This is a genomic window from Bacillus sp. OV166 (assembly GCF_900177675.1).
GTDB lineage: Bacteria > Bacillota > Bacilli > Bacillales > Cytobacillaceae > Neobacillus.
In genome coordinates this window covers 5,055,590-5,113,260 of sequence record NZ_FXWM01000001.1, presented here as the reverse complement: position 1 = coordinate 5,113,260, position 57,671 = coordinate 5,055,590, and the positions used below count along the sequence as shown (strand labels likewise).

The following is a 57,671-nucleotide window of genomic DNA, read 5'->3' as shown; positions in this document are numbered from 1 at the left end:
GGTGGAAAATGTGGAGATATCAGGATCAGATGTTTCAGTAAAAATACTGCCTACCTTTCTAGGTTGCCCAGCTCTTCCTATCATTCAAAAAAATGTTGAAACGGCTGTTAAACAGCTGCCAAGCGTAGAAGGAGTGAGCGTAGAATTCCTACATTTCCCATCCTGGACATCTGACCGGATTACGGAAAAGGGGAAAGCGGGACTAAAGGTATTCGGAATCTCCCCTCCCCCTCGACAAATGAAAGAGGATGGATCGTGGCATATAGATTGTCCGTATTGTGAATCGACGTATGTCACGATGGAAAACATATTCGGACCAACAGCGTGTCGCAGCATTTTATATTGTAAATCATGTAAAAATCCATTTGAAGCAATGAAACCAATGATTAAATTTATGTAAAATATGGAGGGAATAAAATGGTAAAGTTAATTGCTCTATATAAGCAGCCGGAAAATAAAGAAGAATTTGATGAACATTATTTTAATGTTCACGGTCCGCTCACAGATAAAATCCCAGGTCTTCAAAAAATGGTCGTTACGAAAATCGTCGGAACACCAATGGGGAAAGACTCTGAATATCACATTCTATGCGAAATGTATTATAAAAATCATGAAGCGCTTCAACAAGGTATGCGTTCCCCTGAAGGAAAAGCATCAGGAAAAGACTTGATGGGCTTTGCTGGGAAACTCGTAACCATGATGATTGGTGAGGAAGTTTAAGGATGGGACTGTTTCAATATATTGAAACTTCTGTCGAGAATGAAATTGGTTTTATTACCTTAAATAGGCCTAAACAATTGAATGCGCTTAACCGGACGATGGTCGGTGAAATTGTTTCTGCAGCAGAAGAATTCGACCGTGATACCCAAGTGAAAGTAATCCTATTATCCGGTCATGGAAAAGCATTTTCTGCTGGGGCGGATATTGATGAGATGGCCAATGATAATCCAATTACGTTGGAATTGTTAAATCAATTCGCTGATTGGGACCGGTTAAGTCTCGTTAAAAAGCCTATCATTGGTGCAGTCAAAAGCTTTGTATTCGGCGGTGGCTTTGAACTTGCCCTATCATGTGACTTACTTATAGCTGCAGGAGATACACTGTTTTCCTTCCCAGAGGTAACACTTGGAGTTATGCCTGGAGCAGGAGGGACACAAAGACTGACGAAGCTAGTAGGTAAAACAAAGGCACTTGAATGGATCTTGACCGCCGAAAGAATCAATGCAGATACAGCCTTAAAATATGGCATTATTAATAAAATTGTCGCACCTGAATTATTGATGGAGGAAGCAATAGCTTTCGCAAGAAAGATTGCGGTACAGCCATCTTTAGCGGTCAGAATGATCAAAGATTCTGTTAATAAGGCAGTGGATTACTCCTTATATGAAGGAATGCAATATGAAAGAAAAAATTTCTACTTGCTCTTTGCTTCAGAAGATCAAAGGGAAGGCATGGAAGCGTTTGTAGAAAAAAGAAAGCCTAATTTTACAGGCAGATAAGGAGTTATGCTATGTACGAAACAATTACTTATCGGATTGAAAACGGGGTAGCTTGGCTCAGTCTAAACCGACCAGATAAACTGAATGCTTTTACATCACAAATGAATAAAGAAATCCAAAGGGCAATTAAACAATCGTCAAACTCTCATGAAGTGCGTGCGATTGTCATTAACGGAGAAGGAAGGGCCTTTTGTTCCGGCCAAGACCTAGCAGATGTGGATGACAGCATGAATTTAGGGCAAATGCTCCGTAACAATTACGGTCCGATGATGAAGGAAATCGCCAGATGTGAAAAACCAATTATTGCAGCAGTAAACGGTGTGGCTGCAGGGGCGGGCTTCAGTCTGGCATTAGCCTGCGATTTCCGTCTTGTCTCTGAGAAAGCAAGCTTTTTAAATGCCTTTGTCAATATTGGGTTAATTCCTGATTCGGGTAATCTGTATTACCTTTCACGAATTGTGGGTCATGCAAAAGCATTAGAGCTATCTGTTTTGGGAGAAAAGGTACCTGCTACTGAGGCAGAAAAAATGGGTCTTGCTACAAAAGTAATCGGTGTAGAGGACTGGAACGAGCAAGTGACAGCCTTTGCAGAAAATATTGCCAGTAGACCAACGAAAGCAATCGGCTTAATCAAAAGGTATTTAGAAGCCTCCTACCATCATTCTTTTGAAGAATATTTGAAAGAAGAAGCGGAAGGACAACGAATTGCCGGCTTAACGAAAGATTATGTTGAAGGGGTAACGGCATTTACTGAGAAACGCAAAGCTCAATTTATAGGTGAGTAACATAAAAAAGGGAGTGGGATGAAATGGTAAAAGTACAGGAAGCAGCAATTTTTGAAAAAGTAGAAATGAAGCGTGATTATTACCATCTAGTTATTAATGGTGAAAGAGTGGAAAGTTCTAATGGAGCCACTATTGATGCTTACAATCCTGCCACTGGTGAAATCCTTGCCAAGGTTGCAAAAGCTACACAAGAAGATGCAGAAAGAGCGGTACAAGCAGCTCTTGCAGTATTCGAAAACGGTAAGTGGAAGAGATCTCCTATTAATAAACGCTCTCGTATTTTAAATAAAATTGCGGCGATTATGCGTTCCCGTTTTAATGAATTAGTTGAATTAGAAGTATTAAATAGCGGTAAATCGATTTCGGCCGCACAAGGTCAAGTTATGCAAGCTGTTGAAGTTTTCGAATTTTATGCAGGTGCCATTGTAGGACATAGCGGCTCCGTAAATAATATGGCAGGTCAATTCCATAACTATACAGAGAAAGAACCTGTAGGTGTATGCGCACAAATTATTCCTTGGAACTACCCTTTGATGATGGCGGCGTGGAAAATTGCACCTGCAATCGCGGTTGGATGTTCTGTCATTGTGAAACCGGCTTCGTTAACTCCGATAACTGCCATTGTTTTAGGTGAAATTTGTATTGAAGCAGGAGTTCCCGCAGGAGTAGTTAATGTTATTCCTGGTTCTGGTTCTGACGTTGGAAATTATCTAGTTGAACATCCGAATGTAAGTAAAGTAGCTTTCACAGGTTCTACACCAATTGGCAGAGATATCATGGGCAAGGCTTCACAAACATTAAAGCGTGTAACATTGGAGCTTGGCGGGAAATCTCCTAATATCGTGTTCGAGGATGCTGATATTGAAGCGGCTATAGATGGGTCACTATTCGGTATTTTCTATAATACAGGACAATCTTGTGAGGCGAGATCTCGCTTATACGTACACGAGGATATTTATGATGAATTTGTTACTAGATTCGTAGAAAAAACGAAAAAGCTTAAATTGGGAAATCCATTAGATAAAGAAACACATGTTGGGTCCGTTATCGATCAAGGTCAATTAGATGTTGTTGATAGCTATGTTCAATCAGCTATTGCAGATGGAGCTGAAATCTTAGTAGGTGGAAAGCCGGCTGTAGTTGAAGGATTCGAAGGCGGTTATTGGTATGAGCCGACGGTCATTGGTAATGTAAATCACAATATGAAAGTAGTGAAAGAAGAAATCTTTGGACCAGTTGTTGTAATCATGAAGTTCAAAGATGAAAAAGAGGCAATTAGACTAGCAAATGACACAGAGTTTGGTCTTGGTTCTGCTCTTTGGACGAAAGATGGTGCCCGTGCAACTCGTGTCGGTAACCAAATCCAAGCAGGGATTGTCATGGTAAACTGCCCATTCTCAGCTTTTCCAGGAACACCTTTCGGCGGTTATAAACAATCAGGGTTCGGAAGGGAGCTTTGTATTGAGACATTAGATCTTTATACTGAAACAAAAAGTTTTATTTCCTATTATGGAAGCCGCCCATTAAATCCTTTCGGCATTTAATAAGGTGAAACTTCTATCAGGGGCCTGCCGTTGATGGATATTAAACCGAGATACAAAATAGTGAATAAAGGCTGGCTGAAACATATTTCAGAAACATCATTCGGGTATAGCTGGATGCTAATCTGATTCTATCGCAGCCAGCCTCTATTATGTGGAAGGAGAAAGTTAGATGATTACAAACATAGTAGTCGTAGGCTCTGGAGTAATGGGCAGAGGGATCGCCTATGTAGGAGCGACCGGAGGATTTGACATAACATTAGTAGATGTGAATTCATCTGCATTAGACAGCGCGAAAAAAGAGATTGATATTATTTTTGAAAAAGGTGTACGTTACGGAAAAATCACTTCTGAAGAAGCGGATGCAGGAAAAAGTCGATTATTATATTCTTCCAATTTAAAAGAAGCTGCTATTAAAGCTGATTTAATTATAGAGGCCGTTCCAGAGCGTGCAGAAGTTAAAAAAGCTGTTTTTGAAACAATAGAAGAACATGCACAGGATCACTGCTATTTTGCTACTAATACTTCCACTATGAGCCCGACAGAAATTGGTTCTTATGGAAAGCGTCCTGAAAAAACGATTGCGATGCATTTCTTCAATCCTGTACAGAAAATGCCGCTAGTCGAAATTGTACGCGGCCTCGAAACGAGTGATGAAACAGCAGCAGTCATAAAACAGGTCGCTGAGAAGATGGGGAAAGAGACAGTGGTCATTAACGAATTTCCTGGTTTTGTAACAAGCCGGATTAGCTGCCTGGTTGGGAATGAAGCATTCTATATGCTTCAAGAAGGGTTAGGAACACCTGAAGAAATTGATAAAGCAATCAAGCTAGGATTGAATTATCCGATGGGCCCATTTGAGCTGGGGGATTTAGTAGGACTAGATGCCCGTTTAAATAATTTAAAATATTTACATGAAAAACTTGGTGAAAAATACCGTCCAGCGCCACTTCTTGAACAGTATGTAAAAGCGGGAAGGCTGGGCCGCAAGTCTGGTAAAGGTGTGTACGACTATACAAAAATTGAAGAGCTGGTGGGAAAATGAGGGACGTTGTCATTGTTGATGCGGTAAGAACACCTATCGGGAAGTATAAAGGAGCATTAAAAAGTGTACGTCCAGATGATCTCGGAGCAATTGTCATTAAAGCGCTGATAGAGCGGAATCCAGGGCTGCCGCCGGAACAAATTGAAGATGTCATCTTCGGAAATGCGAATCAGGCAGGAGAGGATAACCGAGATGTAGCGAGAATGTCCGCACTTTTAGCTGGTCTTCCAGTGAACGTTGGTGGAACTACTATTAATCGTTTGTGCGGATCAGGACTTGATGCGGTTATGTATGCTGCACGATCTATAGCTGTAGGGGAAGGCGATATTTACATCGCAGGGGGAACGGAAAGTATGACAAGAGCACCATATGTCATGGCAAAACCTGAGAGTGACTTCCCTCGGGGATCGATGGAGCTTCAAGATACAACGATTGGATGGCGATTTACGAATAAAAAGCTAGAAGAGATGTATGGAGCAGATTCCATGCCTCAGACAGCTGAAAATGTGGCGCAACGCTGCTCAATTTCACGGGAAGATCAGGATCAGTTTGCACTTCAAAGCCAGCAGCGGGCAAAAAAAGCAATGGAATCCAATCGTTTTGCGGAAGAAATTGTACCCGTTCGTTTTCATGATCGGAAAGGAAACGAGGTTGTCTTCGATCAAGACGAGCATCCACGTCCAGATACAACGATTGAAAAACTTGCTAAACTGCGTCCGATTTTTGAAGGTGGCACAGTAACAGCTGGTAATGCATCTGGAGTAAATGACGGTGCATCCGCTTTGTTATTAATGAGTGCGGATAAAGCAAAAGAACTTGGTTTGAAGTCACTTGCAAAATATGTGGTTGGAGCGGTTGCCGGTCTTGAGCCTGCGGTTATGGGCCTTGGTCCAATTTATGCAACGAAAAAAGCGCTTGATCGGGCAAACTTATCGGTAAACGATATCGGTCTTGTAGAACTAAATGAAGCTTTTGCCTCACAGTCGCTGGAATGCATACGCCAGCTTGAGTTTGATCAGGAAAAGGTCAATGTAAACGGCGGTGCTATTGCGTTTGGACATCCACTTGGTGCAAGCGGAGCCCGTATTTTGACGACGCTTTTATATGAAATGAAAAAACAAAATGTTCAATATGGACTGGCGACAATGTGTGTAGGAGTCGGTCAGGGGATAGCGGCGATTATTGAAAATATAGACTAGGATCTAAAATGGGCTGTCTCGAATTTGTGGGATGGCCTCTATTTTAAAAAAGGCTGTGTTAAAGCTCAATGTTGATTTTGCAAACTATGTTGATTGGAGCGGAAGGCACGAGACTCCTGCGGGAAAAGAAGGTCTTGGGAGACCCCACAGGCGCAAAAGCGCCGAGGAGACACCCGGACCGCCCGCGGAAAGTGAGGTGCCTGTATCGGAAATCAATAGGCAAATTTAGCACAGCCTTAAAAAAGAGAGGGAACGGCCATGGGAAACGTATTATATGAAGTGAAAGGTCATATCGGATATGTAACAGTAAACCGACCGGACGTATTGAATTGTTTTAACTATGATACACTTCGTGAACTGCAGGAGGCTGTTGATTCCATTCATGTAAATCCTGAGGTACGCGTTGTTATTTTTACAGGAGCCGGCCAAAAAGCATTCAGTGCCGGTGCTGATTTGAAAGAAAGAAAAACCTTAAATGAGTCAGAGGTAAGAAGAAATGTGAAAGCGATTCGTGATTTGTTTAATAGTATTGCCAGCTTGCCGCAGCCGACAATCGCAGCGGTTAATGGTTACGCGCTGGGCGGAGGATTTGAGTGGCTACTGTCGTGTGACTTTGCGATTGCGGCACAAGGTGTATCCATGGGGTTGACCGAAACGAGCTGGGCAATCATTCCTGGTGCAGGCGGAACACAGCGCCTTCCACGACTGATTGGTGAAATGAAGGGCAAAGAATTAATTTTAACGGCGAAAAAAATCTCAGCTGAGGAGGCGCTCGACCTTGGTATTGTATTAAAAGTGGTGCCGCATGATGTGCTTTCTGAAGAGTGTAAACAATTTGCGGCAAACATGATGAAAAATGGGCCTGTCGCATTAAAACAGGCGAAATATGCGATTACTCAGGGAATGAACGCAGATTTACAGACGGGGCTTGCAATTGAAGCGAAAGCGTATGAACTGACGATTCCAACAGAAGACCGAATCGAGGCGCTCGATGCATTTAGTGAGCGGAGAATACCTCAATTTTCAGGGAGATGATATTGACGTTTGTGATATAATAGAAAAAAACGTCTCGTTCAAAATTTGTAAGGGGCAGGGAAAAAGAAAGAGTGAAGAGTTTATGGGTGCAAACACACAATCGATGATTTTCACCATTTATGGAGATTATTTACGTCACTATGGAAATAAAATTTGGATTGGCAGCTTGGTTCGTTTATTGAAAGAGTTTGGGCATAATGAACAGGGCGTTCGTGTCGCTGTTTCCCGAATGGTGAAGCAAGGGTGGATTCAGTCAGAAAAGCAGGGAAACAAAAGTTTTTACTTTTTGACTGAACGAGGTGTATCCCGGATGGATGAGGCCGCCAACCGAATTTTTAAGCTGAACCCGCATGAATGGGACGGAAAATGGCGTATTTTAATGTATTCGATTCCGGAAGAAAAACGACAGATTCGTGATGAGCTTCGACAGGAACTATTGTGGAGTGGATTTGGCAGTTTCTCTAATGCCTGCTGGATTTCACCGAATAACCTTGAAAAAGAAGTGAATCTTTTAATCGAAAAGTATGATATTAGTGAATACGTTGATTTCTTCGTCTCGGACTATAAAGGGCCAAAAGATAGTCAATCCCTTGTGGAAAAAAGCTGGCCGCTTGAGGAAATCGAGAATAAGTATGAGGAGTTTATCTCAAAGTACAGTAAGCAATTCATTGTACATCAAAGTGTGCTAAGCAATGGAGAAATGTCCGACTCAGAGTGCTTTGTGGAGAGAACAAATCTTGTTCATGAATACAGAAAATTTCTGTTCATTGATCCAGGTCTGCCAAAGGAACTTTTACCGCCAATGTGGAGTGGTAATCATGCGGCACTGCTGTTTAGTCAGTATTATCAACTTTTAGCGGAATCAGCTAGCAGTTTTTTTGAAAATGTCTTTGAAGCGGATAATGATTTGCGCAGAAAGGATCATTCCTATGACGCGAAAAATCATCCGTTAATTATTCATTCAAAAAAATAAAAGCTGCCCCAAAAGTCTTTAATGGAAGACTTTCGAGGCAGCTTTTTTTGTTTTGTAGGAAATTATAAAAAAATTTTAATGTGGATAATTAGAATGGTTATCTGAATCCAGCTCCAGCTCCAGCGCCCAGCGACTAGTGTACTTCGCCCTCCGCCATACGATATGTCAACATCGAATCTTGCGCAGCTCCGTGTTGTCTAGCTTAGCGCCAAGGGGCTCGGGTCATAAGCCAATCCTTCAAGAAGGTTAAAGAACAACCTTCTCGCCGGCTCGTCTTATGCCTGTTGCCCCTGAGCAAGGCGCTTCCGCTTTCCTTTTTCATTGATCTCAGTTGGAGTGCTCCAGTCCATACGTCGCTTAACGGGCGCTTGCGCCTTTTGTTCTTAAAATCTTAAATTATCTATTTAAGGATCTCTTTAAATTCCCGTCCTTTTTGTACATATGAATCAGTAGAGAGGCGAATAAGTTCTAGGTCTTTATCGGTTAATTCCCTGACGACTTTTCCCGGTGATCCAACGACAAGTGAGCGTGGCGGTATCTTTTTGCCCGCGGCAATCAGTGTATTCGCACCAATAATGCATTCTTCGCCGATTTCTACGTTGTCTAATATGGTAGAGCCCATACCGATAATTGAACGTTTACCCACTTTGCAGCCGTGCAGAATAACGTTGTGCCCGACTGTAACCTCGTCTTCAATGATAACAGGACATCCTTCGAATAAATGAATGGTAGAGTTATCTTGAATACTGCACCTTGCGCCAATAATAATCGAATCCTCATCCCCTCGTAACACAGCATTAAACCAGATGGAAGATTCTTCTTTAATCGTAATATCGCCAATTAAGTGAGCACCAGGTGCCACGAAAACTGTTTTATGAATGGAAGGGGTTATGCCATTGAATGGGATGATCATTTCTTTCGCTCCTTTTAAAAAATCAGAATTGTTTTTCTATTGATTATAGTATAACATGAAATTAATAGGGGGTTGAAAAAATGAAATATATTTGCGAACTTTTTTCTATTCAATATCCAATCATTCAGGGGGGAATGGGGAATATAAGCAATGCTCAGCTTACGGCTGCTGTATCTGAAGCTGGAGGTCTTGGTACGATAGGATGTGGAACGATGACCCTTGAGCAGGTCGAAGCCATTATTCTTGAAACCAAAGATAAAACGAATAACAGTTTTGCATTGAATATACCAATTAATGTTAGTCCTTATACAAAAGAAATGATTCAACTTGTGTTTAAGCATGAAATACCAATTGTTTCATTATCGGCTGGCAATCCTGCTCCTTTTATTCCACTCCTGCATGAAAAAGGCATAAAAGTAATTGCGGTTGTCGCGTCGGTCAAACAAGCTCAAAAGGCAGAGGCTGCAGGGGCAGATGTATTGGTGGCAGAAGGGTTTGAAGCAGCCGGTATTAATTCAAGTATGGAATTAACCACATTTACGCTCATTCCACAAATAAGCCGCCATGTCACAATCCCGGTCGTGGCAGCGGGTGGAATTGGAAATGGTCAAGGTCTGGCAGCGGCTTTGATGCTCGGAGCAGCTGGCGTACAGTTAGGTACTCGCTTGATAGCAACGAAAGAAGCACCATTTCATTCAACCTATAAACAAAGGCTTCTTGATGCAGGGGATAACGAAACCGTTATTTTAGGCCGGTCAGTCGGACAAGTAAGACGCGTTTTAAAAGCACCATATGCTGATAGCATTATCGAATCGGAACGAAGTGGAGTGGCTTCAGAACAATACCTCGAAATGACATCAGAGGACCATCACATTGCTGGTGCGATCCAGGGAGATGCTGAGAATGGTTTCATGAATAGCGGGCAGGTGGCCGGACTCATTGAACATATTCCAACCGTGAAAGAACTGCTCGACGGCATGATGAATGATGCTAAAAAACAAATGGAAGATCGATTAAGCAGCTTTACTGTGATGTTATAATTACATAATAATTGTTTTACGAACCTGGATAATGGAGTCTATAGGCGATCCAAATTATGGGTGGAGCAGTCTCGGTAGCCCACAACAAAACAAGCACACGTTATTGTCGTGTGCTTGTTTGTATTTCTTATACTATTTTTTGCAGTTTAAAGTAACGAATAGCAAAGGGTGCCTTACATTGATTTGGAATTAAAAGTGTCATTAATCATCCGCATCTTCATCATAGTCTTTGTCGTCTTTCTTATCTTTTCGCTCCTTGGAGTACCTATAATTTTGGCGTTTGCTAGATCGAGGAATTTGTATAAACCTTCCAAGGCCCTTATTCATTCTCTTTAAAATATCTGGCTAATCCATTAAACAAACCAGAAGCGGCATTTTCTTGGAATCCACTGGATTTTATCGTCATTTCTTCTTCCGGGTTACTTAAATAGCCAAGTTCTATTAAAACGGCTTTTTGACTATTCTCACGGATCACATGGAAATCGCCAAAACGCACTCCACGGTTTTTCAATTTTGTTTGTCCAATAGTTGATGTGAAAATGGATTCAGCCAGGGCTTTTTGATAGGAATGATAATAAAAGCCAGTCATTCCACGAACACTGCGATCTAAATTACTATCGTAATGAAGGCTGATAAAAGCATCCGCCTTGTAATTACGTGCCATATTCACTCGAGCAGCGAGTTGTAAGTATGAATCATTTTTCCTCGTTACGTAGACATTGGCTCCTGCGGCTTTTAATTTATTAGATAAAAGCTGGGATGTCCTAAGTGTAAGCTCTTTTTCAAATGTTCCGCTGCCTCCAGTAGCCCCTTTATCCACTCCGCCATGTCCTGGGTCCAGAACAATGGTTTTATTTTTAAGATATAATTCGGCTCCTGGCTTTTCAATCTGTTGTTTCGAACCGTTAATGGAAACAAGCCAGCCAGCAACATACCCTGTTTTTCCGTTCTTCAGCTTAATCTCATACCAGTCATTAATTACCCTTTTAACGGGATAATTACTGCCCTTATTTGCACGCTCGAGGACACCTGATTGCACATTTGGTTCTTTTCGGATATTTGTCCCGTTATGTATTATCGTAATGATACTTTCCTTCACAGCTTGTCCAGATTGGGATTTCACTGTTTTTTTATCAAGATACCATCCGGTAACCCATCCGAAACTACCAGTCTTGTATTCTATTTTTGCCCAGTTATTCTTCTCTTCTACTATCTTATAACTTAAACCATTGGTTACAGTCCCAATGAGGTTTGAATTTAATGAGGCCGCTGAGCGAACACTAAGACTATTCGCTGTTACGGTTCCGGTGACGGCACTGGTAGTCATTTCGTTTTGAGTCGTGCCATTTTGAGCAATTGATGTTTGACTGTCAATAAACTCAGAACTGACCCATCCCCTTAAATTAGAAAAGCCAACCTCTAACCAATTATTTTGTTTAGAATAAATGGTTACGCTTGTCCCACCTGTTAATTTCCCAATAACGGGACTCGATGTGGAGGGTTCACGTCTTATGTTTAATGTATCACCATTGACGATACCTGTATTATTTTTCGTAGCAGTACTTTCTGGTTTACTTTCTTGTTGGAAATCGTTATCTTTTGTGACTAGCCAATTAACTAACCAGCCAGTTTTTCCAAATGATAATTGAATTTGAATCCAATCACCTTGCTCCTTTACAATCTGATACTTCTCGCCCCGATTGGCTATTTTTACAAGGGGATAACTCAAGCCTGGGCCGCCGCGGACATTGACTAAATCGGTGGAAATAGTAACGGAACCTGTCGCTGCTACACTTTTCCCTTGAGGCAGGAAGGCTCCAAAAATAAGAATTATAGATAATAGCAATAAACTATACTTCTTGACTATAACCCCCTCCTTTTCTATTAATTCAATTTTAACGTATTAAAAGCTGAAAATCATTCCTAAATTGCTAATATTGTCCAATAAATTGAGAAATACTTATTGATTATGCAAGTTTTTCACGAATGGTGGAAATAATATCAGTATTGAAGAAAGGGCAGAGGTGATTAAGAATGAGAGCGAGTGAAAAAGGAATGAACATCCAGTCAATGGATGGACGACTTTTCGGAGTTGATTTTCATGATTTTATTCAAAAGGAACAGCATACTACCTCGTTTGAACTGGCATCAGAATTTGGATTAACGATCGGTGATGTCAGAAAGTTAAAAAAACATTTAGAAAGATCATAAAACACTATTGACATTACCATCGATGCTCCGTAATATTAGTAAAATAAAATGACATATTGCGACATAACCAATGATGGAGCATAGTAATTAAGCACAGTCATGAAAAGAGAGGAAATGCCCTAGGCTGAAAGCATTTCTACATGGAACTTAATGAAGGAACACTCCGTAGGCTTCTCTCTGAAAAAGGATCAACTTTAGTAGGAGAAGAACGTAGCAGGCGTTAACTGTTAAAGAGGAAGTGCATGAAATCTATGCCTTCAACTAGGGTGGCACCGCGGGATTATTATAACTCTCGTCCCTTGTATTCGTACAAGGGATGGGAGTTTTTTGTTGTTTAAAAGAAAAGCGGAATCGTCCGTTTAGCGAGGTCCAATAGCCGCTGGACGCTCTTTTAGAAAAGCTAACGCTTTTCTTTCGTGCGAGGTATCGCTTTCGAAGCTTTCTATAATGGAGCTAGACACTATACTTACAGAACTGATTAAATGAGGAGGTTTTCCACTATGTCAATAAGCATTCCACGGGGAACGCAAGACATTTTACCCGGAGAGGTTGAAAAGTGGCAGCTGATTGAAGCAAAAGCGAGAGAACTTTGTGAGAAATATCAATACAAGGAGATTCGCACCCCAATTTTTGAACATACCGATCTTTTTTCAAGAGGCGTTGGCGATAGCACCGATATTGTTCAAAAGGAAATGTACACATTTGAAGACAGGGGCAAAAGGAGTCTCACACTTAGACCAGAAGGAACTGCTGCGGTAGTTCGCTCCTATGTCGAGAAAAAAATGTTTGGGCTGCCTAATCAGCCTGTAAAGCTTTATTATATGGGGCCAATGTTCAGATATGAACGCCCACAAGCAGGACGGTTTCGCCAGTTTGTTCAGTTTGGAATTGAAGCCTTAGGCAGTAATGACCCTGCTATCGATGCAGAAGTCATTTCGCTCGCGATGAACTTGTATAAAGAAATGGGCTTAAAAAAGCTGAAGCTGATTATTAATAGTTTGGGTGATAAGGAAAGTCGGAACGCCCACCGCGATGCGTTAGTCAATCACTTTAAACCAAGAATTGGCGAGTTTTGTCAGGATTGTCAAAATCGTCTTGAAAAAAATCCGCTCCGTATTCTGGATTGTAAAGTGGACCGTGAGCATGAATTAATGAAAACAGCGCCATCGATTCTTGAGTTTCTGAATGATTTTTCAAAGAATTATTTCGAAAAATTACAGCGCTATTTAACCCAGCTTGATATTCCCTTTGAAGTGGATGCCAACTTAGTGCGCGGGTTGGATTATTATAACCACACCGCATTCGAAATTATGAGTAATGCGGAAGGCTTTGGGGCAATTACCACGCTTTGTGGAGGCGGTCGTTATAACGGGCTAGCTGAAGAAATTGGCGGTCCTGAAACGCCTGGAATAGGATTTGCCTTAAGTATCGAACGTTTTATTGCTGCTCTTAATGCAGAAGGAATCGAGTTGGAGATTAACGAAAGCATTGATTGCTATCTGGCTGCACTAGGGGAAGAAGCAAAGGATTACACGGTCGGACTGTTGCAGCAGCTGCGCAGGGCGGGCTTTTCAGCAGAAAGAGATTATTTAAATCGAAAAATTAAAGCTCAATTTAAAGCAGCCGATCGTCTAAAAGCAAAATATGTGGCGGTTCTTGGCGATGAGGAGCTTAAAAATAATAAAATTAATGTGAAAAATATGGCGACTGGTGAGCAAGTAGAAATCGATTTAGCAACTTTTATTAAACAATTCCAAGAGTTGCAGGAATAAGGGAGGATATTTTATGTTTGGCAGATCATATTTTTGTGGGGAAGTACCTGAATCAGCAGTTGGTGAAAAAGTAACCTTGAAAGGCTGGGTCCAAAAAAGACGCGACCTTGGCGGATTAATTTTTATCGACCTTCGCGACCGTTCAGGTGTTGTTCAAGTAGTTTTTAATCCAGATTTATCTAAAGAAGCGTTGCAAATTGCTGAAAAGATCCGTAACGAATTTGTTTTAGATATTGTGGGAACTGTGGTAGCCCGCGATGAGGCAACCTTCAATGAGAATTTGAAAACAGGTAAAATTGAAGTACAAGCGGAAAAAGTAACGATCATTAATGAAGCGAAAACACCGCCATTCATGATTTCTGACAAAACCGATGCTTCAGAGGACGTTCGGTTAAAATACCGTTACCTAGATTTCCGCCGTCCAGTGATTTTTGAAACCTTAAAAATGCGTCACCAAGTAACAAAGCAAATCAGGGATTTCCTAGACGGCGAAGGCTTTTTAGATATTGAGACACCCATTTTGACAAAAAGTACACCTGAGGGTGCACGTGATTATTTAGTGCCAAGCCGTGTTCATCCGGGTGAATTCTATGCGTTACCACAATCACCACAACTTTTTAAACAGTTACTTATGGTAGGTGGAATTGAACGCTATTATCAAATTGCGCGCTGTTTCCGCGATGAGGACTTACGTGCTGACCGTCAGCCTGAATTCACACAAATCGATATCGAAACCAGCTTTTTAAGCCAAGAAGATATCATGGGTATGATGGAAAAAATGATGACGAAGTTAATGAAAGAAGTAAAAGGAGTAGACGTACCTGCTGCCTTCCCACGCATGACTTACGACGAAGCAATGAGCCGGTTTGGATCGGATAAACCTGATACTCGTTTTGGACTAGAGCTTGTCGATCTTTCAGAAATCGTCAAGGACTCAGGCTTTAAAGTATTTGCTTCGGCAGTGGCAAATGGCGGGCAAGTTAAAGCGATCAATGTAAAAAGTGCAGCTGAGAAATACTCACGTAAAGACATTGATGCCTTAACAGACTTCGTTGCTGTGTATGGCGCAAAGGGGCCTGCTTGGCTTAAAGTGGACGCAGAAGGACTTAAGGGTCCGATTGCAAAATTCTTCTCAGAGGAAGACGCAAAAGCACTTACGAGTACGCTTGAAGCTTCAGCAGGGGATTTGCTTCTGTTTGTTGCTGATAAGAAGAAGGTTGTCGCCGATGCTTTAGGTGCACTTCGACAAAAGCTAGCTAGAGATTTAGATTTAATTGATCCAAGTTTGTTCAATTTCTTATGGGTAACAGACTGGCCGCTTCTTGAGTATGATGAAGAGGATGGTCGTTATTACGCTGCCCATCATCCGTTTACGATGCCGTTTAGGGAAGATCTAGAGTATTTAGATTCAGATCCATCTAAAGTACGTGCCCAGGCTTATGACATTGTCTTAAATGGTTATGAACTAGGCGGAGGGTCACTCCGGATTTTTGAACGTGATATCCAAGAAAAGATGTTCAGCGTACTTGGGTTTACACCTGAAGAAGCAAAGGAACAATTTGGTTTCTTGTTAAATGCGTTTGAATATGGAACCCCTCCACACGGTGGTATCGCGCTCGGTCTTGATAGATTAGTCATGCTGCTTGCTGGCAGTACGAATTTAAGGGACACGATTGCTTTTCCAAAAACCGCAAGTGCAAGCTGCTTGTTAACGAACGCACCTGGTGAAGTTTCTGAGGCGCAATTAAAGGAATTAAATTTGTCACTAAATGTAAAAAAATAGCAGGAAATCGCTTTCATGAATCCTTGAATACCGATTTTTAATATGTTATTATAAAAGCATCAAAGAAGAGTCCTGAAATGTACGTTGCGTTGCCTGAAGTTTTGACCGAACATTATTTATACGGGAGTCTAGAGTTTCCTGATTGCGTAAATGCCTCACCCTTATACGGGTAAGGGGACTTACAATTTCGGGAACAGGACACCCACCTGCTGAGTGCGGGATCAAAACTAAGGAATTAAGAGTGACGGCATAATTGGGACTCTTTTCTATTTGCTTAAAATCAACCTCCTGAACGTTGCGGGAGGTTTTATTTTGCTTTCCAACTTTATTATTCCTATCAAGATACTTGTTTTTAATGGAGTGTATGATATATTTTTAATCGGGAAAAAGAAACTTAACGAATTTAATAAATTGGAGTGAACATAATGCTGCATCAATTTTCACGTAATGAACTTGCCATCGGCAAAGAAGGCCTTGATATTATGAAAAATAGCACGGTTGCTGTTTTAGGTATCGGCGGGGTAGGTTCATTTGCTGCTGAAGCTCTGGCTCGTTCTGGCGTTGGCCGGTTAATTTTAATAGATAAAGACGATGTTGATATTACCAACATCAACCGACAGCTGATTGCTTTGCTTTCCACTGTTGGTCGACCTAAAGTAGAGATTATGGAAGAGCGGATCAAAGATATCAATCCAGATTGTGAAGTCATTTCATTAAAAATGTTTTATACAGAAGAGACGTATGAACAGATTTTTAGCCATAATTTGGATTTTGTCGTCGATGCTTCTGACACGATTATCTATAAGATTCATTTAATGAAGGAATGCTTGAAGAGAAATATCCCAATTATTTCAAGTATGGGAGCAGCCAATAAAATGGACCCAACCCGTTTTAAGATTGCTGATATTTCGAAAACTCATACGGATCCAATCGCAAAAGTCATCCGCACGAAGCTGCGCAAGGAAAGAATCCATAAAGGGATTCCGGTTGTTTTTTCCGATGAAAGTCCGATAGTTATTCGTGAGGATATTAAAAAAGAAGTCGGCAATGAAAATGCACCTATCCGCAAAGCACAGATGCCTCCAGCATCCAATGCCTTTGTTCCATCTGCGGCAGGTCTGATCATGGCAAGCTATGTGGTAAGACAATTATTGAGCAGCATAAAAATCCAACGAGTATCTGATGAGAAATAAGAATGGTAGTGGGGCCCTAAACTTTTATTCGTTTAGGGTTATTTTTTTACATAGTAAGGTTCTAGGCTTACTTAAACTTGGAATAAAGGGATGGGAGGGTAACGTAGGAGGGTTCTACGTTATCGGAACTGTGAAAAGAAGGATGGGAGGGTAACGTAGGAGGGTTCTACGTGACCGAAACAGTTCAAAGAAGGATGGGAGGGTAACGTAGGAGGGGTCTACGTGACCGAAACCGTTCAAAGAAGGATGGGAGGGTAACGTAGGAAGGCTCTACGTGCCCAGAACCGTTCAAAAAATGATGAGAGGGTAACGTAGGAGGGGTCTACGTGACCTGAACCGTTCAAAGAAGGATGAAAGGGTAACGTTGGGGGGTTCTACGTGACCGGAACCGTGAAAAGAAGGGATGGAAGGGTAACGTAGGAAGGGTCTACGTGGCCGAAACCGTTAATAGAATGATGGGATGGCAACATCTTATGTTTTATGTGACTGTGAATATGAAGAGCAAAAGAAAATGGTCACTTTGGATAATCCACTAAGTGACCAAACTTATTAATAAAAGAAGGAAAGGGTATTTATGATAAATGTTTTTCTCAATTTAAGATACAATCCACGATTCATTCAAAATAGAACCATCGACCATACCCTATTGCTTTATAATTTTCCATTAGTACCCTTCTAATCATCTTTTTAGACTTTACTACCTGACACCATTCATAAACCAAAACAGTGGTAATTTTTATATCTGGGAAAAGGAACTTTAGTTCCACGACACTACGTAGTACTGCTGATTCAACCGGTTCCAAATACCCACATTTTTTACACACAACAATAATATTATCCTCACCAGAAATCATCAATGAGTCGCACCTTTTACAAGCCATACCTTTCTTAAGTTTTCGACATTCATAAGTAGGTAATCGGGTTGGATAGGGTGACTCGTTCGAATGTAAAGATATTAATCGGTCCGCTAACCTTTTGTGTCTGTCATTTAGTTTTGACGGTGTCCCATCAAACTTTTTCATAAAACAATCAATCTGAGTTGGATAAATAATCGGCTGGTTAAGAGGCGCTTGATATAAGGTAAACTCGGGGTTGATAAAAATGACGGTTGGTTCAACGGGTATATTATAGCCAAGATTTTGAAGCAACTGGAGGAGTAATAATTTACTGCGTCTTATCTGGTCTAATGGATTAGTTATATCGGGCCCGGATATTTTATGGAACCCTTCAGTGTCGTAATAATAATCTCCGGAGAAGTTTTTTACCTCAAATGGATAAATCCTATCTTGAGCTATGATTAAAGTATCAATTTGAAACACAGTGTCGTTAACCTCAAGGCACAAGTCGTTTATTACTAACATATCACCTTGAAGCTTTTCGGTTAACAGATCAAACATCAATTCACCTTGGTAGCTTTTTTCAAGCTTAAAAAAGTACTTCTTTTCTGTTGGTGATAAATTACTTCGTATGTTTAAAGATCTCATAATTTTTAATTCCTTCGACTCACAACGAGACTTTAATGCCATAGTCCACTTCCTCTCATTTTAATAGAACATAATCTTATTTTACAAAAAAGAGGGTAGGTTTAGGGGAAAGTATAAGAATATTTTGTTAAAATTTGCCGAAATCATTTTTGGTGATAACCTTATTATGAGGTAAATACTTCTGCAATAAGATAAACTATGTGAGGATACATTGAGAGGAGTGAGAGGTTGGAAAAAATCGTTGAGTTAAAAAATGTTACAAAAGTAATTAAAGGAAGAACCATAATAGATAATATTAGCTTTCAAGTAAACAAAGGCGAGGTATTTGGTTTCTTAGGTCCAAATGGAGCTGGGAAAACTACAACTATTCGAATGATAGTTGGTTTAATGAGTATGACATCAGGGGATATCAGTGTTGGCGGTTCAAGTATTAAAAGTGATTTTGAAGACGCGGTGCGTCATATTGGTGCGATTGTTGAAAATCCGGAAATGTATAAATTTCTAACTGGCTATCAAAACCTGGTCCACTATGCAAGAATGTCAAAAGGAATTTCCAAGGAGAAGATTGCCGAAACAGTAGAACTCGTGGGATTAACTGACCGCATAAATGACAAGGTAAAAACCTACTCCCTGGGTATGAGACAAAGATTAGGGTTAGCACAGTGTCTATTGCATGATCCACAGGTGTTAATCCTTGATGAACCAACCAACGGTTTAGACCCTGCTGGAATAAGGGAAATTCGTGACTATGTCCGTCTCCTGGCACGTGAAAAAAACCTAGCCGTGATCGTTTCAAGTCATTTGCTTTCAGAAATGGAAATGATGTGTGACCGGATTGGGATTATTCAAAATGGGCGCTTGATCGATGTGCAGCTTGTCCATGAACTAGTCCACGGTGAAACTGAAATGACCTATGAAATGGAAGTAGTCCCTAGCGAAAAGGCGTTGGCACTTTTGGAGACCCACTATCCCAATGTTCGAGCTAACCGTTCAAGGAATGGTATAACTGTGGAACTTCCAAAAGAAGAAATTCCGAATCTAGTGAAAACATTTGTTTCAGAGGATATTCAAGTTTTTGCGATCAAAGAAGTAGCGAAGACGTTAGAAGATCGCTTCCTTGAACTGACAACCGAAAAGGGGGCGCCAAGTCGTGGTTAATTTAATTAAAAATGAATGGATGAAAATTTTTAGACGCCCTGGAACGTATGTGATGATTGCCATCCTGATAGTTATCATATCTATTTTTGGTATTTTTCATAAATACCAGGAACAGGATTTCAACCTCGATAAAAACTGGGAACAAACATTACAGCAGGAAAATGATGCACTAAAGAAGCAGATGAAGCAAAGCAATTCGAAGCTGGAGAAGCAGTTTTATAAGGAAGAAATTGCTATTAATGACTACCGAATAAAGCATCATATCCCCTTTAATGAAAAATATAATGTCTGGTCGTTTGTAAAAGATGCGTCACAACTCATAATCCTGGCAGGATTATTTACAATAATTATTTCGGCGGGGATTGTTGCGAGTGAATTCAATTGGGGAACCATCAAACTGTTATTAATCCGGCCGATAAATCGCAGCAAAATCTTAGCATCCAAATATCTTACCGTTTTATTGTTTGCATTGCTGATGTTGGCCATCCTGTTTGCTTTCTCTACTTTACTTGGTGCCATCCTGTTTGGAACGCCAGACCATCCTGTTCCGTATTTGAATTATGCCAATGGGCAGGTAACGGAGCAAAATATTATTGTTTATCTAATGATTTATTATGGGTTTAGATCGATTGACACGATAATGCTTGCGACGATGGCGTTTATGATTTCATCAGTTTTCCGGAACAGTTCTCTAGCAATTGGCTTATCATTATTTTTGTTATTCACAGGGGCTCAATTTACAGTATTGCTTTCGATAAAGTTTAGCTGGGCCAAATACATCTTGTTTGCCAACACCGATCTAATGCAATATGTGGACGGTACACCCATGATGGAAGGAATGTCAATGTCATTCTCAGTCATCATGCTCCTCATCTACTTTATAGCATTCCAATTATTAGCCTTTCTTGTCTTCAAAAAACGAGATGTGGCTGCCTAGAGAAAGAAAAGGGTGTCAGGCACCATGTGAATTTTTCACATGGTGCCTGACACCCTTATTATTATTTCTTCCTTGATAGTTTCTCATAGACAATTGCAAGTGCCTGCTCGAATTTTCCGGTTTTCTTTGGTTGGTAGTATTGTTTGTGTTTTAATTTGTTGGGTAAATATTGTTGCGGTACCCAACCGTTTTCATAGTCATGTGGGTATTTGTAGTCAATTCCTCTGCCAAGCTCTTTTGCCCCTTTATAATGGGCATCCTTTAGATGGTCAGGTACTTCGCCGACGATGCCTTTTTGAATATCTTCGAGTGCGGCCTGAATGGCTAAGACAGCCGAGTTAGATTTTGGTGATAAGCATAGTTCAATCACGGCATTTGCTAGTGGGATCCTTGCCTCTGGAAAACCAATTCTTTCGGCGGTTTCAATCGCCGCTAACGTGCGCGCGCCTGCTTGCGGGTTGGCTAGTCCGATATCTTCATAGGCGATGACAATCAATCGGCGACTGATACTCGGCAGGTCACCGGCTTCAATTAATCGGCCCAGATAATGAAGAGCAGCATTGACGTCGCTGCCCCGAATCGACTTTTGAAAGGCTGACAAGACATCATAGTGGCCATCCCCGTCTTTATCGGCAACAAGGCTTTTCTTTTGCAAACATTCTTCAGCGGTTACGACATCGATATGGATGATATCAGATTCATCCTTATCTGTTGAAAGGATTGCTAATTCTAGTGCGTTCAAAGAACTCCTTACATCACCATTCGAACCTTGTGCAAAATGCATTAACGCGGCATCCTCAATTTCAACCTTTAATTTACCAAAACCGCGTTCATCATCCTCCAGGGCGCGAATTAAGGCCAGCTTCACTTCATCCGGAGCTAGCGGCTTTAACTCAAAAATCTGACAGCGGCTCCGGATCGCAGGATTAATGGCATGGTAGGGATTACTTGTCGTAGCACCGATTAATACAATCATTCCATTTTCTAAATAAGGTAATAAAAAGTCTTGCTTTGCTTTATCTAAACGATGGACTTCGTCGAGGAGCAGAATAACTTTTCCTGACATTTTTGCTTCAGCAGCAACAATTTCCATATCTTTTTTATTATTCGTCACCGCGTTCAGTGTTCGAAAAGCGTACTTTGTGCTGCCGGCAATTGCACTGGCAATCGAAGTTTTGCCAATACCAGGAGGTCCATACAAGATCATCGAGGTCAGCTGTTTGGCCTTCACCATTCTTGAAATTATTTTTCCTGAACCTACCAGATGCTCCTGTCCGACAACTTCTTCAATCGTTCTAGGACGCATCCGAAAGGCTAAAGGCTTTTGCTGCATGTTACATCTCTCCAAAAAAAGGTTTTTCTAATTGTCATTTAGATTATGTTTAGCTTTACATTATCATTTTTCCTTGAAAAAGCATATTAAAGAAGAATATGATATAATTCTAATGCCTATCAAATTACTAAGGATTTTTATTTTTAATATAGATATGAATAGAGGTGCGGTATGAAAATCTCAACAAAGGGTCGCTATGGTCTGACGATCATGATTGAACTTGCTAAAAAACATGGTGAGGGCCCGACATCATTAAAAACGATTGCGCAAGCAAATGATCTATCTGAACATTATTTGGAACAATTAATTGCCCCATTGCGTAATGCAGGTTTAGTAAAAAGCATTAGGGGGGCATACGGTGGTTATATCTTAACAGACATTCCATCTAAAATTACGGCTGGTGATGTCATTCGTGTCCTAGAAGGACCGATCACACCAGTTGAAGGTATTGAAGATGAAGAACCAGCCAAACGGGAGCTGTGGATTCGGATTCGGGATGCTATTAAGGATGTTTTGGAAAACACTACGTTAGAAGATTTAGCAAATCATAGTAATGATGAAGAGCCGGATGGTTATATGTTTTATATTTAGGGTAAAAAGTAACATTGGAGAATTATTTTGATAGAAGGTGTTAATGTGGAACGAATCTATCTCGACCATGCTGCCACATCTCCCATGCATCCAAGGGTTATTGAAAAAATGCTCGAGGTGATGAAATCAACTTTCGGAAATCCCTCAAGCATCCATTCTTTTGGCAGGGAAGCACGGCACCAGATTGATTTAGCGCGCGCGGTGCTAGCGGACAGCATAGGTGCAAAGGAAAACGAGATTATTTTTACAAGTGGAGGAACCGAAGCAGATAATATGGCGTTATTTGGGGTTGCGGAAACCTATCAGAAAAATGGCAGGCATATTATTACCTCCGTAGCGGAACATCATGCGGTTCTTCATGCTTGCAAAAAGTTAGAAAAAATGGACTTTGAAGTCACGTATTTACCTGTGGATGAAACAGGGCGAATATCAATGACTGAACTTCGTGCTGCCTTAAGGGAAGATACTATTTTGGTGTCGATAATGTACGGTAATAATGAAGTTGGCACACTCCAACCAATTACCGAGATTGGACAGTTATTAAAAGATCATCAAGCGAAATTCCATACCGATGCCGTTCAGGCTTACGGTGTCGAAAACATTGATGTCAATGAAAGCCAGATTGATTTGTTATCTGTCTCTGCCCATAAGATTAACGGGCCAAAAGGAACAGGATTTCTTTATGCCAGGTCCAATGTGAAACTGTCTCCTCGTTCCTTCGGCGGTGAGCAAGAAAGAAAAAGACGTGCTGGGACGGAAAATATTGCGGCGATTGTTGGATTTCATGAAGCTATGTTGATTGCACATGAAGAACGTACAGCCAAGCGTAATAGATTCTTTGATTTGAAAAAGACCTTGATGGAAAGGCTCCGTCAGCTAGATGTAGAATTTGACAGAAACGGATCGCTTGAATATTCATTGCCACATGTATTAAACTTAAGCTTTCCTGGGACAAGTGTGGAAGCGATGCTAGTTAATCTCGATTTAGCGGGAATTGCTGTTTCGAGCGGTTCGGCATGCACTGCGGGCTCAATAGAACCTTCCCACGTACTTGTTGCCATGTTTGGGAAACAATCAGAACGATTAACTAATTCGATTCGTTTCAGCTTTGGCTTTAATACGACAACCGAGGAAGTAATCAAGGCGGCTGAGGAAACAGCTAAAGTTGTTACTCGTCTGAAAAAATAAATCTTCGACGACTTTGCAGCATTAGAGAGGTGAAAATCAATGGAAAGAAAAGATCCAAAAAACACAAGGGTTGTTGTTGGAATGTCAGGGGGAGTAGATTCTTCTGTAGCAGCACTTTTGTTGAAGCAGCAAGGCTACGATGTCATCGGCATTTTTATGAAAAACTGGGATGACACGGATGATACCGGTTTTTGTACGGCAACCGAAGATTATGAGGATGTCATTCGCGTTTGCAATCAAATCGGGATCCCCTATTATGCGGTAAATTTTGAAAAACAATATTGGGACAAGGTATTTACCTATTTCCTTGAAGAATATAAAGCAGGCAGGACACCTAATCCGGATGTAATGTGTAACAAGGAAATTAAATTTAAAGCCTTTTTAGAGCATGCAATGAAATTAGGTGCGGACTATCTGGCTACTGGTCATTATGCACAAGTTGAATATCGTGATGGAGAATATAAGATGCTCCGCGGTCTTGACGACAATAAGGACCAAACTTATTTCTTGAACCAGTTGACGCAGGAACAGCTTAGTAAAGTTATGTTCCCGATAGGTAATCTTGAAAAACCAAAAGTTCGTGAAATTGCCAAAGAAGCGAATCTTGCCACTGCTACAAAGAAAGATAGCACAGGGATTTGTTTCATCGGGGAACGAAATTTTAAAGATTTCCTAGGTCAATATCTGCCGGCTCAGCCAGGAAACATGGAGACGTTCGATGGTGAGGTCAAAGGCAAGCACGAGGGGTTAATGTATCATACGATCGGTCAAAGACATGGCTTAGGAATTGGTGGAGCGGGTGAACCGTGGTTTGCCATCGGTAAGGACTTAGAAAGAAATGTTCTTTATGTGGGCCAAGGTTTTCATCATGAAAAACTTTATTCAGATTCCATTACTGCTGTCGGCGTAAGCTGGGTATCGGACCGAGAAAAGAATGCTGAATTTACATGCACGGCAAAATTCCGCTATCGTCAGGAAGACCATAAAGTAACCGTGCGTCTTTTAGAAGATGCTCAAGTTGAGGTCGTTTTTGATGAACCGATTCGTGCCATCACTCCAGGCCAAGCCGTTGTTTTTTACAATGGAGATGAATGTCTAGGCGGAGGGACAATTGACCACGTCTTTAAAAATCGTGAACGATTAACATATGTTGGCTAATAAAGACCCTGATTCCTTTTCTAGGAGTCAGGCTTTTTTTTAATAAAATATGATATACTTTCACTTAGGATTGGAGCTGAAATAAATGGATAAAAACCAATTAGGTGTGCAATACATGCAGGATGGCAACCTGGAAGAGGCGGCAAAGGCCTTTAATGAAGCCATTCAAGAAAACCCAAACGACCCAGTTGCCTATATTAATTTCGGAAATGTACTTTCCGCTGTTGGGGACGACGAAAAGGCACTGAATTTTTATCGAAAAGCAATTGAAATAGATGAAAACGCTGCGGCGGCTTATTATAGTATTGGAACCTTGTTATTTAGTAACGACCTCTTCAACGAAGCCAAGAATATGTTTGAGACAGCTATGAAAAAAGGTCTGCAATCAAGTGACAATTACTTCATGTTAGGGTTGACACTTGTTCAGTTGGACCAAGGGAAATTTGCGCTTCCGTATTTACAAAGAAGCGTCGAGTTAAATGAAAATGATGCGGAAGCACGTTTTCAATATGGGTTATGTCTTGCACAGCTTGAGTTAATTTCTGAAGCGGTGATTCAATTTGAAAAATGTATCGAACTAGATTCGGAACATTCCGATGCCTATTATAATTTAGGTGTCACCTACGCTTTTCAAGAAAATCCTGCGAAGGCAGTTGAAATGTTTAATAAAGCACTTGATATTCAACCCGACCATTTACTTGCTGGTCACGCGAAAAGGTTAATCGAGGGTAACCAGTAATTTTTCTTATTTTTTCAGAAAGGAGGGAGCCGAATGGAAAAGCAAGATACACTTGATTTATTTACTGAACAAGGAAAATTCGTAAAAGGGAGACCGATTGTGACCATTTTTCACAATGAACAAAACCTTTACACCGTGCTAAGGATTCGCGTCGATGAAACAAATCATCCTTATGAGGACAAAGAAGCAGTGGTCACCGGTTATTTTCCGAAAATTCATGAACAAGAAACCTATATCTTTTTCGGAGAATTTAAGGATCATCCAAAGTTTGGGATGCAATTTCATACCAATCATTTTCGCAAGGACATGCCCCAAACGAAACAAGGGGTTATCAACTATTTATCTGGAGAAATGTTCAAAGGGATCGGAAAAAAGACCGCTGAAAACATTGTAGAAACCTTAGGAGAAGACGCCATATCCAAAATTCTTAATCAGCCGTCATTGCTAGACTCCATCCCAAAACTCCCTCCTGAAAAAGCAAAATTACTTTACGATACGTTGATGGAGCATCAAGGACTCGAGCAAGTAATGGTTGCTTTAAATCAATATGGATTTGGACCGCAGATTTCGATGCGGATTTATCAAGCCTATAAAGATGAAACACTTGACATTATGCAGAAGAATCCATATCAACTGGTTGAGGATATTGAAGGAATCGGTTTTGGCCGGGCCGATGAGCTTGGCTACCAGCTGGGTATTTCCGGGAACCATCCTGACCGGATCAAAGCAGCCTGTCTCTACATCCTAGAAAATGAAAGTATGCAAACAGGGCATGTATACATAAATGCTGAAGACTTATTGGAGCAAGTAAAAGCATTATTAGAAGATAACAAGCGTGATCAAATCGACTACATAGATATATCCAATGAGGTCATTAAGCTGCAAGAAGAGGGTAAATTAATTGGGGAAGAGAAACGCGTTTACTTGCCTTCTTTATATTTTGCAGAAAAAGGGCTTGTGACGAATATCCACCGGATCCTTGAACAAACCGAATATAAAGATCAATTTCCCGAATCTGAGTTTCTGCTATCGTTAGGAAGTTTAGAGGAACGGCTTGGGGTCCAATATGCACCGACGCAGCGAGAAGCCATCCAAACGGCGTTAATGTCGCCGATGTTGATTTTAACAGGTGGACCTGGAACAGGGAAAACGACTGTTATTAAAGGGATTGTTGAGCTTTATGCCGAATTGCATGGCTGTACCTTAGAGCCTAAGGATTACCATAAAAAGGGGGAGCCATTCCCATTTTTGCTTGCAGCACCGACTGGTAGAGCGGCAAAAAGAATGAGTGAATCGACTGGACTTCCAGCGGTAACCATTCATCGTCTCCTCGGATTTAATGGGCAGGAAGGATTTGACCGTGATGATGCGAGCCCGCTTGAAGGGAAAATTATCATTGTCGATGAAACGTCGATGCTTGATATTTGGCTTGCTAATCAACTGTTTAAGGCACTCCCTGAAAATATTCAAGTCATTCTAGTCGGGGATGAGGATCAATTGCCCTCCGTAGGACCAGGCCAGGTTTTAAAGGATATGCTGGAATCAGAACGGATTCCCACGGTCCGCCTAACCGATATTTATCGCCAGGCAGAAGGTTCGTCAATAATCGAACTTGCCCATGAAATTAAAAAGGGTTATTTACCTGCCGATATTACGGTGAAGCAAGCAGACCGTTCATTTATCAAATGTTCAACAGCGCAGGTATCTCAGGTTGTTGAAAAAGTTGCTCTAAATGCCAAGAATAAAGGATATTCGGCAAAGGATATTCAAGTATTAGCCCCCATGTATAGAGGGCCTGCTGGAATCGACCGTTTAAATGTATTGCTGCAAGAGATATTTAATCCGAACCCTGACGGCAAGAGGAAGGAAATTGCTTTTGGTGAGGTAAAGTATCGGATCGGTGATAAGGTTCTACAGCTTGTAAACCAACCTGAAAGTAATGTTTTTAACGGGGATATTGGGGAAATCATCTCGATAATTTATGCGAAGGAAAATACCGAAAAGCAGGATATGATTTATATTTCCTTTGAAGGGAATGAAGTCGAGTATACAAAGCAGGACTTAAATCAAATCACGCATGCATATTGCTGTTCTGTTCATAAATCGCAGGGCAGTGAATTCCCGATTGTCATCTTACCGGTGACAAGAAGTTATTATCGGATGTTACGTAGAAATTTGATCTACACAGCGATTACCAGAAGTAAACAATCCTTGATCCTTTGCGGGGAAGTAGATGCGCTTAAAATGGGCGTAGAAAGAGCGGATGAACTCTCTAGACAAACAACCTTATGCCAAAAGCTCCAAGAATCGATTACAGCTAGACCAAATGCTGGAGAAAATCATGAATCAATCGTTCCCAAAGCAGCAGAAGGTGAAAATTCTACCGATGGCTTGTCCTACGAGGATCTATTCATACAGGAAGATCCAATGATTGGCATGGAAAACGTTTCACCTTATGATTTTATGTTGAATGACTAACACTATAAATGTTCACAGGAGGTGGGACACTCTTTGCGGACATTTTCGTTACTGAAAGGACAGCCTGTTTTTAATACAAAAAGCGGCCAGAAAATTGGTGAGGTTTGTGATTTATGTATCTCAAGTAACGGTAAGGTAAAGGGCTTATTGATTAAAAAAGGCGTTTTTTTCAAACAAACCTTTTTTCTGGACATCGAGAAGGTGGCTTCCTTCGGATTAGATGGAATAATGATTGATGACGACGGCCATTTGGTAAAACTGAAAGATGACCCAGAATATACACTTACTCATCAGCATTCTCTAGATGGAATGATGATGCTATCTAAGAGCGGGGAATCGCTTGGATTGTTAAAAGATGTATATTTTCAGGAAGAATTGGGCACAATCATAGGGTACGAAATCACGGATGGCTTCTTTTCGGATCTTACGGAAGGCAAACAAGTCATTCAATCCGGGAAGCCCTTAGCTATCGGAAAGGATGCCATTATCGTAGATGTAAATAATACGTGAGGTGTCTTTCCATGTTTAAGTGTCCCAATTGTCAAAGTAAGGATATCGGTAAAATTGGTATCAACCAATATTATTGCTGGAGTTGCTTTATTGAACTTACAGTAAACAAAGGCCTAATCAGTACCCATCAAGTCGAAGAAGACGGGTCACTTAGTTCCTTAGATGATTTGTTTGAAGAAGAAGAGCGTCGTTACACCCTTTAAGATAAAAAAGCGAAACGCTTGTGTTAGACCGTTATCAAAGTTAACCATGTAAACTTATTTAACGTCTATTAAAGAGGTGAAACGTATGAATAAAATGATGACGACGACGATGATTGCTATTGGTGCTGGGATGGCTGCCTATACTGTGGCCTCAAGAAACAATATGATGTCTGCCCGAAATATGAAAAGAATGACAAAGAAAGTAAGACGCGCGATATTTTAGAACTGAATCCCCCCTCAAATTCGAGGGGGATTTTTGCGTTTCGGTTCATACCTGTTAACATGCGCTACCGCTTTTCTGATGCATAATTCCACCAAGTGTCTCTAAAACTAACATGAATGGGAGGCTTAAAACGTGGAGATTCAAATGAAATGGTATTACCGCATCGGGTTTTTACTCCTTTTATTAATTGCCATCTATGTGTTTCTAAAAATCCGCTTTGTTTGGATGCCTGTCTTTAAGGTAGCTATAATTATTATCCTCCCCTTTGTAATCGGAGGATTTATCACCTATTTGCTGCATCCAATTGTCGAAAAATTACACCAAAAAGGCTTGCATCGAGGGCTCGCTATTTTTCTTATTTATATTTTATTTTTTGGTGGTCTGGGCATTTGCATATATAAGGGAATTCCGGCGATGATCGACCAAATAAAAGACCTCTCTGAGAGCGCGCCAGTTTTAGCAGAGCAATACAGAGGTTGGGTTGATAAACTTCAATCGCATACAAGAGAATGGCCCGACGGCTTGCAAACTAGAATTGATGATGGGATTGATGCGTTTGAAGAAAAGCTTGACTCCTTGTTGTCAGTTATTGTAAATATTTTAATTAGTTTTTTTAATTCTGCTTTAATTATGATGATCATTCCATTCATTGCCTTTTATATGCTAAAGGATTTTCAATTGATTAAACGATCCCTATGGTATATTACCCCTAAACAGTGGAGGAAGAAGGGGACACTTTTCCTAAAAGACGTTGATGAATCGCTGGGCAGCTACATAAGAGGTCAACTCCTGGTATGTGTGATCATTGGCAGTGTCTCAGCCCTTTTGTTTTGGATATTTCATCTAAAATACTCTTTAATTTTGGGCTTGATTGTTGGAGTGACCAATGTCATTCCCTATTTTGGACCCATCATCGGAGCTGTCCCAGCAGTCATCATCGCTGCCACATCGTCCGTAAAATTAGTTGTGATTACAATGGTGATTGTTTTTGGGCTTCAATTTCTAGAAGGAAACATCCTTTCTCCATTGATTGTAGGTAAAAGTCTTCATATGCACCCCTTAATAATCATGATGGCGTTAACCGCTGGGGGGGAAGTCGGTGGAATACTTGGACTTATCTTGGCTGTTCCTGTTTTAGTGGTAATAAAAGTGGCTATTATTCACGCGAAAAATCATTTTATTCGTAGGAAAGCAAAAGAACCTTCCACATAAGCGGGTGATAGATTGACAAACTTTTTTCGGGTAGCTATAATTCGTGATATAGAATGATTATTTGTATGAAAATGTTGAAGGATTGAGTATGTTGTAGACCATCTGTAACGCATTTGCGTAGAAGAGAGGAGCTTCCCTGGCTGAAAGAAGCTCTAGATGAAGGACGACAGAAAGCTAATCTGGAGTGCAGCTAACCACTGCCGTATTCCTGCGTTAAGGGATTATTGAGAGATGGATACGTGTTTTGTATCCGTAATCAGGGTGGTACCGCGAGACAAGCTCTCGTCCCTGTTTTTGGGATGAGGGCTTTTTTGTGTGCTTTTTTATTAAAAAGGGAGGTCTAATAATGAAAAATTTAACAGGTTCACAAATTCGTTCGATGTTTTTAGAGTTTTTTAGTAAAGAAAAAGGTCATACTATTGAACCGAGTGCATCACTTGTGCCGCATGATGATCCATCACTATTATGGATTAACAGTGGGGTTGCAACTTTAAAGAAGTATTTTGATGGACGTGTCGTTCCTGAAAATCCTAGAATTACAAATGCGCAGAAATCTATCAGAACCAATGACATTGAAAATGTCGGAAAAACAGCCCGCCACCATACATTCTTTGAAATGCTCGGTAACTTTTCAATCGGTGAATATTTTAAAGTAGAAGCTATTGAATGGGCATGGGAATTCTTAACGTCTGAAAATTGGATTGGCTGGGATCCAGAACTTCTCTCGGTTACGATCCATCCTGAAGATCACGAAGCCTTTGAAATCTGGCATAACACCATCGGTCTGCCGGAGGAGCGCATTATTCGCCTCGAAGGAAACTTCTGGGATATTGGTGAAGGCCCAAGCGGTCCGAATACAGAAATTTTCTATGACCGAGGTCCAGAGTATGGAAATGATCCTACTGATCCTGAACTCTACCCAGGTGGTGAAAATGACCGTTATCTTGAGGTCTGGAACCTAGTATTTTCTCAATTTAATCATAACCCGGATGGTACCTATACACCGCTGCCAAAGAAAAATATTGATACTGGAATGGGATTAGAACGAATGGCTTCCGTTGTTCAAAACGTCCCTACCAATTTTGATACAGATTTATTTATCCCTATTATTCGTGCAACAGAAGAGATTTCCGGCGAAAAATACGGACAGAACAAAGAGACCGATGTTGCCTTCAAAGTAATTGCAGACCATATTCGTACGGTTGCCTTTGCAGTCGGCGATGGGGCATTGCCTTCAAATGAAGGTCGTGGCTATGTACTGCGCCGCTTACTTCGCAGGGCTGTTCGGTATGCTAAACAAATTAATATTAATCGTCCATTTATGTTTGAACTCGTTCCTGTCGTAGGCGAAATCATGGATGATTTCTATCCAGAAGTGAAAGACAAGACCGATTTTATTCAAAAAGTCATCAAAAGTGAGGAAGAACGCTTCCATGAAACACTTCATGAAGGCTTAGCGATTTTAGCAACTGTGATTAAGAAGGAAAAAGAGACAGGCAGTGAAACCATCACTGGTGCGGATATTTTCCGACTTTATGACACATATGGGTTCCCGGTTGAATTAACAGAGGAATATGCTGAAGAAGAGGGCATGAAGGTTGATCATGAAGGCTTTGAAGTAGAAATGGAGCAACAGCGTGAGCGTGCCCGAGCAGCAAGACAAGATGTCGACTCTATGCAGGTCCAAGGCGGTGTCCTTAGAGATGTTAAGGTCGAAAGTAAGTTTGTCGGCTATGACGAACTTAAAACGAATTCTATTGTGGCAGCAATCATTAAAAATGGTGAACTTGTCGACAAAGCATCGAGCGGTGAGGAAGTTCAGCTAATTCTAGATGTGACACCGTTTTATGCAGAGAGTGGCGGACAAATTGCTGACCGTGGTTTGATAACAGGTGTAGATTCTTGTATAACGGTTAAGGATGTTCAAAAAGCACCAAATGGTCAAAACCTTCACCAAATAGTTGTGAAATCAGGAACATTAACAACGAACGACAAGGTGACAGCTGAAGTTGATGCTGAAAACCGCGTGAAAATTATTAAAAACCATACAGCGACCCATTTGTTACACCAAGCCTTAAAAGACGTTCTAGGCGAACATGTGAACCAAGCTGGTTCCCTTGTAGAACCAGATCGTCTTCGCTTTGACTTTTCGCATTTTGGTCAAATTAAACCAGAAGAACTTGAACAAGTCGAGAAAATCGTCAATGAAAAAATCTGGAGAAACATCGAGCTGGACATCAGCCTAAAGCCAATTGCTGAAGCAAAAGAAATGGGGGCAATGGCTCTTTTTGGAGAAAAATATGGTGATATTGTCCGTGTAGTAAGGGTTGGCGATTATAGCCTAGAGCTTTGCGGCGGCTGCCATGTTCCAAATACATCTGTGATTGGGTTGTTTAAAATTATTTCTGAAGGCGGAATTGGTGCTGGAACGAGAAGGATTGAAGCGGTAACCGGTGAATCAGCTTACAAATCATTAAATGAGCAAGTGAGCTTGTTAAAGGATGCAGCTGAGAAACTAAAAACCAATCCGAAAGAAATTGTTAATAGAATTGATAGTTTAATGCTAGAAATCAAACAACTTCACAGAGAAAACGAATCTCTTTCAACAAAACTTGGGAATATTGAAGCCGGAAATCTCGTATCAAAGGCGAAAGAAATTGATGGGGTAACAGTGTTAGCTGCAAATGTTCAAGGTGCTGATATGAATAACTTAAGAAATATGGCTGATGATTTGAAGCAAAAACTGGGCTCGGTCGTAATTGTTTTGGGTAGTGCCCATGAAGGAAAGGTTAACTTAATTGCAGCAGTTACCAAGGATTTAATTGAAAAAGGTTATCATGCTGGAAAGTTGATCAAAGAAGTTGCTTCTCGCTGCGGCGGCGGCGGCGGCGGTCGTCCTGACATGGCTCAAGCAGGTGGTAAGGATCCGGAAAAACTGGATGCTGCACTTCAATTCGTTGATGAATGGGTAAAATCCATTTGATAATAGGACAAAGTAGTGTAAAATGTAGGTAACTAAGCTAAAAAGCGGAAGTGCCCAGGCGCTTCCGCTAGACAATACAATTCTCTCCTCAAATAAAAAGCGAGGTGTATGCAATGAGCTCATTTGACAAAACGATGCGATTTAATTTTCCTGAAGAACCGTTTGAGCATGATATAAATGACGTTCTTCTTCAAGTTTATGAAGCTTTGCAGGAAAAAGGCTACAATCCGATCAACCAAATTGTTGGTTATCTTTTATCAGGAGATCCTGCCTATATTCCGCGTCATCGCGATGCCCGCAATATTATTCGCAAGCTTGAACGAGATGAAATTATTGAAGAATTAGTGAAATCCTATCTAAAACAACAGCGAGAGGGTTAATGCATGCGCGTATTGGGTTTAGATGTAGGCACTAAGACAGTCGGTGTCGCTTTAAGCGATGAATTTGGCTGGACTGCCCAGGGCCTTACAACTCTCAAAATCAATGAAGAAAAAAATGTGTTTGGTTTTGAGGAAATTGGTCAATTAATAAAAGAGTATCAAGTAGATACGGTTGTCATCGGTCTGCCTAAGAACATGAACGGGACGATTGGACCGCGCGCAGAAGCGAGTATGCAATATGCAAGAGAAATTGAAAGTAAATTTGCAGTGCCAACTGTCCTTTGGGATGAGCGTCTAACAACAATGGCAGCTGAGCGCGTATTACTTGAAGCCGATGTAAGTCGGAAAAAACGTAAGAAAGTAATTGATAAGATGGCTGCAGTGATGATCCTGCAAGGCTATCTGGATAGTAAAAATTAATGAGGTGAAGAAATGGCACATGATCACGAACACGAACATGATGAAGAACAATTTATTACACTAGTAGACGAAAATGGTAACGAACAATTACATGAAGTGCTTTTTACTTTTGATTCTGATGAGTTCGAAAAATCTTATGTATTCTTTTATCCTGTAGGATCTTTTGATGATGATGAAGAAGATGTTGATATTCATGTTTACGCTTATATTCCTACGGAAGATGGCGGATATGGTCCGTTATTGCAAATTGAAACGGACGAGGAATGGGACATGGTTGAAGAAGTGTTCAATACCTTCAATGAGGACCAAGAAGCGGAAGAAGAATAGAATATTGATAAACCGGCTGGTTTAATAGCCGGTTTTTTTTTGTCTTTATTGTATTAAAAACTGACAAATTTATTGTTAAATTGACATTTTTCTTACTATGTGCTGAAATAATTAAGATGTCTATTTTTTTAATGTTACACATTAGTAGTTTACAAAACCTAGATCTGCGTCGGTATAAAGGGAAGGGGGAGTCAAATGACAACAGACAAAAAAGATGTTATCCGTAAAAAAATGCTTGAACATCAAAACGAAGCAAAAGTTGTCAGAAAAATTGTTTTGATTATTTCAATTTTATTGCTATTATTAATAGTCTTAATTAGTGGTGGAGGATATTTGTACATAGAATCAGCACTTAATCCTGTTGACGCAGGTAGTAAGAAACTGAAAACAGTGGATATTCCGATTGGCTCATCAGTCACAGGTATCGGCGAAAAGTTAGAATCAAGTGGGATCATAAAAAGTGCAAAAGTATTTAAATATTATGTAAAGCTAAAGAATGAAGGCGGGTTTATGGCAGGGGAGTATCAACTAAGTCCTTCCATGGATGTCCCCGAAATTGTTAGCCGTCTAAAAACCGGTAAGGTACTGGCTAAGGCCAGTTTCAAAATTACCATTCCTGAAGGAAAACAACTGAAAGAAATTGCGGCCATGATGGCAAAAGCAACCAAACAGAAGGAAGATGTTGTTTTTAATAAATTAAATGACAAAGAATTTATTAAAACGCTAATGGCTAAATATCCGGATATATTAACCGAGGAAATCTTAAATTCTTCAGTAAAATATCCACTGGAAGGTTATTTATTCCCGGCGACCTATCCGTTCTACAAAAATAATCCCTCTGTTGAAGAAATGGTCACTGCTATGCTTGATAAAACCCGGACGATTGTATCTGCCTATTCAGAGCAAAGTAAGAAAAAAAAGCTATCTGTTCATCAACTATTAACCATGGCCTCATTAGTTGAAGAGGAAGCGACCGAAAAAGCGGACCGTAAAACGATTGCGAGTGTTTTTTATAATCGGATCGAAAAGGGTATGATGCTCCAAACCGATCCGACCGTTCTCTATGCTCAAGGGAAACACAAGGAAAGGGTGTTATATGAAGATCTTGAAGTGGATTCACCATATAACACATACCAAAATACGGGTCTGCCTCCAGGTCCAATTGCCAATGCCGGAAAATCTTCGATTGAAGCATCACTTGAGCCTGAGAAGACTGACTATTATTATTTCTTGGCAACGGCAGATGGTGATGTTATTTTTACAAAAACTCTGGAAGAGCATAATAAGGAAAAAGCAAAGCATATTACAAGTAAAAATTAATTGCATTACGGAGGAAATGTTATCATTCCTCCGTTTTTCTATTGAAATATTATACTGATCTATGTTAAAATAGTTCAAGTGTTTTAATAAATGATCCATAGCGTAACTCACAGTAAGGTAACCTGGCCATAGCTGCCTGGAACGCATTATGTCGGAATTCTACCCGTTAATGCTGAAGATTACTGTGAACGCTATTTTTTCATGTCTAAATAGTTTTATCTATAGAAATAATAAAAGTATTTGACTTAGAGAATTGCTAGCCCAAGCGCAATTCTTATTAGGGATAGAGGTGAGGGCAGCTTGTTAAATGAGAAGCTGCATTCTTATATTGAAGGTCTTATTTCTGAACGAAATCTATTGTTTACAGAAATGGAAAACTATGCGAATGTTCATAATGTTCCTATTATGGAACTGTCAGGTATAGAAACGATGCTGCAATTATTACGAATTCACGATTCAAAGAAAATACTTGAGGTGGGAACAGCGATAGGTTATTCTGCTTTACGAATGGCAGAGGCGCTCCCAAATGCCCAAATTGTTACAATCGAGCGCGATGTGGACCGTATACACTTGGCTGAACAGTTTATCAGTCGCTCGGAACATAGTCATCAAATCACTTTAATCAAGGGTGATGCACTTGAGGTTGAGGATGCCGTAAGTGGACATGCCTCTTTTGACGCGATTTTTATTGATGCAGCGAAGGGTCAATATAAAAAGTTTTTTGAAATTTATTCTAAATATCTAACGGATAATGGTCTAATTATTACCGATAATGTTTTGTTTAAAGGCCTGGTTGCAGAACCTGTAATTGAAACAAAAAGAATACGGAATCTCGTCAAAAAGATTGATGAATTTAATCACTGGTTAATGAATCATCCGGATTTTGATTCTGTTATATTGCCCGTCGGGGACGGGGTTGCGATAAGCAAAAGGAGAGGTGATAGGATATGAAAAAATCAGAATTACTGGTAACTCCTTTGACTGTCAATGATATCTTGCCATTATGTGAAGCTGGTGCAGAAGCATTTGTGGTCGGTGAACAACGGTATGGCTTACGACTTGCAGGGGAATTTAACCGAGAAGATGTCCAAAAGGCGATCCAACTAGCCCACTCAAAAGGGAAAAAAGTATATGTGGCCATGAATGCGATTTTTCATAATGAAAAAATTGAAGAGCTTGGCGAATATATTCAATTTGTGTCAGTGGCAAAGGCTGATGCGATCATTTTTGGTGATCCTGCTGTTTTAATGACGGCAAGAGAAGTTGCCCCAGATATGAAACTGCACTGGAGTACCGAAACAACAGGAACAAACTGGTACACTTGCAATTATTGGGGTAGAAAAGGTGCGAAACGGGCAGTGTTAGCTCGAGAAATTAATATGGATGCGATCGTTGAAATGAAAGAAAATGCGGAAGTGGAAATCGAAGTGCAGGTTCACGGTATGAGCTGTATGTTCCAATCCAAACGTTCGCTTCTAGGAAATTATTATGAGTACCAAGGAAAAGTAATGGAAATTGAAAATCGAAATATGCAAGAAAACATGTTCTTACATGATAAGGAACGAGAAAATAAATATCCAATCTTTGAAGACGAAAACGGTACACATATTATGAGTCCAAATGATATTTGTATCATTGATGAACTTCAAGAGATGCTTGAAGCGGGTGTCGACTCGTTTAAAATCGACGGAATCCTAAAAAGCTCTGAATATATTCTTGCAGTAACTAAGGCTTACCGTGAAGCAATTGATTTGTTTAGCGAAGACCCGGACGCTTATGAAGATAAAAAGGACGAGTTGTTAGCGGCAATTGAAGAAATTCAGCCGGCCAATCGTTCATTAGATACAGGATTTTATTTCAAAGAGACGGTTTATTAAAAGAAGAAAAGCAGAAGTCCCTGCTCAGGGGCGCTGTAGCTAGACATTAATTAATTGGAGGGGTTCAGCTGTGAATACAGTTAAAGATAAGATTTCTGAAATTATCGACGGAAAACGTGTCATTATTAAGAAGCCGGAACTCCTTGCTCCAGCAGGTAATCTTGAAAAATTAAAAATTGCTGTACATTATGGTGCAGATGCCGTATTTATCGGCGGCCAAGAATATGGACTTCGTTCAAATGCCGATAACTTTACCTTCGAAGAAATGAAGGAAGGCGTGGAGTTTGCAAGAGAATACGGAGCAAGAATTTACGTGACCACCAACATTTTCGCTCATAATGAAAATTTGGACGGTTTAGATGAATATATCCTTGGGTTGAAGGAAACTGGGATTGCGGGAATAATTGTCGCTGACCCGTTAATTATTGAAACTTGCCGCCGTCTTGCTCCGGAAATTGAAATCCATATAAGCACACAGCAATCACTCTCCAACTGGAAAGCTGCCCAGTTTTGGAAAGAGGCAGGGGCAGAACGTGTTGTCTTGGCACGTGAAGTAAGTGCAGAAGAAATTAGAGAAATGAAAGAAAAGGTCGATGTTGAGATTGAAACCTTTATTCATGGGGCGATGTGTATTGCCTATTCCGGACGTTGTACTTTGAGCAACCATATGACTGCAAGGGATTCGAACCGCGGTGGCTGCTGTCAATCATGCCGCTGGGATTATGACCTTTTCAAGTTAGAAGGCAGCAACCAGGAAGTTGCCCTTTATGAAGAAGGTGACGCTCCGTTTGCAATGAGCCCGAAGGATCTTAATCTAATTCAAGCCATTCCACAAATGATCGAACTAGGTATCGATAGTTTGAAAATCGAAGGCCGAATGAAATCGATTCATTATATCGCAACCGTTGTCAGTGTTTATCGGAAAGTGATCGATGCCTATTGCGCGGATCCTGAGAATTTTGTCATTCAGAAAGACTGGCTATTGGAACTCGACAAATGTGCAAACCGGGAAACGGCTCCTGCATTTTTTGAAGGTGTGCCAGGGTATAAAGAGCAAATGTTTGGTAATCATAGCAAGAAGACAAATTTTGAATTTGTAGGCCTTGTTCTGGATTATGACGAAGAAACTAAAATGGTTACACTTCAACAACGTAATCATTTTAAACCAGGGGAAGAAGTTGAGTTTTTCGGACCTGAGATACAAAACTTTACCCATGTCATTGATAAAATCTGGGATGAAAAAGGTATTGAATTGGACGCAGCAAGACATCCACTTCAAATTGTACAATTTAAAGTGGACAAACCGGTCTACCCTAACAACATGATGCGAAAGGAGAACTAGCATGATGCGCAAACCCGTTGTTATTGGTGTAACCGGCGGCTCCGGCTCCGGAAAAACCAGTGTAACAAAAGCAATTTATGAAAGTTTGAAAGATCATTCCATTTTGGTGCTAGAACAGGATTATTATTATAAGGACCAGAGTGATTTACCATTTGAAGCACGTTTGAAGACAAATTACGATCATCCACTTGCCTTTGATAACGACTTACTGATCGAACATATCGAAAAGCTTTTACGCTATGAGACGATTCAAAAACCGGTTTATGATTATTCAATTCACACCCGTTCTGACAAAGTGATTCCAGTTCAACCCCAAGATGTTATTATTTTAGAGGGAATCTTAGTACTTGAGGACGAGCGACTCCGGAATTTAATGGACATCAAGTTGTACGTTGATACAGATGCTGATTTAAGAATAATCCGCCGTTTGACTCGTGATATTAGAGATCGCGGGCGGACGTTTGATTCTGTCATTGACCAATACTTAAATGTTGTTCGTCCGATGCATAACCAATTTATTGAGCCTACGAAGAGATATGCAGATATTATTATCCCTGAAGGCGGCCATAACCATGTGGCGATTGATTTAATGGTCACAAAAATTCAAACAATTCTTGAACAAAAGTCAATTTTATGAAACAATAACAAAAGAAAAGTCTAAATAGAAAAATTCAGACTGGAAAAATTATTTTTGTTGCGCGCCCTTTTATTTAAGGACGCGCTACTATCTATTATGCCGATTGGCATAATATTACATATTTTACATACACAATTCTTAATGAATAGAAGGAGTGAGGGTTTTGGCAACAGAGAAAGTATTTCCAATGACACAAGCAGGTAAAGAAAAACTTGTCCAAGAACTTGAATACTTAAAATCAGTGAAACGTAAAGAAGTGGTTGAAAGAATTAAAATCGCAAGAAGTTTCGGGGATTTATCTGAAAACTCTGAGTATGATTCTGCGAAAGAAGAACAGGCTTTTGTTGAAGGGCGTATAACAACTTTAGAAAATATGGTTCGCAATGCGAAGATTATTGCAGAAGCCACTATGGCGAGTGACTCTGTAACATTAGGAAGTTCCGTTACATTTGTTGAGCTCCCAGATGGGGATGAAGAAACGTATTCCATTGTTGGAAGCGCTGAAGCTGATCCATTTGAAGGGAAGATATCAAACGATTCACCAATCGCTAAAAGCCTTTTAGGTAAAAAAGTAGGCGACCAAGTATCGGTTCAAACTCCCGGCGGTGAAATGAGCGTCCGTATCGTCAGCATTAAATAATCGAAATTATAACTATTCTTTTGAATATTGTTTGAAATAAGAAAACCTCGTCAAAACTTTTGACGAGGTGTTTTTTATGTGGCGAAGACGAGCCATTGGGTGGCTTATTATTTCTATTACAGGTTTGTTGTTGCTTTTAGTACGTTTAATGCACATTCAGTTAATTGAGACAGAGACCTTTTCTAAACATAACGTAAATTTACTTGAAGAAAGTGTCAAACAAAGAACTCAAGAACTGGTAATTGATAATGGCAGAGGTAACTTTCTTGACCGAAATGGTGCAATGCTCACGCATAAAAAGGTGGCAGTTCTCGTCCTTTTTCCCTTTTTGAAAAAAATGGATTGGGAGACCGACAAGGTTTCAAGTATTTCTGGAATACCAGTAACTGTCCTTAAAATGGCTGTTGAAGGGGCGAAAAAGCCTTTTGCCTATGGGGACCCTGAACCATATGAACTTACTAGTTCACAAATGGAAAGAATCAATAGCTTAAAAATACCTGGTGTATTTGCGATAGAAAAAAAGTTTGAACGTGCCCAAGTACCAGCGGAACAGTTGCTTGGGATGACAGGTGAAAATTCTAAAGAGTTAAAGAAGCGATATCCGAGAAAGGAATTGTCGGAGAAAACCTTAATTGGCGTGTCTGGGCTGGAGGAAAGTTTTGATGAATTCCTGCTCCCTGAAGGTAAATCAAAGCTGGTTTATCATGTAGACGGCGGTGGTGCACCGCTTTTTGGAATTAATGTAAGATATGTAGATCCGGCAAATCCGTTTTATCCTGTCAATATTCGGACAACCCTGGATAGGACACTTCAGCAAAAAGCGGAGAATTTAGTTGACCACTATCAGATAAAAAAAGGGGGCTTGGTTCTCCTTAATATTCAGGATAATAGCGTGTTGTCACTTGTTTCGCGGCCAACGATTAATAAAAATGACCCTTACAATGGTGCTGGAATGACAAATATGATGTTGAAACAACAGATAATGGGCTCAGTTTTCAAAACGGTTGTAGCGGCTGCTGCCATAGACCATAATCTTGATGACCCGAAGCGTCAATTTGATTGCAGTAAGAAAATCAATGGTAAACCAGAGTTAATATACAATTATGGAATGTTGGATTTCACGAATAGCTTTGCAAGGAGTTGTAATCGTACCTTTGGAGAGCTAGCTAGTGAATTACAAAAAATAAATCCCAACCTTTTAGAAGATTATGCAGAAAAGTTGTCGCTTACCGGTTCGGTTGGCTGGCAGGGGGATATCTATCATACGAATGATTTTAAACAGCTCGCTGATGAGGATAAAGGAAGAGTGTTTCTTTCTGAGGACGCTAGGAAGGACGCTAATTTCGCCGCGATGTCCGGAATTGGACAACATGAAGTACGGGCTACCCCTTTAGCCGTCGCTAATATGATGGCGACGATCGCAAGGGGTGGTGAAAAAGAGATGGTTAGGGTCGTATCAAAAATTGAATACAAAAACGGTACGACGATGGTTAATTTTCCGGAGCAAAGCTTCCAGGGAGATACCATTTCTCCCTATACCGCGATGAAGTTGCAAAAGTTATTGCGGGAAGTTGTCTTGAACCCGAATGGCACAGGAAGATGGTTTAAGGACTTGCCTTATGAGGTAGCAGGAAAATCAGGCACAGCTGAAACAGGAAAATATGAAGCAGGCAGGCAGTTGCATAATAAATGGTTCGCTGGTTACTTTCCTTACGAGAATCCCAAATATGTACTTGTGGCAGTGAATTTGGATGTACTAGATACAGAGGGCGGGGTAAATTTGTTGTTTGCTGATATGGTTAAAATGCTGTATGAAAAAGATAAAGGGATGCAATAGGTAATGTTTTTTCCTTCAAGTTCTCATAAAATCATGTTAGAATATTGAGAGTCTATAAATGTCTGGCTCCTGTACCAAGGGAGCTTCCGTATTTTATTTTAGGAGGGAATTAATTTGACTAATGATTTGAATTCTAATTCGCGTTCAGGTTACCGTTCGAAAAGAAAAAAGACCAATATCGTCTTAAATAGTTTAATTATCGTTGTGCTCTTACTAATTATTTTTGTCGCATATAATATCTTTGCTACTGGAAATGACAATGCATCACCAAAAAAGGAAAGTACAAAAACAGAGCAAAAAGATAATAAAGATGAACAAAAAGAGTCTGAAACTGTCACTACAAATGACGATGACAGTGTAACTGATCCTGCTGCCGAAGAAGAACTAAGTGAAGATGCTGCGACAACAGAGGATTCTTCCACATCGGAGGATACTACGACACCGGAAGGTGCAGCTGAATCACAGGCTGTGGTGACAGAGGGAGACGGCAATTCGAATGTGGTGAAAGCAACTGAAAATCCTGCTTGGCAACCTGTTGGTACATCGCAAACAGGCGAGCATACTCCAGTTTATGACCAGTCTTCGGCTGACTGGCAAGAAATGTTGAATGCCATTTCTTATGCAACTGGTTTAGACAAAGGTAATATGACCGTTTATTGGCTGGGAAGAGATAGATCTACAACAAATGGCTCGTTTGGCACCGTCGCTTCAAAGGATAAACAGCAAAAGTTTAATGTATATCTCCAATGGGTTGATGGTCAAGGTTGGAAACCTACCAAGGTAGAAGAACTGGCTGAATTAAATCAGTAATCGATATTGAAAAAGCCTCTCGAAATCTCGAGAGGTTTTTTGCGGTATTTTAGACATTTCGAGGCATTCTCACAACGAAAATATTGACGAATTTGTAAAATATGATAAGTTGGGAACAGGTTTTTCACGAACCCATAGTATACTCATAGGATTGATGTATTCAATTAGGAGTGAATATGTAATAAGGTGCAGCACATTGTAGCATGCTTTTATTAAAAGCGGTAGAATAGTGTTTGCGGATACAATGTATGGTTCCGAGGAAGATTATAAGCAGTAAATCTGATAATAATTATGAATACAAGAAAGAGGTCACAGTATGAAAATCGCAATCATTGGAGCAATGGAAGAAGAAGTAACTTTACTTAGAGATAATATCGACAATCAAACACAGGAAACTATAGCAGGCTGTGAATTTACCTTTGGAAAAATGCATGGAGTGGATGTCATTCTGCTTCGTTCTGGAATTGGTAAGGTCAACGCTGCCATGTCATCTACTATACTGCTTGAGAAATATAAGCCTAATTGCATCATCAATACAGGGTCTGCTGGTGGCTTTAATCCTGCACTAAATGTAGGAGATGCCGTTATTTCAACGGAGGTTCGCCATCATGATGTAGATGTAACTGCTTTTGGTTATGAATATGGCCAGGTTCCGCAGTTGCCAGCAGCCTTTTTAGCGGACGAAAAATTAATTACAGTCGCAGAAGCAGCAGCATCAGAACTTGAAAACTTCCAAATTGTTAAAGGCCTAATTGTCACTGGAGATTCCTTTATGGAGGACCCTGTCCGTGTCGATTTTGTCCGGTCAAAATTTCATGACCTGCAAGCCGTGGAAATGGAAGCAGCGGCAATCGCACAAGTAGCTCATCGATTTGGAGTACCTTTTGTCATTATTCGCTCACTTTCTGATATTGCTGGAAAAGAATCTGAAGTTTCTTTTGACCAATTTATCGATAAAGCGGCAACTAATTCTGCGACATTAGTTATGAAGATGGTGGCAGCTTTACGATAGTTAGTAGAGGTGGAAAAATGAAGGTTTACAAAAATGTACATGAACTAATTGGGCATACACCTATTGTCGAGATAACACAATTTCCTTTGTCTGAGGGAGTTCGAATTTTTGCAAAACTAGAATTTATGAACCCTGGAGGCAGTGTAAAAGACCGCCTTGGGATCGAACTGTTAAACGAAGCTTTTTCAAGTGGGAAATTGCAGGCGGGCGGAACAGTTATTGAGCCAACGGCAGGGAATACCGGGATTGGCCTAGCGCTTGCGGCTATAAACAAAGGAATTCAAGTAATATTATGTGTTCCTGAAAAGTTTAGTATCGAAAAGCAAGAGCTGATGAAAGCACTAGGGGCCAAAATCGTTCACACGCCAACAGAAATGGGGATGAAGGGCGCGATTGCAAAGGCTGAGGAGCTTCTAAAAGAAATTCCAGGGTCCTATTGCCCGCAGCAATTTGCCAACCCTGCTAACCCCGCTACGTATTATAAAACGCTTGGCCCTGAACTCTGGGATCAAATGGACGGTCAAATTGATATATTTGTTGCTGGCGCAGGTACAGGCGGAACATTTATGGGGACTGCTCGGTATTTAAAGGACCATAAAAAAGCAGTTAAAACGGTTATCGTTGAACCGGAAGGATCGATCCTAAATGGCGGGGAATCTGGTCCGCATCGGACCGAAGGCATCGGAATGGAGTTCTTGCCAGGGTATATGGACCCGGACTACTTTGATGCAATCCATACAGTTCCGGATGTGACAGCCTTCAACCATGTAAAGGAATTAGTTGTAAAGGAAGGACTTCTAGTCGGCAGTTCTTCTGGTGCCGCTTTTTATGCTGCACTTAAAGAGGCAGAAAAGGCAATGCCTGGTACAAATATTGTGGTTATTTTTCCAGACGGCAGTGAGCGTTACTTAAGTAAGAAGATTTTTGAAGGAGGAATTTAAAATGAAAAGAAAAACGCAATTAATTCATGGAGGAATTAGTAACGATCCAGCTACTGGTGCAGTTACCTTTCCCATTTATCAAGTGAGTACATTTAAGCAAGAAGGTGTCGGCGGGCATAAAGGCTTCGAATATTCACGAACAGGAAATCCGACCAGACATGCGCTTGAGGAATTGATCAAAGAACTTGAAGGAGGCAAGGCTGGATTTGCCTTTGGCTCTGGAATGGCAGCTATGACAGCTGTGATGATGCTGTTTAACAGTGGGGATCATGTGATATTAACTGATGATGTTTACGGCGGCTCGTTTCGGGTAATGACGAAAGTATTGAATCGATTGGGAATTGACTCTACCTTTGTGGATACAAGTAAATCTGAAACGATATTAAGCGCGATTCGACCAAATACAAGAGCCATTCATTTAGAAACACCTACAAACCCGCTTCTAAAGATTACTGATATTGAAGCAGTCGCAAAGCTTGCAAAAGAACATAATCTTTTAACTATTGTTGATAACACATTTTCGACGCCATATTGGCAAAACCCTATCGAACTTGGGGCGGATATTGTCTTGCATAGTGCCACAAAATACCTTGGCGGGCACAGTGATGTTGTCGCAGGTTTAGCTGTGGTAAATAGTGAAAAGCTTGCTGAGGAGCTCCATTTTGTGCAAAATTCTACCGGTGGGATCTTGGGTCCGCAAGATTCATGGCTGTTAATTCGCGGAATTAGAACACTCGGAATTCGCTTGGAAGAGATGGAAGCAAATACGAAAGCAATTGTGGAATTTTTACAAGGGCACACAAATGTAAAAAAAGTTTACTACCCAGGAATTGAAACCCATCCCAATCATCAGATCGCTAAAAAACAAACAAGAGGGTTTGGCGGTATGGTTTCGTTTGATGTCGGGAGTGCCGAAAATGCAGACAAATTACTTAGTAAAGTGAAATATTTTACCTTGGCAGAAAGCCTTGGAGCAGTTGAAAGCTTAATCTCAGTACCAGCAAGGATGACCCATGCGTCAATTCCAGCAGAGCGCCGAGCTGAACTAGGGATTACCGATGGCCTAGTAAGAATCTCAGTAGGCCTAGAAGACGTAGAAGACCTTATTGAAGACCTAGAGAATGCATTAAAATGATTGAGTGTCAGGCACCATGTGAAAAATTCACATGGTGCCTGACACCTTTTTGGGCTTTTGAATTAATTTAAAAAATTTTCCATAAAAAGGTTTACAAAGGATTTGTGTGTGGATATAATTACCGTAGTAAGTAAAAAATTCCAAAAAGGAGGTCGAAGAAAATGATGTTTACATTAACTGGAGCGATGGCGTTAAACGGAATGGTATCAGCAACTGGAATGATCGCAACAATTGAATATGAATATCAAACATTCGACCAGTCTGGAATGGATTGCTTAATTTTAAATTAAGTTACTATACATATCCATGCCGCAGGGAGAATGACGTCTTGCGGTATTTTTGTGCCTAAAAAACCAGAGCCGCAGGATACTCTTCTGCGGCCTTTTTGTGCCCTTTTTACGAGCATTTTGGATATGTACAGCATAAATTGAATTTGTTGCGATTTCACTACAAATGATTACTTAAAGGAGGTGGTTAATCATGACCCTAAATATATTCTTTTTTTCAATTACTTTTAAAAAACTTGAAGTGAGTCTTGAAGAGGCAGTAAACCAGGAAATGGTTGAAAAGCTTTATGAACAAAACAAGGATAGGCAAATTTCCATGTATCGCTATATGTAAGTGGAAATAATTAATGAATGAAATAAGGAAGTGAACAGAAATGACGCTAAATATAATCTTCTTTTCAATTACGATTAAGAAACGAAAAGTAAGCACGGAAGAAGCTATTCATCAAGAAATGGTTGAGAAGCTCTACGAACAAAACAAAGACCGTCAAGCAACTATGTACCGTGGTATGTAATTAGAAAAAAATTTGCTGATTAGAAAGGTGGTTTTAAATATGTTGTTTTTACTAATGCAAGGTCGTGGCGCTAGTCTCTGGGTTTCGAAGGATACCACCTAGCTAGTCATAAAATTTAGGAGGTAACAATCATGCCGCTGCATATCTTATTATTGTCGCTATTCTTTATACCAAAGAAAAAAGGGTCATAATGATATCATATTGAAATCGAATTGCTAATAGCCGTAAGTGTTTATTAACAAAATCTCCACATTTCCTTAAGCTAGTTACTGTGAAAATATGATAAATTCATATTAGAAAGAACAGGATCTATCTAAGGGGTGGAGAGTATGTTCATGGTTGTGATGGCTATCGTCATTACTGCGGCAATCGGCTGTGTTATTTCAGCTGAAATTAGTGTGGAATAATTAAGAAGCATCGACCAAAATAATCGGTCGATGCTTTATTTTTTCATCTTATTTATCTTCCGTCAAAGCCAAGAATTCATTAATATCATCAAGACAAATATGGACTGCCTTCTCCCAAAAGTCCGGTTGCGTCAAATCTACTTGTAAATGTTTCTGCGCTAGGTCCTCGACCGACATTGAGGCTGTATCCTTTAACAAGGCAATGTACTTATCTTCATAGCCCCTGCCTTCCTCAAGAGCCTGAGCATAGATACCAAGTGAAAAAAGATAACCAAATGTATATGGGAAGTTATAGAATGGAACACCGGTTATAAAGAAGTGGAGCTTCGAAGCCCAGAATAACGGATGATATTCTTCCAAAGCATTGCTATATGCCTCTTTTTGTGCGGCAAGCATCAATTCATTCAACCGTTCTACTGCAACAGGACCTTGCTTTCTTTCTTCATAAAAACGCGTTTCAAACAAGAAACGGGCATGTATATTCATTAATAGTGCAACCGTTCTTTGGATTTTATCATCTAATAAAACGAGCTTTTCTTCTTCGTCCTTCGCATTCTTCACTGCCGCGTCAGCTACAATCATTTCGGCAAAGGTTGAGGCGGTTTCAGCAACGTTCATCGCATAATTTCGATTGAGATGATGAACACCCTTCATTGCGAATGTATGGAATCCGTGTCCCAGTTCATGTGCAAGGGTTGAGACGTTAGATGGAGTGCCTGAATAAGTCATGAAAATACGAGATTGATTACTTTCAGGGAAGAAAGTACAAAAGCCGCCAGGTGCTTTTCCAGGGCGATCTTCTCCTTCGATCCATTGTTCTTTAAACGCCTTCTGAGCAAATGAAGCCATTTTCTCACCAAAGATAGCAAAGTTCTGTTCGATAAATTCAGCACCTTCTTGATAAGAAACCTTTGAGGCTGTTTTTCCATATGGAGCATCTAAATCATACCAACTTAATTTTTCAAGTCCTAACAGCGTAGCTTTACGCTCTAGGTATTTAACCAGCATTTGTTTATTTTCCGAAATAACTGTCCACATTGTTTCCAGCGTTCTCTTTTCCATACGGTTAATACTAAGCGGTTCCTTCAAAACATCCTCCCAGCCACGCTTTTTGTAGACATTTAAACGGAAACCAGAAAGATGATTAAGTGTTTTAGCCAAGATGTCTGCTTGATCTCCCCAAGCTTTTTCCCAATTTTCAAAAATAGCTGTTCGAATTTCCCTGTCTGGGCTGGAAAATTTGTTGAAAGCCTGCCCGACAGAGAGTAGTTTCTCTTTGCCATTTTCGTTAAATGAGATTTTAATTTTTCCAACGATTAAATCATACAGTTGACCCCAGCTATGGTAACCGTCCACACCAAGGGCGCTGATAATAGCTTCTTCTTCTTTAGATAGCTTATCTTTTGCACGATCTCGTCGTTCATTTAATATGTAAGAGAGCACTTTGAGTTTTTCATCTGCTAACAACTGTACCCAAACGTCATCGTTGATTGTTGTTAATAAGCTATCAAATCTACCAAGAGCAGTTTGGAAAGCAGCGCTTAAACTGGTCACTCTTGCTTCCAGGTTATATGCTTTCTTGTCTTCGGTATTTTGTGCCTGCAAACATCCAACAAAGGCACCAGCTTGACGAAGCTTTTTGGCGGCATGCTCAAAGTCTTCAAGTAACTCTTGTAGGAATTTTGAATCCTCGGTTGTATTGAGTGGAGTCCAACTGCTAGCTTTTGCTTGGAAAAGATCAATTAACTCTGAAGTAAGGGTTAAGTGGTCTGCAAATTCTTTGGAATCACTGCCGCCTTTAAAAATTATTTCCAGGTCCCACACATCCGAATATGGAGTGGCTGTCATTCAATATACCTCCTTTATTTATGTACTTTCATTATTATATAGTTATTTTTCTAAAAATTCTATACATTACGCTTCCCGAAGGATGGAATGCAAAAGGGAATAAAAAAGAAATTCACCTAATCTTCAAATTTGTTTTTCAACCGTATGTAGTATAATTTAATCCAAGATTTAATATGCGGGAGAGGAAACTAGTGAAAAAAATACTGCTCGTTGATGATGAAACAAGAATGTTAGATTTACTTTCTCTTTATTTAACTCCCAAAGGGTATAAATGCATTAAAATGTCTTCCGCTCTCAAGGCAATTTGTTACTTGGAAAAGGAGAAAGCAGATATAATCTTGTTAGATGTTATGATGCCCGATTTGGACGGGTGGGAAGCATGTAAGGAGATTCGAAAAAACTGGGACATCCCGATCATTATGCTAACCGCTCGCAGTGAAAAAAATGATATTGTTAAAGGCCTAAAAATGGGTGCTGATGATTATATTTCTAAACCCTTCGACGAAGAGGAGTTAACTGCCCGTATCGACGCTGTCTTAAGAAGACAAACAGGTCATCCAACATTCATTGACTTTAATGGTCTTTCATTAAACGAGGATTCTTTTGATGTTTCATACAAGAATCAGCATATACCTGTCACACCAAAGGAATTTTCTTTATTAGCGCTTTTACTAAGGAATCATAACAAAGTGTTTACCAGGGAACATCTATTGAGGACGATATGGGGCTATGCGGCTCCAACAGAAGACCGGACAATTGATTCCCATGTTCGGAATTTACGGGATAAATTACGGAAAACGGGATTTCCTGTTGACGATTATTTGACAACCGTATGGGGACTGGGGTATAAGTGGATGGATAAGGATTCATAAATGAATACCTCATAGTTTAATATGGAGGGAAAAAAGTGAAGATTACAATGAAAGTCTATCTTGCTATTTTGACAGGAATCATGCTGATTTTGGCCTCAGGCTGCACAAATAAAAGCCAAGAACAGAAACCAGAACAGGAAAAGATAGCAAAAGTAAACTTTGATATTATCCAGGCGAAATCATTAAAAGTAGGTCAAATTCTGGGTATTGGCTATCCAGGAAATGATTTTGCTTTGTACGTAGCTACAGATGACGGTCTAAAAATGTATAATGGTTCTGAATGGTATGAAACAACAACGAACCAACATGATTACTTTGGCTTTCAAGCTATAAGTGCTGGTTTTATCGCAAGCGGTCAACCTCAAAAAGGTTCGGGTCTTAAGGACCCTCTCGGTGTAATTCAGAGTGTTGATAAAGGACAAACCCTCAAGAAAATATCCTTTTATGATCAGTCGCTCTTCCATTTCGTAGGTGCGAGTTTTTCAGGAAAAGGTCTTTATGTAATTAACGAAGAACCTAATGGAAAACTGGGTCAAGGCGTGAATTATTCTCTGGATAATGGAGCGACGTGGAAAAAAAGTGCATTAAAGGATTTTAACTCTGATTCATTTGGGATGATCGCGGTTCATCCGAAAAATGGCAATATCATCGCGATGTCGACAAGGTCTGGTATTTTTTATTCGACCGACAATGGGAACACCATGAAGCAAATTACAGATCCATTTATGGTTACGACACTTACATTTAGTGGAGACTCAATTTTATTTTCAAGTGTGGAAAATGAAAAAGTACTATTAAAAACAATCAATCCTGCAACTGGAGAACAAAAGAATATCGCTTTCCCATTCCTTGATTATGATAATCCAATTACTTACTTATCGATTAATCCAAGAGATCCGAACCAAATCGCCTTCACTACTTATAAGAATGATGTATATGAATCTATTGATGGTGGAATGAAGTGGAATAATCCTTTACAAAATGGAAAAACAGAGCTGAAATAATTAGCTCTGTTTTTTTTAGGTTACAAGTAAAAAATATAAAATTTGGAACAAAGATAACTGTCTAGCTCCAGCGCCGCTAAACGGACGCTTCCGCTTTTCTATTTTTTCTTCTTCTCTTTTTCGGCTCGATAGAATTCATGGAACATTTTCATTAAGGCACGTTTTTCAATCCTTGAAACATAACTTCGTGATATTCCTAATTCTTTGGCAATCTCCCGTTGTGTTTTTTCTTTTTGTAGGTCAAGACCAAATCGCCCGATGATTACTTCCTTTTCTCGGTCATCCAGCACTTCAATATATTTTTTCACTTTCTCCAGCTCCATGTTCAGCTGAATCGTATCAATCACATCTTCTGATTCTGATTTAAGCACATCGATTAATGATATTTCGTTTCCTTCCTTATCTTGACCGATTGGATCATGCAAGGAAACATCTTTTTTTGTTTTCTTAAGAGCTCGTAAATGCATTAAAATTTCATTCTCAATACAACGTGCGGCATAGGTGGCGAGCTTTGTTCCTTTCCCCTCGGAGTAACTCTCAATCGCTTTAATTAACCCAATGGTTCCGATTGATATTAAATCTTCCGAATCCTCCCCAGTGTTTTCAAATTTTTTTACTATATGCGCGACCAATCTTAGGTTGTGTTCAATTAACATATTGCGCGCATGGGAATCTCCCTCTGCCATCAATCGAAGATATTTTCTTTCTTCTGCGGCAGATAGGGGTTGAGGAAAGGCATTATTTTTTACATAGGAAACAAGAAATAAGAATTCCTTCATTAAATATCCGAGAGCTGTTAAGATTCCAGACATCCACATCTACCCCCGTCTTTTTTGGCTTATTCGCCTATTATTAATTCCTATGAAGGAAAAGGGAAATTGTGTCTGTCCAAAAACTTTTTTATTTAAGTAGGAATTTTATTATAAAAGGCTCTGTATACTTGGCTGTTGATTTCCACTCCAGGCGCTTCGCTTTCCGCGGGCGGTCCGGGGAGCCTCCTCGGCGCTAAGCGCCTGCGGGGTCTCCCCGGACCCGTCCTCCCGCAGGAGTCTCGCGCCTTCCGCTCCAATCAACATGTGCCAAAATCAATAATAACCTTTAACACAACCTATAAAAAAAGCATCAACCAAGGACGGGTTGATGCTTTCTTGCTATTTCTATACTTTTTTCAGTTTAAATGGACTGACCATTAGGAATGATAGAATGATGATGATAAATAAGAATGTTTGGGAAGGGATATAGGGAATGGCTAAAAAGCTTAAGGTTGCCAAGCATCCTGCTGCTGTAATTGGTAGACCAGTAAAATAGCCATTGCTTTCCGTTATATTGAAGCGTGCTAATCTGAAGGCGCCACAACCGATGTAGAAAACGGTAAAAAATGAACCCGGTCCGCCAAATTCATGTAAAATTCCTTGATATAGTAATAGTGCAGGTGCCACGCCAAATGATATAATATCACTCATGGAATCCAATTGTTTTCCTAACTCAGATTCAATATTAAATTTTCGTGCAATCATGCCGTCAAAACGATCGGCCAATGCGGCAATAAAAATTAACAGCAGGCTTAATCTTAAATTCCCATGAAGCCCGAATACAATGGCAAAACCGCCCAATGATAAGTTTGTTAAAGTGATAACATTAGCTGTTTGTGATTTGAGTTTTTTTATTGTTTGATCTAGTACGTCTAATAAAAACATGCTCCACACCACTCCTTTCTTACAAGCCGGAAGGTAAATTAATTTCTTTCATTCATTCTATATTATTTAAGTTTAAGCTTTTTATGTCTTTTCGTAAAGAGTATTTTTACACTATTTGGGGGTAGTTAGATGTTCCAAGGCTTTTATCGTCTATTGATTGAGTTAACAAATGGAAGGTGGACATCAGGAATCTTAAGAAGGTTTGCTCGTTCACATGTCAGTCGTTTCGTGGTACCATCCTTTGCAAAGATTTATCATTTAAATCAAGAAGAAATGGAGAAGGGCTTGTCAGAATATCCTACTCTTCATGATTTATTCGTCAGGACATTGAAAAAGGATGCAAGAGAAATTGATAAAGGTGAGTATTCAGTTGTCAGTCCGGTGGATGCGGTTATCGAAGATGTGGGTCCGATTAAAGAGACGAGTGATATTCATGTCAAAGGAAAGACGTATTCCATTGAAGAAATGCTGGGAAATCCACAACTATTAGCCAAGTATTTAAATGGTACATACATGATCCTTTATTTAAGCCCAAGTCATTATCATCGTATTCACAGCCCTGTCAATGGAATCGTCACCAAACAATGGACGCTTGGTTCAAAATCATATCCAGTCAATAAGCTGGGGCTAAAATATGGGGTTAGAACACTCGCCAAGAATTATCGAGTTATAACTGAAGTGAAAACGGATTATGGGCATGTTGCAATCGTAAAGGTTGGGGCTATGTTTGTTAATTCAATTGAAACCACACACAAGGGATCAGAATTAGTGAAGGGCGGCGAAATGGCTTATTTTAGTTTTGGTTCGACCGTAGTCCTATTATTCGAAAAAGATATTTTTCAAATGGATTCAAACGTTCAGACCCCTAAGGACATTAAGGTTGGAGAAAAACTTGGGGTTTTGAGAAATCAGTAACAAAAAACAGCCTCAGAGACTTGGTCTTGAGGCTAGACAAAAAGAAAAGCTCTTATAGAGCTATTGCTAATTTTATGATGAAATTTTTATTTTATGGTATAAGGAGCGTCTGAGCATTTCTGACTCAATAAGTCCAATAAAATCAGGGCTTAAGTTCAATTCTCTTGCTTTAAAATATGACTCAATTAATAATTCATCTGACAGTTTCCGCACGGCAGAATCCACCTCCGATTTGAAAATAAATTGTTCTATTATATGAACCATAAGCATAAAATGGTATGTTCAATTGGTGTACCCTAAATCTACCAAATTTATTCCTATAGAACAATCGTTCTAACTATCCACAGCTTCTGGTGGATAACTTGTGATTACTTTGTTTATAAAATGATGAAATGTGTATGATTCAATGGGTATAATGTTAATAACTTTATCCACAAAGGTGTGAAATGAAGATTTTTGTCGAAAAATATTTTTTGATCTTTTTAATTTCATCCTATTTTAGAAAGATTTAGGCGCTCTTATAAAAAGCTATAATATTTTAAAATCATGTATTATCAGTTTTTGATGAATAATAAGACTATAAACAAATTACATTTAATCTTTGAAACGAAGGTTAAAATTGGTTATGATTGTACAAGAAAAAAATATTGAACGATTATATTTAGAATTCAATGAGGTGTAAGCTTAGTGCTAAAACAATTTTTACCGAATGAACATGTTAAAAGCATTCTTGATATATCCCCTGAACAGTTGAATGCAAAAGGGATTAAGGGGATCATTACTGATTTGGATAATACGTTAGTGGAATGGGATCGCCCCTACGCCACTCCTCAATTAATCAAATGGTTTGATGAAATTAGAAAACATAATATCCTCGTGACAATTGTTTCTAATAATAATGAAGAACGTGTCAAAGCCTTTTCTGATCCTTTAAAAATCCCCTTTATTTTTAGGGCTAGGAAGCCGTTTGCCATTGCCTTTCACAAGGCCATTTCACAAATGGGAATTAGAAAAGAAGAGGCAGTGGTAATTGGAGATCAGTTACTGACAGATGTACTTGGCGGGAACCGGGGTGGTTTTCATACGATCCTGGTTGTCCCTGTTGCTCAGACTGACGGATTTTTTACAAAATTTAACCGCTTTGCCGAGAGAAGAATTTTAAATTGGTTTCGAAAAAAAGGTATGCTTCAATGGGAGGATTAATGTGTGAGTGAACATCAACATATTTGTATGGGTTGTGGAGTAAAGGTCCAAACAGAAAACCCAGAGGAACTAGGATACGCCCCAACATCGGCCTTGGAAAAAGAAATGATTATTTGCCAGCGATGTTTTCGTCTTAAGCACTATAATGAGGTTCAGGATGTTAGCTTAACCGACGATGATTTTTTAAAAATATTAAATGAAATGGGAAAGTCAGATGCCTTAATCGTGATGATTGTTGACATTTTTGATTTTAATGGCAGCTGGCTTCCAGGTTTACACCGTTTTGTAGGAAGCAATAAAGTGCTTCTTGTTGGAAACAAGGTGGATTTATTGCCTAAATCTGTGAAGCATAGTAAGCTAATTCACTGGATGAAGCATGAAGCCAAAGAACTAGGGTTAAAGCCGGAAGATGTATTCCTTGTAAGTGCTGCGAAAGGCTTATTTGTTAAGGAAACGGCGGCGGCCATTGATGAACACCGAAATGGTAAAGACGTCTATGTGGTTGGGTGTACTAATGTTGGAAAATCTACGTTTATCAATCGAATCATTAAAGAAGTAACAGGAGAATCCGATGTTATTACCACCTCCCATTTTCCGGGAACGACGTTGGATATTATCAAAATTCCACTTGATGATGAAAAATCATTAATTGATTCGCCAGGTATTATCAACCATCATCAAATGGCGCATTTTGTTGATAAGAGGGATTTAAAAATTATCACCCCCAAAAAAGAAATCAAGCCAAAAGTGTTTCAATTGAATGAAGGACAAACCTTATTCTTTGGCGGCTTGGCCCGCTTTGATTATATTAGTGGCGGCCGAAGATCCTTTGTTTGTTATGTTTCCAATGAATTGAATATTCACAGGACCAAAATCGAGAATGCGGACGAACTCTATGAAAAGCATGTGGGGGAAATGCTGACACCGCCTCGTATGGAACAATTAGAATCTTTTCCTGAGCTTGTGAAACAGGAATTTATTGTGAAAGAAGCAAAAACGGATATCGTTTTCTCAGGACTTGGTTGGATTACCGTAAATGAGGCGGGTGCAAAAGTAGCTGCCTATGTACCAAAAGGTGTCCAAGCATTAATTCGAAAATCCTTAATATAAATAGATATTTTTAAGGTCAGGTTTTCACGTGCTGACATGGGTGGGGGGAATTCAGATGAAGAAATTATTTGCTGTTTTGGGGAATCCAATTGGACATAGTATGTCTCCGGTTATGATCAATGATTTATTTTCATTTTATAACATTGATGCAGCCTATCTTCCATTTCAAGTTAAGGAAGTGGATTTACATGATGCTGTCAAGGGATTAAAAGCGCTGGGTGTCAGTGGATTTAATGTAACTGTACCGCATAAAAGTAAAATCATTCCCTTTCTGGATGGCATAGATGAATTGGCCGCGAACATCGGGGCTGTGAATACCGTTGTAAATGAAAACGGTCAACTAATTGGCTATAACACAGATGGCCCTGGTTTTCTAAAAGGCTTAAATGCTTTTCTGCCTAAAATAACAGACCAAAAGGTTCTGATTATTGGAGCAGGCGGGGCTGCGAGAGCCATCTATTTAACTTTGGCAAAGGAAAACCCGCTCGTCTTGAACATTGCCAATCGCACGATAGAGAAAGCCTGGGAACTAATCAAAGAATGTCCTTATTCAGTTTTTTCTAGTGCTTGTTCGTTTGAAGAGGCAAGTGAATCATTAGGGGAATATGATTTAGTTATTCAAACGACACTGATTGGCATGTCCCCAAAAATTAATGAGCAGCCATTCCCACTAAATAAAATAAGGAATCAAACCGTCTTTTGTGATATCATATACAATCCGCTTGAAACGCAATTTTTACAAGAAGCGCGTCTTAATGGAGCAAGCATCCAAAACGGGATAGATATGTTTGTATATCAGGGCGCACTTGCTTTTGAAAAATGGACGGGAATTTTCCCTGATGTGGAAAGAATGAGAGATAATGTTTTAAAACAATTAGGAGGAAGAACATGTTAACAGGAAAGCAAAAAAGTTTTTTACGTTCAAAGGCGCACCACCTAGATCCGATATTTCAAGTAGGTAAAGGTGGAGTAAACGAAAATATGATTAAACAAGTAGCAGATGCACTTGAAGCAAGAGAGCTATTTAAAGTAAGCATTTTGCAAAATTGTGAAGAAGATAAAGCGGCCGTTGCTGAGCAGTTAGCTGAAGGTACGGGTGCAGAAATTGTTCAACTTATCGGAAATACCATTGTCCTTTATAAAGAGTCTGTGGAAAAGAAAACAATTAAACTTCCATAATTGAATGTATAAGGAGACGATCGCATGTTGAAGGTGGGAATATTGGGAGGAACCTTTGATCCTCCGCATTATGGACATCTTTTAATTGCAAATGAGGTTCTTTCCACTCTTCAGCTTGATGAAATTTGGTTTATGCCAAACCAAGAGCCTCCCCATAAGAGAAAATCAGAATCGATTAAAAATGAAGATCGCCTGCAAATGCTGGAATTAGCAATCGGTGGAAATGCTGCTTTTCGAGTGGAAACGATTGAACTTCATAGGCAAGGTCCTTCTTATACGGTCGATACCATGAAGATGATTAATGACCAGTACCCTGACCATCAGTTTTTCTTTATTATTGGGGCGGATATGATTGAATACCTGCCGAAATGGCATAAAATAGACGAACTTATTAAACTTGTCCAATTTGTTGGAGTTGAAAGACCGGCATATAGCAGTCAAACAGAATACCCTGTCCTTTATGTAGATGTTCCTGCACTGGATGTGTCATCTAGTATGATTAGGGATAGGGTGAAGAACGGAAAGACAGTTCGTTATCTACTGCCTGATCCGGTCGTTCAATTTATCGAGGAGAAGCATTTATATGGAACGTGAAGAGGCGTTAAAGCTTGTAAAGGAACAATTAACCGATCATCGCTATCAGCATACTTTGGGAGTAATGGAGACAGCGATAGCACTTGCAAAGCGATATGGAGGCAATGAACAAAAAGCCGAATTAGCTGCGATTTTTCATGATTATGCAAAATTTCGTCCAAAAGATGAAATGAAGG

General features: G+C 40.0%; 60 protein-coding genes, 1 other RNA gene and 2 other annotated features (2 of these 63 running past the window's edge). Of the genes, 53 read left to right on the top strand and 8 right to left on the bottom strand.

What is annotated here, in order from left to right; all coding sequences use genetic code 11:
- The 9 genes from paaD to paaX form a co-directional block, all read left to right on the top strand.
- A protein-coding gene (gene paaD / locus CCK98_RS25200; RefSeq protein ID WP_088089103.1) for a 1,2-phenylacetyl-CoA epoxidase subunit PaaD crosses the window boundary here: on the top strand, nt 1-400 show its 3' portion. The gene continues 98 nt to the left of window position 1, outside the view; the window shows 400 of its 498 coding nt (coding positions 99-498); the start codon falls outside the window, past its left edge; the stop codon is at nt 398-400.
- Between the two features lie 17 nt (nt 401-417).
- Complete coding sequence (locus CCK98_RS25195) at nt 418-720, top strand: EthD family reductase (RefSeq protein ID WP_088089102.1); 303 nt, start codon at nt 418-420, stop codon at nt 718-720.
- A gap of 2 nt (nt 721-722) precedes the next feature.
- Complete coding sequence (locus tag CCK98_RS25190; RefSeq protein WP_088089101.1) at nt 723-1,499, top strand: enoyl-CoA hydratase-related protein; 777 nt, start codon at nt 723-725, stop codon at nt 1,497-1,499.
- Between the two features lie 11 nt (nt 1,500-1,510).
- Complete coding sequence (locus tag CCK98_RS25185; RefSeq protein ID WP_088089100.1) at nt 1,511-2,284, top strand: enoyl-CoA hydratase-related protein; 774 nt, start codon at nt 1,511-1,513, stop codon at nt 2,282-2,284.
- 23 nt (nt 2,285-2,307) lie between these two features.
- A complete protein-coding gene (locus CCK98_RS25180; RefSeq protein ID WP_088089099.1) occupies nt 2,308-3,828 on the top strand; it encodes an aldehyde dehydrogenase in 1,521 nt (506 codons plus the stop codon).
- 169 nt (nt 3,829-3,997) lie between these two features.
- Complete coding sequence (locus CCK98_RS25175; RefSeq protein ID WP_088089098.1) at nt 3,998-4,870, top strand: 3-hydroxyacyl-CoA dehydrogenase; 873 nt, start codon at nt 3,998-4,000, stop codon at nt 4,868-4,870.
- Nucleotides 4,867-6,069, top strand: a complete 1,203-nt coding sequence (locus CCK98_RS25170; protein ID WP_088089097.1) for an acetyl-CoA C-acyltransferase — start codon at nt 4,867-4,869, stop codon at nt 6,067-6,069. The genes CCK98_RS25175 and CCK98_RS25170 overlap by 4 nt, the downstream gene beginning before the upstream one ends.
- Before the next feature lie 258 nt (nt 6,070-6,327).
- On the top strand, nt 6,328-7,104 hold the full coding sequence (locus tag CCK98_RS25160; RefSeq protein ID WP_088089095.1) for an enoyl-CoA hydratase-related protein: 777 nt from the start codon (nt 6,328-6,330) through the stop codon (nt 7,102-7,104).
- Between the two features lie 82 nt (nt 7,105-7,186).
- Complete coding sequence (paaX, locus tag CCK98_RS25155; RefSeq protein ID WP_088090541.1) at nt 7,187-8,077, top strand: phenylacetic acid degradation operon negative regulatory protein PaaX; 891 nt, start codon at nt 7,187-7,189, stop codon at nt 8,075-8,077.
- 400 nt (nt 8,078-8,477) lie between these two features.
- On the opposite strand, the gene CCK98_RS25150 is transcribed toward paaX, so the two are convergent.
- Nucleotides 8,478-8,990: a gamma carbonic anhydrase family protein gene (locus CCK98_RS25150; protein ID WP_088089094.1), complete on the bottom strand. Its 513-nt coding sequence runs from the start codon at nt 8,988-8,990 to the stop codon at nt 8,478-8,480.
- Nucleotides 8,991-9,070: 80 nt separating this feature from the next.
- On the opposite strand from CCK98_RS25150, the gene CCK98_RS25145 reads away from it, so the two are divergent.
- Nucleotides 9,071-10,030: a nitronate monooxygenase family protein gene (locus CCK98_RS25145; protein ID WP_088089093.1), complete on the top strand. Its 960-nt coding sequence runs from the start codon at nt 9,071-9,073 to the stop codon at nt 10,028-10,030.
- A gap of 319 nt (nt 10,031-10,349) precedes the next feature.
- Here CCK98_RS25145 and CCK98_RS25140 read toward each other — a convergent pair whose 3' ends face one another.
- The gene (locus tag CCK98_RS25140) at nt 10,350-11,876 is read right to left on the bottom strand and encodes an N-acetylmuramoyl-L-alanine amidase (protein WP_256942457.1); all 1,527 of its coding nucleotides are present in this window, start codon (nt 11,874-11,876) and stop codon (nt 10,350-10,352) included.
- A 188-nt stretch (nt 11,877-12,064) separates the two neighbouring features.
- On the opposite strand from CCK98_RS25140, the gene CCK98_RS35625 reads away from it, so the two are divergent.
- From CCK98_RS35625 to CCK98_RS25120, 5 genes are all read left to right on the top strand, one after another.
- Nucleotides 12,065-12,241, top strand: a complete 177-nt coding sequence (locus tag CCK98_RS35625) for a hypothetical protein (protein ID WP_166253587.1) — start codon at nt 12,065-12,067, stop codon at nt 12,239-12,241.
- Between the two features lie 61 nt (nt 12,242-12,302).
- Nucleotides 12,303-12,544: a binding site (T-box leader), on the top strand.
- Nucleotides 12,545-12,741: 197 nt separating this feature from the next.
- The gene (gene hisS, locus CCK98_RS25135) at nt 12,742-14,013 is read left to right on the top strand and encodes a histidine--tRNA ligase (RefSeq protein ID WP_088089091.1); all 1,272 of its coding nucleotides are present in this window, start codon (nt 12,742-12,744) and stop codon (nt 14,011-14,013) included.
- A gap of 13 nt (nt 14,014-14,026) precedes the next feature.
- Nucleotides 14,027-15,796 (top strand): aspartate--tRNA ligase, encoded by a 1,770-nt coding sequence (gene aspS, locus CCK98_RS25130; protein ID WP_088089090.1) that lies wholly within the window; start codon nt 14,027-14,029, stop codon nt 15,794-15,796.
- 66 nt (nt 15,797-15,862) lie between these two features.
- A non-coding RNA gene (gene ssrS, locus CCK98_RS25125) (6S RNA) lies at nt 15,863-16,060 on the top strand.
- Nucleotides 16,061-16,221: 161 nt separating this feature from the next.
- Nucleotides 16,222-16,989 carry a ThiF family adenylyltransferase gene (locus CCK98_RS25120; protein ID WP_088089089.1) on the top strand — a complete coding sequence of 256 codons (768 nt, stop codon included), beginning with the start codon at nt 16,222-16,224 and terminating at the stop codon, nt 16,987-16,989.
- Nucleotides 16,990-17,603: 614 nt separating this feature from the next.
- Here CCK98_RS25120 and CCK98_RS25115 read toward each other — a convergent pair.
- On the bottom strand, nt 17,604-18,515 hold the full coding sequence (locus tag CCK98_RS25115; protein ID WP_088089088.1) for a nuclease-related domain-containing protein: 912 nt from the start codon (nt 18,513-18,515) through the stop codon (nt 17,604-17,606).
- 186 nt (nt 18,516-18,701) lie between these two features.
- On the opposite strand from CCK98_RS25115, the gene CCK98_RS25110 reads away from it, so the two are divergent.
- Complete coding sequence (locus CCK98_RS25110) at nt 18,702-19,631, top strand: ABC transporter ATP-binding protein (protein WP_088089087.1); 930 nt, start codon at nt 18,702-18,704, stop codon at nt 19,629-19,631.
- A complete protein-coding gene (locus CCK98_RS25105; RefSeq protein ID WP_088089086.1) occupies nt 19,624-20,568 on the top strand; it encodes an ABC transporter permease in 945 nt (314 codons plus the stop codon). The genes CCK98_RS25110 and CCK98_RS25105 overlap by 8 nt, the downstream gene beginning before the upstream one ends.
- 61 nt (nt 20,569-20,629) lie before the next feature.
- On the opposite strand, the gene CCK98_RS25100 is transcribed toward CCK98_RS25105, so the two are convergent.
- Nucleotides 20,630-21,901, bottom strand: coding sequence for a replication-associated recombination protein A (locus CCK98_RS25100; RefSeq protein WP_088089085.1), 1,272 nt, complete (start codon nt 21,899-21,901; stop codon nt 20,630-20,632).
- Nucleotides 21,902-22,072: 171 nt separating this feature from the next.
- Between CCK98_RS25100 and cymR the strand changes: the two genes are divergently transcribed.
- From cymR to CCK98_RS24970, 27 genes are all read left to right on the top strand, one after another.
- On the top strand, nt 22,073-22,492 hold the full coding sequence (cymR, locus tag CCK98_RS25095) for a cysteine metabolism transcriptional regulator CymR (protein ID WP_088089084.1): 420 nt from the start codon (nt 22,073-22,075) through the stop codon (nt 22,490-22,492).
- A gap of 45 nt (nt 22,493-22,537) precedes the next feature.
- Entirely contained in the window at nt 22,538-23,680 is a 1,143-nt protein-coding gene (locus tag CCK98_RS25090; RefSeq protein ID WP_088090540.1) for a cysteine desulfurase family protein, read from the top strand.
- A 39-nt stretch (nt 23,681-23,719) separates the two neighbouring features.
- Nucleotides 23,720-24,838, top strand: coding sequence for a tRNA 2-thiouridine(34) synthase MnmA (gene mnmA / locus CCK98_RS25085; protein WP_088089083.1), 1,119 nt, complete (start codon nt 23,720-23,722; stop codon nt 24,836-24,838).
- An 85-nt stretch (nt 24,839-24,923) separates the two neighbouring features.
- On the top strand, nt 24,924-25,577 hold the full coding sequence (locus CCK98_RS25080; RefSeq protein WP_088089082.1) for a tetratricopeptide repeat protein: 654 nt from the start codon (nt 24,924-24,926) through the stop codon (nt 25,575-25,577).
- Nucleotides 25,578-25,610: 33 nt separating this feature from the next.
- Complete coding sequence (locus CCK98_RS25075; RefSeq protein ID WP_088089081.1) at nt 25,611-28,055, top strand: ATP-dependent RecD-like DNA helicase; 2,445 nt, start codon at nt 25,611-25,613, stop codon at nt 28,053-28,055.
- Between the two features lie 33 nt (nt 28,056-28,088).
- Nucleotides 28,089-28,565: a PRC-barrel domain-containing protein gene (locus CCK98_RS25070; protein ID WP_088089080.1), complete on the top strand. Its 477-nt coding sequence runs from the start codon at nt 28,089-28,091 to the stop codon at nt 28,563-28,565.
- An 11-nt stretch (nt 28,566-28,576) separates the two neighbouring features.
- Nucleotides 28,577-28,768 (top strand): hypothetical protein, encoded by a 192-nt coding sequence (locus tag CCK98_RS25065; protein ID WP_088089079.1) that lies wholly within the window; start codon nt 28,577-28,579, stop codon nt 28,766-28,768.
- An 85-nt stretch (nt 28,769-28,853) separates the two neighbouring features.
- Entirely contained in the window at nt 28,854-28,991 is a 138-nt protein-coding gene (locus CCK98_RS25060; protein WP_088089078.1) for a YrzQ family protein, read from the top strand.
- Between the two features lie 132 nt (nt 28,992-29,123).
- Nucleotides 29,124-30,203, top strand: a complete 1,080-nt coding sequence (locus CCK98_RS25055) for an AI-2E family transporter (protein ID WP_088089077.1) — start codon at nt 29,124-29,126, stop codon at nt 30,201-30,203.
- 65 nt (nt 30,204-30,268) lie between these two features.
- Nucleotides 30,269-30,496 (top strand) — a binding site (T-box leader).
- Between the two features lie 53 nt (nt 30,497-30,549).
- Nucleotides 30,550-33,186: an alanine--tRNA ligase gene (alaS, locus tag CCK98_RS25050; protein ID WP_088089076.1), complete on the top strand. Its 2,637-nt coding sequence runs from the start codon at nt 30,550-30,552 to the stop codon at nt 33,184-33,186.
- Nucleotides 33,187-33,299: 113 nt separating this feature from the next.
- On the top strand, nt 33,300-33,566 hold the full coding sequence (locus CCK98_RS25045) for an IreB family regulatory phosphoprotein (protein ID WP_066257787.1): 267 nt from the start codon (nt 33,300-33,302) through the stop codon (nt 33,564-33,566).
- A 3-nt stretch (nt 33,567-33,569) separates the two neighbouring features.
- Entirely contained in the window at nt 33,570-33,986 is a 417-nt protein-coding gene (gene ruvX / locus CCK98_RS25040) for a Holliday junction resolvase RuvX (protein WP_088089075.1), read from the top strand.
- A 12-nt stretch (nt 33,987-33,998) separates the two neighbouring features.
- Entirely contained in the window at nt 33,999-34,313 is a 315-nt protein-coding gene (locus CCK98_RS25035) for a DUF1292 domain-containing protein (RefSeq protein WP_088089074.1), read from the top strand.
- Nucleotides 34,314-34,508: 195 nt separating this feature from the next.
- Nucleotides 34,509-35,633, top strand: coding sequence for an endolytic transglycosylase MltG (mltG, locus tag CCK98_RS25030; protein WP_088089073.1), 1,125 nt, complete (start codon nt 34,509-34,511; stop codon nt 35,631-35,633).
- 300 nt (nt 35,634-35,933) lie between these two features.
- Complete coding sequence (locus tag CCK98_RS25025) at nt 35,934-36,584, top strand: O-methyltransferase (protein ID WP_088089072.1); 651 nt, start codon at nt 35,934-35,936, stop codon at nt 36,582-36,584.
- Nucleotides 36,581-37,510: a peptidase U32 family protein gene (locus tag CCK98_RS25020; protein WP_088089071.1), complete on the top strand. Its 930-nt coding sequence runs from the start codon at nt 36,581-36,583 to the stop codon at nt 37,508-37,510. The genes CCK98_RS25025 and CCK98_RS25020 overlap by 4 nt, the downstream gene beginning before the upstream one ends.
- Before the next feature lie 70 nt (nt 37,511-37,580).
- Nucleotides 37,581-38,852: a U32 family peptidase gene (locus CCK98_RS25015; RefSeq protein ID WP_088089070.1), complete on the top strand. Its 1,272-nt coding sequence runs from the start codon at nt 37,581-37,583 to the stop codon at nt 38,850-38,852.
- Between the two features lies 1 nt (nt 38,853).
- A complete protein-coding gene (gene udk, locus CCK98_RS25010; RefSeq protein WP_088089069.1) occupies nt 38,854-39,489 on the top strand; it encodes a uridine kinase in 636 nt (211 codons plus the stop codon).
- Nucleotides 39,490-39,652: 163 nt separating this feature from the next.
- On the top strand, nt 39,653-40,129 hold the full coding sequence (gene greA, locus CCK98_RS25005; protein WP_088089068.1) for a transcription elongation factor GreA: 477 nt from the start codon (nt 39,653-39,655) through the stop codon (nt 40,127-40,129).
- A gap of 76 nt (nt 40,130-40,205) precedes the next feature.
- Nucleotides 40,206-41,966 (top strand): penicillin-binding protein 2, encoded by a 1,761-nt coding sequence (locus CCK98_RS25000; protein ID WP_088089067.1) that lies wholly within the window; start codon nt 40,206-40,208, stop codon nt 41,964-41,966.
- A 114-nt stretch (nt 41,967-42,080) separates the two neighbouring features.
- Nucleotides 42,081-42,776 (top strand): YrrS family protein, encoded by a 696-nt coding sequence (locus tag CCK98_RS24995; RefSeq protein ID WP_088089066.1) that lies wholly within the window; start codon nt 42,081-42,083, stop codon nt 42,774-42,776.
- Between the two features lie 316 nt (nt 42,777-43,092).
- Complete coding sequence (gene mtnN, locus CCK98_RS24990; RefSeq protein WP_088089065.1) at nt 43,093-43,788, top strand: 5'-methylthioadenosine/S-adenosylhomocysteine nucleosidase; 696 nt, start codon at nt 43,093-43,095, stop codon at nt 43,786-43,788.
- Between the two features lie 17 nt (nt 43,789-43,805).
- Nucleotides 43,806-44,729 carry a PLP-dependent cysteine synthase family protein gene (locus CCK98_RS24985; protein ID WP_088089064.1) on the top strand — a complete coding sequence of 308 codons (924 nt, stop codon included), beginning with the start codon at nt 43,806-43,808 and terminating at the stop codon, nt 44,727-44,729.
- A 1-nt stretch (nt 44,730) separates the two neighbouring features.
- The gene (locus CCK98_RS24980) at nt 44,731-45,864 is read left to right on the top strand and encodes a bifunctional cystathionine gamma-lyase/homocysteine desulfhydrase (protein ID WP_088089063.1); all 1,134 of its coding nucleotides are present in this window, start codon (nt 44,731-44,733) and stop codon (nt 45,862-45,864) included.
- A 161-nt stretch (nt 45,865-46,025) separates the two neighbouring features.
- Complete coding sequence (locus tag CCK98_RS36545; protein WP_256942456.1) at nt 46,026-46,154, top strand: hypothetical protein; 129 nt, start codon at nt 46,026-46,028, stop codon at nt 46,152-46,154.
- Between the two features lie 190 nt (nt 46,155-46,344).
- Nucleotides 46,345-46,485: a YrzI family small protein gene (locus tag CCK98_RS24975; RefSeq protein ID WP_088089062.1), complete on the top strand. Its 141-nt coding sequence runs from the start codon at nt 46,345-46,347 to the stop codon at nt 46,483-46,485.
- Nucleotides 46,486-46,525: 40 nt separating this feature from the next.
- Nucleotides 46,526-46,666, top strand: coding sequence for a YrzI family small protein (locus CCK98_RS24970; RefSeq protein WP_088089061.1), 141 nt, complete (start codon nt 46,526-46,528; stop codon nt 46,664-46,666).
- Between the two features lie 455 nt (nt 46,667-47,121).
- On the opposite strand, the gene CCK98_RS24965 is transcribed toward CCK98_RS24970, so the two are convergent.
- Nucleotides 47,122-48,921 (bottom strand): M3 family oligoendopeptidase, encoded by a 1,800-nt coding sequence (locus tag CCK98_RS24965; RefSeq protein ID WP_088089060.1) that lies wholly within the window; start codon nt 48,919-48,921, stop codon nt 47,122-47,124.
- A 191-nt stretch (nt 48,922-49,112) separates the two neighbouring features.
- Between CCK98_RS24965 and CCK98_RS24960 the strand changes: the two genes are divergently transcribed.
- Complete coding sequence (locus CCK98_RS24960) at nt 49,113-49,793, top strand: response regulator transcription factor (protein WP_088089059.1); 681 nt, start codon at nt 49,113-49,115, stop codon at nt 49,791-49,793.
- 35 nt (nt 49,794-49,828) lie between these two features.
- Nucleotides 49,829-50,797 (top strand): F510_1955 family glycosylhydrolase, encoded by a 969-nt coding sequence (locus CCK98_RS24955; protein ID WP_088089058.1) that lies wholly within the window; start codon nt 49,829-49,831, stop codon nt 50,795-50,797.
- A 98-nt stretch (nt 50,798-50,895) separates the two neighbouring features.
- Here CCK98_RS24955 and sigK read toward each other — a convergent pair whose 3' ends face one another.
- Nucleotides 50,896-51,609, bottom strand: a complete 714-nt coding sequence (sigK, locus tag CCK98_RS24950; RefSeq protein WP_066257756.1) for an RNA polymerase sporulation sigma factor SigK — start codon at nt 51,607-51,609, stop codon at nt 50,896-50,898.
- Nucleotides 51,610-51,954: 345 nt separating this feature from the next.
- Nucleotides 51,955-52,494, bottom strand: coding sequence for a CDP-diacylglycerol--serine O-phosphatidyltransferase (gene pssA / locus CCK98_RS24945; protein ID WP_088089057.1), 540 nt, complete (start codon nt 52,492-52,494; stop codon nt 51,955-51,957).
- 129 nt (nt 52,495-52,623) lie between these two features.
- On the opposite strand from pssA, the gene CCK98_RS24940 reads away from it, so the two are divergent.
- Complete coding sequence (locus CCK98_RS24940; RefSeq protein ID WP_088089056.1) at nt 52,624-53,409, top strand: phosphatidylserine decarboxylase; 786 nt, start codon at nt 52,624-52,626, stop codon at nt 53,407-53,409.
- Between the two features lie 72 nt (nt 53,410-53,481).
- Here CCK98_RS24940 and CCK98_RS24935 read toward each other — a convergent pair whose 3' ends face one another.
- Nucleotides 53,482-53,622, bottom strand: coding sequence for a sporulation histidine kinase inhibitor Sda (locus CCK98_RS24935; protein WP_088089055.1), 141 nt, complete (start codon nt 53,620-53,622; stop codon nt 53,482-53,484).
- A 474-nt stretch (nt 53,623-54,096) separates the two neighbouring features.
- Here CCK98_RS24935 and CCK98_RS24930 point away from each other — a divergent pair, with 474 nt between their 5' ends.
- The 6 genes in view from CCK98_RS24930 to yqeK are tightly spaced (at most 55 nt apart) and all read left to right on the top strand, a layout consistent with a single transcriptional unit that may run on beyond the window.
- On the top strand, nt 54,097-54,612 hold the full coding sequence (locus CCK98_RS24930; protein WP_088089054.1) for a YqeG family HAD IIIA-type phosphatase: 516 nt from the start codon (nt 54,097-54,099) through the stop codon (nt 54,610-54,612).
- Between the two features lie 3 nt (nt 54,613-54,615).
- Nucleotides 54,616-55,722 carry a ribosome biogenesis GTPase YqeH gene (gene yqeH, locus CCK98_RS24925; RefSeq protein WP_088089053.1) on the top strand — a complete coding sequence of 369 codons (1,107 nt, stop codon included), beginning with the start codon at nt 54,616-54,618 and terminating at the stop codon, nt 55,720-55,722.
- Between the two features lie 55 nt (nt 55,723-55,777).
- Complete coding sequence (gene aroE / locus CCK98_RS24920) at nt 55,778-56,617, top strand: shikimate dehydrogenase (RefSeq protein WP_088089052.1); 840 nt, start codon at nt 55,778-55,780, stop codon at nt 56,615-56,617.
- The gene (gene yhbY / locus CCK98_RS24915; RefSeq protein ID WP_088089051.1) at nt 56,611-56,901 is read left to right on the top strand and encodes a ribosome assembly RNA-binding protein YhbY; all 291 of its coding nucleotides are present in this window, start codon (nt 56,611-56,613) and stop codon (nt 56,899-56,901) included. Before aroE ends, yhbY begins: the two co-directional genes overlap by 7 nt.
- 24 nt (nt 56,902-56,925) lie before the next feature.
- Nucleotides 56,926-57,495 carry a nicotinate-nucleotide adenylyltransferase gene (locus tag CCK98_RS24910; RefSeq protein ID WP_088089050.1) on the top strand — a complete coding sequence of 190 codons (570 nt, stop codon included), beginning with the start codon at nt 56,926-56,928 and terminating at the stop codon, nt 57,493-57,495.
- On the top strand, nt 57,485-57,671 hold the beginning of the coding sequence (gene yqeK / locus CCK98_RS24905) for a bis(5'-nucleosyl)-tetraphosphatase (symmetrical) YqeK (protein WP_088089049.1). It continues 380 nt past the right edge of the window; the window shows 187 of its 567 coding nt (coding positions 1-187); it begins with the start codon at nt 57,485-57,487; its stop codon lies off the right edge, out of view. Before CCK98_RS24910 ends, yqeK begins: the two co-directional genes overlap by 11 nt.

Excerpts from the sequence above, each read along its gene's own strand:
- CCK98_RS25195 (WP_088089102.1), top strand. The coding sequence starts at position 418 with ATGGTAAAGTTAATTGCTCTATATAAGCAGCCGGAAAATAAAGAAGAA.
- CCK98_RS25190 (WP_088089101.1), top strand. The coding sequence starts at position 723 with ATGGGACTGTTTCAATATATTGAAACTTCTGTCGAGAATGAAATTGGT.
- CCK98_RS25185 (WP_088089100.1), top strand. The coding sequence starts at position 1,511 with ATGTACGAAACAATTACTTATCGGATTGAAAACGGGGTAGCTTGGCTC.
- CCK98_RS25180 (WP_088089099.1), top strand. The coding sequence starts at position 2,308 with ATGGTAAAAGTACAGGAAGCAGCAATTTTTGAAAAAGTAGAAATGAAG.
- CCK98_RS25175 (WP_088089098.1), top strand. The coding sequence starts at position 3,998 with ATGATTACAAACATAGTAGTCGTAGGCTCTGGAGTAATGGGCAGAGGG.
- CCK98_RS25170 (WP_088089097.1), top strand. The coding sequence starts at position 4,867 with ATGAGGGACGTTGTCATTGTTGATGCGGTAAGAACACCTATCGGGAAG.
- CCK98_RS25160 (WP_088089095.1), top strand. The coding sequence starts at position 6,328 with ATGGGAAACGTATTATATGAAGTGAAAGGTCATATCGGATATGTAACA.
- paaX (WP_088090541.1), top strand. The coding sequence starts at position 7,187 with ATGGGTGCAAACACACAATCGATGATTTTCACCATTTATGGAGATTAT.
- CCK98_RS25150 (WP_088089094.1), bottom strand. The coding sequence starts at position 8,990 with ATGATCATCCCATTCAATGGCATAACCCCTTCCATTCATAAAACAGTT.
- CCK98_RS25145 (WP_088089093.1), top strand. The coding sequence starts at position 9,071 with ATGAAATATATTTGCGAACTTTTTTCTATTCAATATCCAATCATTCAG.
- CCK98_RS35625 (WP_166253587.1), top strand. The coding sequence starts at position 12,065 with ATGAGAGCGAGTGAAAAAGGAATGAACATCCAGTCAATGGATGGACGA.
- hisS (WP_088089091.1), top strand. The coding sequence starts at position 12,742 with ATGTCAATAAGCATTCCACGGGGAACGCAAGACATTTTACCCGGAGAG.
- aspS (WP_088089090.1), top strand. The coding sequence starts at position 14,027 with ATGTTTGGCAGATCATATTTTTGTGGGGAAGTACCTGAATCAGCAGTT.
- CCK98_RS25120 (WP_088089089.1), top strand. The coding sequence starts at position 16,222 with ATGCTGCATCAATTTTCACGTAATGAACTTGCCATCGGCAAAGAAGGC.
- CCK98_RS25115 (WP_088089088.1), bottom strand. The coding sequence starts at position 18,515 with ATGGCATTAAAGTCTCGTTGTGAGTCGAAGGAATTAAAAATTATGAGA.
- CCK98_RS25100 (WP_088089085.1), bottom strand. The coding sequence starts at position 21,901 with ATGCAGCAAAAGCCTTTAGCCTTTCGGATGCGTCCTAGAACGATTGAA.
- cymR (WP_088089084.1), top strand. The coding sequence starts at position 22,073 with ATGAAAATCTCAACAAAGGGTCGCTATGGTCTGACGATCATGATTGAA.
- mnmA (WP_088089083.1), top strand. The coding sequence starts at position 23,720 with ATGGAAAGAAAAGATCCAAAAAACACAAGGGTTGTTGTTGGAATGTCA.
- CCK98_RS25080 (WP_088089082.1), top strand. The coding sequence starts at position 24,924 with ATGGATAAAAACCAATTAGGTGTGCAATACATGCAGGATGGCAACCTG.
- CCK98_RS25075 (WP_088089081.1), top strand. The coding sequence starts at position 25,611 with ATGGAAAAGCAAGATACACTTGATTTATTTACTGAACAAGGAAAATTC.
- CCK98_RS25065 (WP_088089079.1), top strand. The coding sequence starts at position 28,577 with ATGTTTAAGTGTCCCAATTGTCAAAGTAAGGATATCGGTAAAATTGGT.
- CCK98_RS25060 (WP_088089078.1), top strand. The coding sequence starts at position 28,854 with ATGAATAAAATGATGACGACGACGATGATTGCTATTGGTGCTGGGATG.
- alaS (WP_088089076.1), top strand. The coding sequence starts at position 30,550 with ATGAAAAATTTAACAGGTTCACAAATTCGTTCGATGTTTTTAGAGTTT.
- CCK98_RS25045 (WP_066257787.1), top strand. The coding sequence starts at position 33,300 with ATGAGCTCATTTGACAAAACGATGCGATTTAATTTTCCTGAAGAACCG.
- ruvX (WP_088089075.1), top strand. The coding sequence starts at position 33,570 with ATGCGCGTATTGGGTTTAGATGTAGGCACTAAGACAGTCGGTGTCGCT.
- CCK98_RS25035 (WP_088089074.1), top strand. The coding sequence starts at position 33,999 with ATGGCACATGATCACGAACACGAACATGATGAAGAACAATTTATTACA.
- mltG (WP_088089073.1), top strand. The coding sequence starts at position 34,509 with ATGACAACAGACAAAAAAGATGTTATCCGTAAAAAAATGCTTGAACAT.
- CCK98_RS25020 (WP_088089071.1), top strand. The coding sequence starts at position 36,581 with ATGAAAAAATCAGAATTACTGGTAACTCCTTTGACTGTCAATGATATC.
- udk (WP_088089069.1), top strand. The coding sequence starts at position 38,854 with ATGATGCGCAAACCCGTTGTTATTGGTGTAACCGGCGGCTCCGGCTCC.
- CCK98_RS25000 (WP_088089067.1), top strand. The coding sequence starts at position 40,206 with ATGTGGCGAAGACGAGCCATTGGGTGGCTTATTATTTCTATTACAGGT.
- mtnN (WP_088089065.1), top strand. The coding sequence starts at position 43,093 with ATGAAAATCGCAATCATTGGAGCAATGGAAGAAGAAGTAACTTTACTT.
- CCK98_RS24985 (WP_088089064.1), top strand. The coding sequence starts at position 43,806 with ATGAAGGTTTACAAAAATGTACATGAACTAATTGGGCATACACCTATT.
- CCK98_RS24980 (WP_088089063.1), top strand. The coding sequence starts at position 44,731 with ATGAAAAGAAAAACGCAATTAATTCATGGAGGAATTAGTAACGATCCA.
- CCK98_RS36545 (WP_256942456.1), top strand. The coding sequence starts at position 46,026 with ATGATGTTTACATTAACTGGAGCGATGGCGTTAAACGGAATGGTATCA.
- CCK98_RS24975 (WP_088089062.1), top strand. The coding sequence starts at position 46,345 with ATGACCCTAAATATATTCTTTTTTTCAATTACTTTTAAAAAACTTGAA.
- CCK98_RS24970 (WP_088089061.1), top strand. The coding sequence starts at position 46,526 with ATGACGCTAAATATAATCTTCTTTTCAATTACGATTAAGAAACGAAAA.
- CCK98_RS24965 (WP_088089060.1), bottom strand. The coding sequence starts at position 48,921 with ATGACAGCCACTCCATATTCGGATGTGTGGGACCTGGAAATAATTTTT.
- sigK (WP_066257756.1), bottom strand. The coding sequence starts at position 51,609 with ATGTCTGGAATCTTAACAGCTCTCGGATATTTAATGAAGGAATTCTTA.
- pssA (WP_088089057.1), bottom strand. The coding sequence starts at position 52,494 with ATGTTTTTATTAGACGTACTAGATCAAACAATAAAAAAACTCAAATCA.
- CCK98_RS24940 (WP_088089056.1), top strand. The coding sequence starts at position 52,624 with ATGTTCCAAGGCTTTTATCGTCTATTGATTGAGTTAACAAATGGAAGG.
- aroE (WP_088089052.1), top strand. The coding sequence starts at position 55,778 with ATGAAGAAATTATTTGCTGTTTTGGGGAATCCAATTGGACATAGTATG.
- yhbY (WP_088089051.1), top strand. The coding sequence starts at position 56,611 with ATGTTAACAGGAAAGCAAAAAAGTTTTTTACGTTCAAAGGCGCACCAC.
- CCK98_RS24910 (WP_088089050.1), top strand. The coding sequence starts at position 56,926 with ATGTTGAAGGTGGGAATATTGGGAGGAACCTTTGATCCTCCGCATTAT.